Annotated in this window: 45 protein-coding genes, 1 tRNA gene and 1 pseudogene (1 of these 47 running past the window's edge); 13 read left to right on the top strand and 34 right to left on the bottom strand. The window is 65.7% G+C overall.

What is annotated here, in order from left to right; all coding sequences use genetic code 11:
* A protein-coding gene (locus E3T23_RS03555) for a RidA family protein (protein WP_134369036.1) crosses the window boundary here: on the bottom strand, positions 1–362 show its 5' portion. 109 nt of this gene lie to the left of the window's left edge; the window shows 362 of its 471 coding nt (coding positions 1–362); it begins with the start codon at positions 360–362; its stop codon lies beyond the left edge, outside the window.
* A 3-nt stretch (positions 363–365) separates the two neighbouring features.
* Entirely contained in the window at positions 366–530 is a 165-nt protein-coding gene (locus E3T23_RS03550; protein ID WP_134369035.1) for a Sp36 family protein, read from the bottom strand.
* 49 nt (positions 531–579) lie between these two features.
* Between E3T23_RS03550 and E3T23_RS03545 the strand changes: the two genes are divergently transcribed.
* The 4 genes from E3T23_RS03545 to E3T23_RS03530 all read left to right on the top strand — a co-directional run bounded on the left by E3T23_RS03545 (position 580) and on the right by E3T23_RS03530 (position 5872).
* The gene (locus tag E3T23_RS03545; protein WP_134369034.1) at positions 580–3174 is read left to right on the top strand and encodes a transglycosylase domain-containing protein; all 2595 of its coding nucleotides are present in this window, start codon (positions 580–582) and stop codon (positions 3172–3174) included.
* The gene (locus tag E3T23_RS03540; protein ID WP_134369033.1) at positions 3171–4154 is read left to right on the top strand and encodes a metallophosphoesterase; all 984 of its coding nucleotides are present in this window, start codon (positions 3171–3173) and stop codon (positions 4152–4154) included. Before E3T23_RS03545 ends, E3T23_RS03540 begins: the two co-directional genes overlap by 4 nt.
* 81 nt (positions 4155–4235) lie before the next feature.
* Positions 4236–4309: transfer RNA gene (locus tag E3T23_RS03535), tRNA-Pro, on the top strand.
* Positions 4310–4399: 90 nt separating this feature from the next.
* A complete protein-coding gene (locus E3T23_RS03530) occupies positions 4400–5872 on the top strand; it encodes a DHA2 family efflux MFS transporter permease subunit (protein WP_134369032.1) in 1473 nt (490 codons plus the stop codon).
* Positions 5873–5949: 77 nt separating this feature from the next.
* Here E3T23_RS03530 and E3T23_RS03525 read toward each other — a convergent pair whose 3' ends face one another.
* A complete protein-coding gene (locus tag E3T23_RS03525; RefSeq protein WP_134369031.1) occupies positions 5950–7047 on the bottom strand; it encodes a hypothetical protein in 1098 nt (365 codons plus the stop codon).
* 468 nt (positions 7048–7515) lie between these two features.
* On the opposite strand from E3T23_RS03525, the gene E3T23_RS03520 reads away from it, so the two are divergent.
* Together E3T23_RS03520 and galU are read left to right on the top strand one after the other, a co-directional pair.
* On the top strand, positions 7516–7902 hold the full coding sequence (locus E3T23_RS03520) for a VanZ family protein (RefSeq protein WP_166806186.1): 387 nt from the start codon (positions 7516–7518) through the stop codon (positions 7900–7902).
* A gap of 54 nt (positions 7903–7956) precedes the next feature.
* Positions 7957–8883 (top strand): UTP--glucose-1-phosphate uridylyltransferase GalU, encoded by a 927-nt coding sequence (gene galU, locus E3T23_RS03515; protein ID WP_134369029.1) that lies wholly within the window; start codon positions 7957–7959, stop codon positions 8881–8883.
* Here the strand turns inward: galU and E3T23_RS03510 are convergent.
* The 3 genes from E3T23_RS03510 to E3T23_RS03495 form a co-directional block, all read right to left on the bottom strand.
* Entirely contained in the window at positions 8880–9662 is a 783-nt protein-coding gene (locus E3T23_RS03510) for an HAD-IIB family hydrolase (protein ID WP_134369028.1), read from the bottom strand. The two genes, galU and E3T23_RS03510, sit on opposite strands and share 4 nt — an antisense overlap.
* Before the next feature lie 306 nt (positions 9663–9968).
* Entirely contained in the window at positions 9969–11621 is a 1653-nt protein-coding gene (locus E3T23_RS03505) for an HNH endonuclease signature motif containing protein (RefSeq protein ID WP_134369027.1), read from the bottom strand.
* 642 nt (positions 11622–12263) lie between these two features.
* On the bottom strand, positions 12264–14573 hold the full coding sequence (locus E3T23_RS03495; RefSeq protein WP_134369025.1) for a HelD family protein: 2310 nt from the start codon (positions 14571–14573) through the stop codon (positions 12264–12266).
* A gap of 168 nt (positions 14574–14741) precedes the next feature.
* Here E3T23_RS03495 and E3T23_RS03490 point away from each other — a divergent pair, with 168 nt between their 5' ends.
* Complete coding sequence (locus E3T23_RS03490) at positions 14742–15818, top strand: acyltransferase family protein (protein WP_134369024.1); 1077 nt, start codon at positions 14742–14744, stop codon at positions 15816–15818.
* Between the two features lie 92 nt (positions 15819–15910).
* A complete protein-coding gene (locus tag E3T23_RS15130; RefSeq protein ID WP_166806185.1) occupies positions 15911–16060 on the top strand; it encodes a hypothetical protein in 150 nt (49 codons plus the stop codon).
* 61 nt (positions 16061–16121) lie between these two features.
* Here the strand turns inward: E3T23_RS15130 and E3T23_RS03485 are convergent, their stop codons facing one another.
* The 6 genes from E3T23_RS03485 to E3T23_RS03460 form a co-directional block, all read right to left on the bottom strand.
* Entirely contained in the window at positions 16122–17435 is a 1314-nt protein-coding gene (locus tag E3T23_RS03485; RefSeq protein WP_134369023.1) for a UDP-glucose dehydrogenase family protein, read from the bottom strand.
* A 98-nt stretch (positions 17436–17533) separates the two neighbouring features.
* On the bottom strand, positions 17534–18136 hold the full coding sequence (locus tag E3T23_RS03480) for a sortase (protein WP_134369022.1): 603 nt from the start codon (positions 18134–18136) through the stop codon (positions 17534–17536).
* A 4-nt stretch (positions 18137–18140) separates the two neighbouring features.
* Positions 18141–19760 (bottom strand): DUF4012 domain-containing protein, encoded by a 1620-nt coding sequence (locus E3T23_RS03475; protein WP_166806184.1) that lies wholly within the window; start codon positions 19758–19760, stop codon positions 18141–18143.
* 310 nt (positions 19761–20070) lie between these two features.
* A complete protein-coding gene (gene gmd, locus E3T23_RS03470; RefSeq protein WP_134369020.1) occupies positions 20071–21102 on the bottom strand; it encodes a GDP-mannose 4,6-dehydratase in 1032 nt (343 codons plus the stop codon).
* Between the two features lie 157 nt (positions 21103–21259).
* A complete protein-coding gene (locus tag E3T23_RS03465) occupies positions 21260–22435 on the bottom strand; it encodes a DegT/DnrJ/EryC1/StrS family aminotransferase (RefSeq protein ID WP_134369019.1) in 1176 nt (391 codons plus the stop codon).
* On the bottom strand, positions 22432–23382 hold the full coding sequence (locus tag E3T23_RS03460) for an NAD-dependent epimerase/dehydratase family protein (RefSeq protein ID WP_255570639.1): 951 nt from the start codon (positions 23380–23382) through the stop codon (positions 22432–22434). The genes E3T23_RS03465 and E3T23_RS03460 overlap by 4 nt, the downstream gene beginning before the upstream one ends.
* Positions 23383–24332: 950 nt before the next feature.
* On the opposite strand from E3T23_RS03460, the gene E3T23_RS03455 reads away from it, so the two are divergent.
* The gene (locus E3T23_RS03455) at positions 24333–25397 is read left to right on the top strand and encodes a hypothetical protein (protein WP_134369017.1); all 1065 of its coding nucleotides are present in this window, start codon (positions 24333–24335) and stop codon (positions 25395–25397) included.
* A 100-nt stretch (positions 25398–25497) separates the two neighbouring features.
* Entirely contained in the window at positions 25498–26472 is a 975-nt protein-coding gene (locus E3T23_RS03450) for a CgeB family protein (RefSeq protein WP_134369016.1), read from the top strand.
* Between the two features lie 108 nt (positions 26473–26580).
* Here E3T23_RS03450 and E3T23_RS03445 read toward each other — a convergent pair whose 3' ends face one another.
* From E3T23_RS03445 to E3T23_RS03380, 14 genes are all read right to left on the bottom strand, one after another.
* Positions 26581–27792, bottom strand: coding sequence for an MATE family efflux transporter (locus E3T23_RS03445; RefSeq protein WP_134369015.1), 1212 nt, complete (start codon positions 27790–27792; stop codon positions 26581–26583).
* Complete coding sequence (locus tag E3T23_RS15125) at positions 27789–28388, bottom strand: glycosyltransferase (RefSeq protein ID WP_166806183.1); 600 nt, start codon at positions 28386–28388, stop codon at positions 27789–27791. The genes E3T23_RS03445 and E3T23_RS15125 overlap by 4 nt, the downstream gene beginning before the upstream one ends.
* A 767-nt stretch (positions 28389–29155) precedes the next feature.
* Positions 29156–30262 carry a glycosyltransferase family 4 protein gene (locus tag E3T23_RS03435; RefSeq protein WP_134369013.1) on the bottom strand — a complete coding sequence of 369 codons (1107 nt, stop codon included), beginning with the start codon at positions 30260–30262 and terminating at the stop codon, positions 29156–29158.
* Positions 30259–30939 carry an acyltransferase gene (locus E3T23_RS03430; RefSeq protein WP_134369012.1) on the bottom strand — a complete coding sequence of 227 codons (681 nt, stop codon included), beginning with the start codon at positions 30937–30939 and terminating at the stop codon, positions 30259–30261. The genes E3T23_RS03435 and E3T23_RS03430 overlap by 4 nt, the downstream gene beginning before the upstream one ends.
* Before the next feature lie 98 nt (positions 30940–31037).
* Entirely contained in the window at positions 31038–32195 is a 1158-nt protein-coding gene (locus E3T23_RS03425) for a glycosyltransferase (protein WP_241977572.1), read from the bottom strand.
* Positions 32192–33673 (bottom strand): sugar transferase, encoded by a 1482-nt coding sequence (locus E3T23_RS03420; RefSeq protein ID WP_134369011.1) that lies wholly within the window; start codon positions 33671–33673, stop codon positions 32192–32194. Before E3T23_RS03420 ends, E3T23_RS03425 begins: the two co-directional genes overlap by 4 nt.
* Positions 33674–33690: 17 nt before the next feature.
* Complete coding sequence (locus E3T23_RS03415) at positions 33691–34593, bottom strand: hypothetical protein (protein ID WP_134369010.1); 903 nt, start codon at positions 34591–34593, stop codon at positions 33691–33693.
* A gap of 74 nt (positions 34594–34667) precedes the next feature.
* Positions 34668–35309 (bottom strand): arsenate reductase/protein-tyrosine-phosphatase family protein, encoded by a 642-nt coding sequence (locus E3T23_RS03410; protein WP_241977570.1) that lies wholly within the window; start codon positions 35307–35309, stop codon positions 34668–34670.
* 2 nt (positions 35310–35311) lie between these two features.
* Complete coding sequence (locus tag E3T23_RS03405) at positions 35312–36736, bottom strand: tyrosine-protein kinase domain-containing protein (RefSeq protein WP_134369009.1); 1425 nt, start codon at positions 36734–36736, stop codon at positions 35312–35314.
* Positions 36737–37460: 724 nt separating this feature from the next.
* Positions 37461–39818 (bottom strand): sensor histidine kinase, encoded by a 2358-nt coding sequence (locus E3T23_RS03400; protein WP_134369008.1) that lies wholly within the window; start codon positions 39816–39818, stop codon positions 37461–37463.
* A 14-nt stretch (positions 39819–39832) separates the two neighbouring features.
* On the bottom strand, positions 39833–40486 hold the full coding sequence (locus E3T23_RS03395; protein WP_134369007.1) for a response regulator transcription factor: 654 nt from the start codon (positions 40484–40486) through the stop codon (positions 39833–39835).
* A gap of 210 nt (positions 40487–40696) precedes the next feature.
* Entirely contained in the window at positions 40697–41326 is a 630-nt protein-coding gene (locus tag E3T23_RS03390; protein ID WP_134369039.1) for a thymidine kinase, read from the bottom strand.
* 98 nt (positions 41327–41424) lie between these two features.
* The gene (locus tag E3T23_RS03385) at positions 41425–42822 is read right to left on the bottom strand and encodes a hypothetical protein (protein WP_134369006.1); all 1398 of its coding nucleotides are present in this window, start codon (positions 42820–42822) and stop codon (positions 41425–41427) included.
* Positions 42819–44267 (bottom strand): sensor histidine kinase, encoded by a 1449-nt coding sequence (locus tag E3T23_RS03380; RefSeq protein WP_134369005.1) that lies wholly within the window; start codon positions 44265–44267, stop codon positions 42819–42821. Before E3T23_RS03380 ends, E3T23_RS03385 begins: the two co-directional genes overlap by 4 nt.
* A 734-nt stretch (positions 44268–45001) precedes the next feature.
* Between E3T23_RS03380 and E3T23_RS15860 the strand changes: the two genes are divergently transcribed.
* Positions 45002–45667, top strand: coding sequence for a hypothetical protein (locus E3T23_RS15860; protein ID WP_166806182.1), 666 nt, complete (start codon positions 45002–45004; stop codon positions 45665–45667).
* Positions 45668–45815: 148 nt separating this feature from the next.
* Here the strand turns inward: E3T23_RS15860 and E3T23_RS03365 are convergent, their stop codons facing one another.
* The 6 genes from E3T23_RS03365 to E3T23_RS03340 all read right to left on the bottom strand — a co-directional run bounded on the left by E3T23_RS03365 (position 45816) and on the right by E3T23_RS03340 (position 54027).
* Entirely contained in the window at positions 45816–47285 is a 1470-nt protein-coding gene (locus E3T23_RS03365) for a malate:quinone oxidoreductase (protein ID WP_134369003.1), read from the bottom strand.
* A gap of 88 nt (positions 47286–47373) precedes the next feature.
* Positions 47374–47826, bottom strand: a complete 453-nt coding sequence (locus E3T23_RS03360; protein WP_134369002.1) for a DUF1801 domain-containing protein — start codon at positions 47824–47826, stop codon at positions 47374–47376.
* A 132-nt stretch (positions 47827–47958) separates the two neighbouring features.
* On the bottom strand, positions 47959–48756 hold the full coding sequence (locus E3T23_RS03355; RefSeq protein ID WP_134369001.1) for a carbonic anhydrase: 798 nt from the start codon (positions 48754–48756) through the stop codon (positions 47959–47961).
* A gap of 83 nt (positions 48757–48839) precedes the next feature.
* Entirely contained in the window at positions 48840–51332 is a 2493-nt protein-coding gene (locus E3T23_RS03350; RefSeq protein WP_134369000.1) for an EAL domain-containing protein, read from the bottom strand.
* Between the two features lie 40 nt (positions 51333–51372).
* A complete protein-coding gene (locus tag E3T23_RS03345) occupies positions 51373–52434 on the bottom strand; it encodes an aspartate-semialdehyde dehydrogenase (protein ID WP_134368999.1) in 1062 nt (353 codons plus the stop codon).
* A 255-nt stretch (positions 52435–52689) separates the two neighbouring features.
* A complete protein-coding gene (locus E3T23_RS03340) occupies positions 52690–54027 on the bottom strand; it encodes an aspartate kinase (protein WP_134368998.1) in 1338 nt (445 codons plus the stop codon).
* Between the two features lie 445 nt (positions 54028–54472).
* On the opposite strand from E3T23_RS03340, the gene E3T23_RS03335 reads away from it, so the two are divergent.
* Both E3T23_RS03335 and E3T23_RS03330 read left to right on the top strand, forming a co-directional pair.
* A complete protein-coding gene (locus tag E3T23_RS03335) occupies positions 54473–55114 on the top strand; it encodes a TetR/AcrR family transcriptional regulator (RefSeq protein ID WP_134368997.1) in 642 nt (213 codons plus the stop codon).
* Positions 55115–55120: 6 nt separating this feature from the next.
* Complete coding sequence (locus E3T23_RS03330) at positions 55121–56092, top strand: DUF5692 family protein (protein WP_134368996.1); 972 nt, start codon at positions 55121–55123, stop codon at positions 56090–56092.
* A 501-nt stretch (positions 56093–56593) separates the two neighbouring features.
* On the opposite strand, the gene recR is transcribed toward E3T23_RS03330, so the two are convergent.
* On the bottom strand, positions 56594–57193 hold the full coding sequence (recR, locus tag E3T23_RS03325; RefSeq protein WP_134368995.1) for a recombination mediator RecR: 600 nt from the start codon (positions 57191–57193) through the stop codon (positions 56594–56596).
* Positions 57194–57196: 3 nt separating this feature from the next.
* Positions 57197–57671: pseudogene (locus E3T23_RS03320) on the bottom strand (DNA polymerase III subunit gamma and tau); the annotation flags it as partial.

The raw sequence follows: 57671 nt of genomic DNA, 5'->3' as shown, positions 1-57671 counted from the left end.
AGCACCTGGGAGGCACCGTTGACGACACCGGGCTGGCCGGTGAACGACGGGTCGGATGCGACGAAGCCGGTGACCTTGACGACCTGCGTGATGCGGTCGAGAGATCCGATCACGGCCTGGATGGCGGCGAGCGCGTTGAGCGCACACTGCCGGGCGTAGTCCTGGGCGTCGGCGGCCGGCACGAGACCGTGGCCGTCACCGACCTTGCCGGTGGCCGGCAAGGCGCCCGAGACCATCGGCAGCTGACCGCTGGTGAAGACCAGCGAGCCGGACACGACGGCCGGAACATACGTGGCCACCGGCGGCACGACGCTCGGCAGTTCGATGCCGAGCTCGGCCAGTCGGGCGTCGATCTGCGACACCGCTCAGGCTCCTGCGGTGGCGACGGGGCGCTTCAGGTAGGCGACGAGCCCACCCTCGGGTCCGGGAACGACCTGCACGAGCTCCCATCCCTCCGAGCCCCAATTGTTCAAAATGGCAGCTGTGTTGTGAATCATCAGCGGCGTCGTGAGGTACTCCCAGGCAGGCATAAGGCTCCGATTCAGGCGGTTTTCCAGATTTGTCACTTAGTCTCAGTGTATGTCTGCCAAAAATCGTACGGTTAGTGGAGTGCTCGGCGGCCTCCTCGGTTTCGTCGGGATGAGCGCCATTGCCGGTGTGCTCGTCGCCGCTGCCGTCACCCCCGCCCTGGCGCTCTCCGGCATGACGGCCACGAACACGATCAACATGTTCGAGAGCCTGCCCGACTACCTTGCGATCGACCAGCTGGCACAGAAGAGCAACATCTATGCCACCAACTCCGACGGCAGCACGGTTCTGCTGGCCTCGTTCTACGACCAGAACCGCGTCGAGGTCGGTTGGGACGCGATCAGCCCGTTCGTGAAGGATGCCTCGATCGCCGGCGAGGACCCCCGCTTCTACGAGCACGGCGGCATCGACCTCGAGGGCACCGTCAAGGGTGTGGTGAGCACCGTGGCCACCGGCGACGCGCGCGGTGGATCCTCGATCACCCAGCAGTACGTCAAGAACGTGCAGGTGCAGAAGTGCGAGGCCCTGGCCGACGAAGAGAAGCGCATGAGCTGCTACGACCTCGCCACGGAGACCACCCCGGACCGCAAGCTCAAGGAGATGCGCCTCGCCATCGGCGTGGAGAAGCAGTACGCGAAAGACGACATCCTCCGCCAGTACCTGAACATCACCGGCTTCGGCGGCACGGTCTACGGCATCGAGTCGGCCGCGAACTACTACTACAACACGACCGCCGCCAACCTGACGCTGGCCCAGGCGGCGAGCCTGGTGGCGATCGTGAACAACCCGGTCAAATTCCAGCTCGACGACCCGGAGAGCGAAACCAACGGTGTCGCCAACGGCTACGCCGCCAACAAGGAACGCCGCGACTACATCCTGGGCGAGATGCTCAAGTACGAGAAGATCACCCAGGCGGACCACGACGCCGCCGTCGCCACGGTGATCACGCCCACCATCACGGAGCCGAGCACCGGCTGTGCCACGGCCGGCGGCAGCGCCTACTTCTGTGACCTGGTCGTCAACACCCTTCAGAACGACCCCACCTTCGGCGACACCGCCGAAGCCCGCCTGGCCAACTTCCGTCGCGGCGGCTACGAGATCTACACCACGCTCGACCTCGACCTGCAGACCGCCGCCCAGAACACGATGCAGAAGCACGTGCCCAAGCAGTACGGGGATTGGGACGTGGGCGGCGTGATCACCAGTGTCGAGGTGGGCACCGGCCGCGTGCTGGCGATGACGCAGAACAAGGACTACAGCCAGGACCCGGCGGTGACCGAGAACAACGCCGACTACACCGGCATCAACTACAACACCAACGTCGACGAGGGTGGCTCGCTGGGGTTCCAGCCCGGCTCGACCTACAAGGTCTTCACGCTGGCCGAGTGGCTGAGCCAGGGGCACACGCTGAACGAGCGCGTCGATTCCCGCCGCAAGAGCGACTGGGGCGTCTTCAAGAACAGCTGTGAGGGCAACCAGAGCTTCGTCTTCGACCCGAAGAACGACGCGAACGAGCCCGGCGCCAACTACAGCGCACTGCAGTCGACGATCAACTCCATCAACACCGGCTTCATCGGCATGGCGAAGAAGCTGGACCTCTGCGGCATCGCGAAGATGGCCGAAGCCTTCGGAGTGGGCCGCGCCGACCTCGAGCCGCTCGACCAGGGACCCTCGGCCGTGCTGGGCACGAACGAGGTCGCCCCGCTGAGCATGGCGATCGCTTTCGCCGGTATCGCCAACAACGGCCTCAGCTGCAGCCCGATCGTGATCGACCGGATCGTCGGCGGCGACGGCACCGACATGACCCCGCCGCAGACCGAATGCACTCAGGCGATCAGCCCCGAGGTCGACGCCGGTATGACCTTCGCGATGCAGAAAGTCATGACCGAGGGAACGGCGCGGGCATCGAATGCCGCCACGTCCCCGAAGGTGCCGATGATCGGCAAGACCGGAACCACCGACGGCAACAAGGACACCTGGATGAGCGGTGCGAGCAGCAAGGTCGCCACCGTCGTCGGCGTCGTCAGCGTCACCGGCGACATCAACCAGCGTCTCGTGGATGACTGGGAGGGCGGCACGGCCGCCACCGCCCGTCACCGGATGTGGCCGGAAGTGATGAGCGTCGCGAACGCGAAGTACGGCGGAGACCCCTTCCCGGAGGCATCCAACAAGGTGTTGCAGGCCGTTCAGATTCCGATCCCCGACCTGCGCGGCAAGTCGATGAGCGACGCCACCGCCACGCTGACCGCGGCCGGCTTCGAAGTGGTCGACGGCGGCGCCACCGACTCCGAGATGCCCGCCGGCACCGTGGCCCGCACCGACCCGGCCGCCGGCACCGGCGCCAGCCGCGGCGCGACCGTCACCGTCTTCTCCAGCAACGGCGCGCTCCAGCCCGTGCCCGACGTGGTAGGCAAGACCGAGGCCGACGCCCGAGCCACCCTGCAGGGTTACAGCATCGACAAGAAGGAACAGGACGTCGCCGATCCGGCGCAGGTCGGCACGGTGCTCTCGATGACGCCGACTGCCGGGACCGGCGCCGCGGCGGGCAGCGTGGTCACGATCGTGGTCGCCAAGCTCGGCGCCGCGCCCGCTCCCCCGGCCGCCCCCGCGCCGAACAATAACGGCAACGGCGGGGGCAACGGATGACCCGCGCCGGCGCCGCAGGCAACTCCCTGGCCGTCAGTGCCGGGGTGGTAGCCGCGGCCGGGGTGGCCGCGTTCGCCTGGGGCTCCCTCGTGGAGCGCCGCATGTTCACCCTGCGCGAGGTTCCCGTCCCGGTGCTTGCACCGGGATCCGCCCCGATCAAGGTGCTGCACCTCTCTGACCTGCACATGGCGCCGTGGCAGCGCGACAAGCAGGAGTGGGTGCGCGCCCTGGCCGACCTCGAGCCCGACCTGATCGTGAACACCGGCGACAACCTCGGCCATCCCGACGGGATCTCCGGGATCGAGTACGCCCTGGAACCGTTCCGCGGCATCCCGGGCATCTTCGTCAACGGGTCGAATGACTATTACGGTCCGCAGCTGAAGAACCCGTTGCGGTACTTCCGCTCCCCGTCGACGCTCAAATCGGCGCTGCATGAGAAGCTCGACATCGACCACCTGCACCGCGTGTTCGCCGACCTCGGCTGGCTCGACCTCGACAATGCCGCGGCCGCCCTCGACATCAACGGCACCCACCTGGAGCTGTTCGGGGTGGACGACCCGCACATCGGGCTCGACCGCCTCGACCTGATCACCCGGGCCATCGACGACCTGCGCGCGAGCGACCCGTTGTCGGAGGAGTACTGGCCCGACCCCGAGGAGGCGTCCCCGCCGCGGTCGACGCTCACCGTGGGTGTCGCCCACGCGCCGTATCAGCGGGTGCTGAACTCGTTCGTCAACCATGGCGCCCAGCTGATCCTGGCCGGGCACACGCACGGCGGGCAGGTGTGCGTTCCCCGGTACGGCGCCCTCGTCACCAACTGCGACATCCCGCGCAAACAGGTCAAGGGGCTCAGCCTCTGGGACTCCGGCCTGCACACGTCGTACCTGAACGTGTCCGCGGGGCTCGGCACGTCGATCTACGCGCCGGTGCGGTTCGCCTGCGCGCCGGAGGCGACCCTGCTGACGCTGACGGCGGCGTAGCCGAGGTCTCGACGGGTTGGCCCAGCGGATGGTCGTGGTGGGGCATCCGGGGGGTTATACTTGACAAGGCTTACGGGCCATCGGGGTATGGCGCAGCTTGGTAGCGCGCGTCGTTCGGGACGACGAGGTCGCAGGTTCAAATCCTGTTACCCCGACAGATATACAAGACCCCCACTCTGCGGAGTGGGGGTTTTGTGTTGGGTGCGGCCGAGCCCGCGCAGCCAGAAGCGCGAGAGGATCATCTCATGACCGATTCCAGCCCCGATCACCAGCCCGCGCCCGTCGTGATTCCGCGGCACGCCTGGCAGGCCCTGGTCGTGCTGCTGGCCGGCATGTTCATGGCGCTGCTCGACACCACGATCGTGAATGTGGCGCTTCCGACCATCCGTACCAGCCTGGATGCCTCGGAAGCCACGCTCTCCTGGATCATCTCCGGCTATGCGCTCGCCTTCGGCATCGCCCTGATCCCGGCCGGCCGGCTCGGCGACCGCATCGGCCACAAGTGGGTCTTCTTCACCGGTCTGCTGCTGTTCACCCTGGCCAGTCTCGCCTGCGGGCTCGCCCAGAACGACCTGCAGCTGATCATCGCCCGGGTGGTGCAGGGACTTGCCGGCGGCATGTTCGTGCCGGCGGTGACCGCTGTGATCCAGCTCCTGTTCCCGCCGATCGCCCGCGGCAAGGCGTTCGCGATCATGGGCTCCGTGATCGGCGTGTCCACGGCCCTCGGCCCGATCATCGGCGGCCTGATCATCGAGGCGTTCGGCAACGAGAACGGATGGCGCCTGGTCTTCTGGGTCAACCTGCCGATCGGCGTCGTCGCCCTCGTCGCGGCGGCGATCCTGCTGCCGGCCGGCTCCGAACGCGCCCCGGGCACCCCGAGCGGCGGCATCGACTGGGTGGGCCTGCTGCTGATCTCCGGCGGACTCGTGGCGCTGCTCGTTCCGCTGATCGAGGGTGAGGACCAGGGCTGGCCGCTCTGGACCTACCTGACCCTGGCAGCGGGCGCGCTGCTGATCGTGGCGTTCGGTTTCTGGGAGGTCGCGTACACCCGGTGGGGCAAGAGTCCGCTGGTGCCGCCGAAGCTGTTCCGGCACCCGGCGTTCACCGGCGGAATCGTGCTCGCCCTGGTTTATTTCGCGGCGTTCACCAGCATCTTCTTCACCATTTCGATTCTCTGGCAGGCGGGGCTCGGGCACACCGCGCTGGAGTCGGGCCTGGTGTCGATCCCGTTCGCGATCGGAACCATCATCGGCGCGTCGCAGAGCGACCGGCTGGCGCAGCGGCTCGGCCGCACCGTGCTGGTGATCGGGGTGTCCCTGGTCACCGTGGGTCTGGTCTGGATCTGGCTCGCCCTGCTCCTGATCGGACCGGAGATCACCAACTGGCAGCTGCTGCCGCCCCTTCTGATCGCGGGCCTCGGCAGCGGTTTCTTCATCGCACCGAACGCCCAGTTCATCGTGGCGACCGTGGACCGCTCCGAGGCCGGCGCGGCCAGCGGCGTGGTCGGCGTGATGCAGCGGGTCGGCAGCGCGGTGGGCATCGCTGTGATCGGCAGCGTGTTCTTCGGCACCCTGGTGGTGGCCGGCCCCGGTGCGGACGCCGTCGCCGCCGGCTTCACCGACAGCGCGACCGCGGCGATGGGCGTGAGCGCCGCGTTCAGCGTGCTGGCACTGCTGCTCGTGTTCGTGCTGCCGAAGCGGGTTGCGGCCGGGCGGTAGGCGGGGCGGCCGCTCGGACGGCGGCTGGGGCTGAGGAGCTCGGCCGGGGTCAGCCGACGCGGGTCAGCCGACGCAGGTCAGCCGACGCGGGTCAGCACCGTGAACGACATGGTCGCGTCCGACCCGTTGATACAGGTCTGGAAGAGCAGGTCGTAGCCTCCGGGGATGTCGCCCCGGCCGTCGGTGCTGGCGTTGAGCACCGCGGCGACTCCGCCGACCCGGTACGTGCCGGACCGGGTTCCCGACAGGGTGATGATCGTGCCGGCCCCCGGGAACCGGGAACCCCCGCAGGACCAGTGTTCGCCGATGACGTTCACGCCGTAGCTGCCGGTGAGGTCCACCGCGCCGTTGCAGGCGTCAAGCTCGGCCTGGAAGCCCGCGGTCCAGACGTACTTGTTGAACAGTGGGGTGCCGGCGGACGGGCCCTGGGCATCCGTGCTCGGCGAGGTGGTCGCCCGGTTCTCGGATTCGAACCCGGGCGACGCCGCGTCCGCTCCCGCGTCCGCAGCCGAAGCCGCGGCCGCTGCCGCCGCCGCCTCCGCAGCCGCAGCAGCCGCAGCAGCCGCCTCTGCCGCGCGGGCCGCTGCCTCGGCCGCCAGCCTGGCCTGCTCCGCCTCCCAGCGGGCGGTCGCGTCCCGGACGCCCTGCACCGGGTCGGCGAGTTGCTCCGGTACGGAGGCGAGCGTCTCGGGGGCGGGCACTTCCGCGGCCCGAAGCGCTCTTTCCGCCTGCCCGAAGTTCGGGCCCAGGAAGGTGTTGGGCCCGGTCGAGACGCTGGACGAACGGTCGAGGTTGCGGCGGGCGTCGTCGATGCGGGTCTGCTCCCGGAGGATGCTCGCGGCCAGCACGGCGCGCGCATTCTCGTCGAGCACCCGGAGGGCGCTGCCGTCCAGGGCGAGCTGCGCCGAGGCGACGACCGAGTCGGCCACGGCGATCGCACCGGTCAGACGCAGCCGCTTCTCCCGGAATTCGTCGACCGCGGCGAGGTACCGGATTTCCGGCAGGCTCGTCATCGAGGTCGCAGGCGATATCGTCCGCGCGGGAGTGGTGTCGCTCGCGATCGCGGACACCGTCACGGGTGCGACCGGGCTCGTGGGTTGGGCCTCGGTCGGCGAACCGCCGACCAGAGTGCCGATCAGGGACGCGGCGACCACCAGCGCCGTGAGGCCGACCATATCAAGGAGGCGACGGCGTGACGGACGGTGGTGTGACGATCGCATGACAGCCCGCCTGACCGCCCCGATTCGGGTTGAGGGCGAACGACGTCAGTAAACTCCCGCTCCGCTAACCTGACTAGTCCTCATTTTTACCACCTGCTGCACCCTTCCGCGCCGAAGTCGGGGTCGGGTCGGAGGCGGGCCGGCGTTGAGTCGGCGTCGGGTCGGAGGCGGGCCGGCGTTGATTCGGGGCCGGCCGACTGGCCTGCAAGCACCGACGCGTCTACGGTGGTGAATCCGACAGTGTTGCGGTCCTCCACCCGGTTCTGTCGGTCGGAGCAGACCGCCCAGACTCCGAGAAGTGGAGACGTGACCGGCATGGACCCCGACTCCCCCGCAGCACCGTGCCCCGAATCCCCCGCATCGGGCACGCCCGCCGCGGGTTCTCGGGGGCGCGCTCGGCTTCGCCGGTGGGCGCCGTGGCTGATGCTGGTCTATCTGGTCGTGCTGGCCCTCATTGCGTTCTGGCCCGTCCCGGTCGACCGGAACGCCTACGAGTCGTTGCTGGCTCTGATCGACTGGCTGCAGGTGCACGGCGCGCCGGAATGGGTGCGCTATAGCCTGGTCGAGTTCATCGCCAACATTGTGTTGTTCGTGCCGGTCGGCCTGTTCGTCGTGATCATGGCCGGCCGGCGCGGGTGGTGGTTGGCCGTGCTGGCTGGTTTCGCGGCGAGCTGCACCATCGAGCTGGGGCAGCTGATCTTTCTGCCGGACCGGTTCGCCACGCTGGCCGATGTGCTCGCGAACACGCTCGGGGCCGCGGTCGGCGCGGTGCTCGGACTGGTTCCGCTGCGCAGCGACCGCCCGCGCTGACCGAAGAGACTGCGGCGCTATGCGCCGGCAACACATCGCCCTAGTCTGTGGCCCATGATCACAGCCATCACGAAAGTCGTCATCCCCGCGGCCGGTCTGGGAACCCGGTTCCTTCCGGCGACGAAGGCCATGCCGAAGGAAATGCTGCCTGTCGTCGACAAACCGGCCATCCAGTACGTGGTGGAGGAGGCCGTGTTGGCGGGCCTGACCGATGTGCTCATGGTCACCGGGCGCAACAAGAACGCTCTGCAGAACCACTTCGATCGCATGACCGAGCTCGAGGCTCTGCTCGAGATCAAGGGCGACTATGACCGGCTGGCGAAGGTGCGGCACGCCAACCGGCTGGCGGACATCCACTACGTGCGCCAGGGAGATCCGCTGGGACTCGGCCACGCTGTGCTGAGGGCCAGGATGCACGTCGGTAAGGAACCCTTCGCGGTGCTGCTCGGCGACGACATCATCGACGACCGCGACCCGCTGCTGGCGAAGATGCTCGCGGAGCAGGGCAAGCGCAACACCAGCATCATCGCGCTGATGGAGGTCGAGCCCTCACAGATCCACCTCTACGGCGCCGCCGCGGTCGAGGCCACCGACGACCCCGACGTGGTGCGGGTGACCGGGCTGGTCGAGAAGCCGGCGACCGAGGATGCCCCGTCGAACCTGGCCATCATCGGCCGCTACGTGCTGCGCCCCGAGGTCTTCGACGTGCTCGAGCACACCCAGCCGGGCAAGGGCAACGAGATCCAGCTCACCGACGCCCTGCAGGAGATGGCGCTGAACCCGGAGGCCACCGGCGGCGTCTACGGGGTCATCTTCCGCGGCCGCCGCTATGACACCGGCGACCGCCTCGACTACATCAAGGCCATCGTGCAGCTCGCCGTCGACCGCGAGGACCTCGGACCGGACCTGCGGCACTGGCTGCACGCGTTCGTGGCCACGCTCGTCGAGCCGGTTGGGGCGCGCGGCCTGGCCGCGAGTTAGCTCGCGTCCGCCGCCCCGGCCTCCAGCTGCGGGATCAGGATCTCGAGGAACGCGGCGGTGTCTTCCCAGCCCTCCACGGCGACGCACTCGACGCCGAGGACCTTGACCGGGTAGTCGTTGCCGTTCTCGTCGAGGCGATCGCCGACGAACAGCATGTCCGCGAGGGGCACGCCGATGAGGGTGGCGAGCTTCTTCATGCCGTAGGCCTTGTCGATGCCGCGCCGGGTGATGTCCACCGAGGTGGACCCGCCGGACCGCACCTCGAGGTCGGGGAGCAGCACCTGCACGGCTTCGCGCAGGGCGTTCTTCTTCTCACCGGTGGGATCCCACACGGTCTTCACGGCGACCGGGGCCGCCTGGCCGAGGGCGGAGAAGGTGATCTGCGAACCGCGGTCCTCGAGGATCGGGCCCCAGGTTTCGCTCTCCCAGTACCCCAGCGAACGCGCGGAGATCTCGACGGCGTTGAGGGCATCCGTCTTCTCGGCGTCGGTCAGGTATTCGGCGTAGATCTGGGTCCAGGCGCCGTCGACGTGGCGGAAGTACTGGGTGCCGCAGGTGGGCATCAGGTGCAGCCGGGCGAGGGCCTCGTCGCTGACGTTTTCGAGGTTGTCGATCAGCTGCATGTGGAACTGAGCGATCTGGCCACCGGAGATGACGCAGACCTCGACGGCGCCGAGCAGGCGAACCAGGAGGGCGGCCATGCGCGAGTCGAGCGGGGACTTGGACGCGGCGAGGGTGTCATCGAGGTCGAAGGCCACCAGGCGGGGAAGTGTCGTCATGTGAATTGTGGTTCCTTTGTGAAGACTCGCAGCCGCAATCATGGCCCGGAGCTTGACGTCACCCATGCGCGACGTCCCCAAAAAGTGTACAGCCGGGGGTGACGGATGCCCGTGGGCCGCCTTGAGCCCCCGCGGTCAAGCCGGTGAGGACCCCCGGTGACGCGATGCCAGTGGCCTCACATTAAGGCCGGTCGGCCCCGTCGAGACCCGAGACCCGAGACCCGAGACCCGAGGTGACGCGATTCCACGAACTCACGTTGACGTCTGTCGAGCCGGTCAAGACCCAGGTGACGCGATCCCGGTAATTCACGTTAACGCCGGTCGATTCTGTCGAGACCCCGAGCGGGTCCCGGCCCGATGGCCCCCCGCTGGCCGCCAGGTTCTGGTCGGGTCGTAGCAGAAGGGTGCCCGGACTTCGGGTTTGCCGCGGATCATGCGGATTTCCCAGCCGGAGGTGTCGATGCTGTGGTGGTGGTACCAGCAGAGCAGGACCCCGTTGTCGATTTTGGTTTTGCCGCCGCGGTGCCAGGGGATGACGTGATGCACCTCGCACCAGGCTGCGGGCACGTCGCACCCCGGGATGGTGCAGCCGCCGTCGCGGGCGGCGATCGCTCTGCGCTGGGCCCGGTTGAAGAACCGCTTCTCGGTGCTGAGGCTGAGGACTTCGTTGTTCTCGCCGAAGAAGATCTCTTGGAATCCGCCGGAGCAGAGGGCCTGCACCACGGATTTCATGGAGATGGGGGCGTCGACCCCGTCGATCCAGCCCACCCCACGGTCGGCGAGAAGGTCGGCCTTGTTCACGTGGATCATGACCGTGGGGGCTGCGCCGCCCATGCTGGGGGTGCCCGGGTCGCGGGTGGCGGCTTCGAGGATTCCGCGGAGGATGTCGGCGCGCTTCTCGCCGCCGTTGCGGTCGTCGCTGAGGGCGGCGGCTTCGGCGCCGGGGATGAGCTCTCCGGCATTCATGCGCGCCTGTTCCTCTTCGGTGGGGAATGCGGGCGCGGCGTGGGCGGAGAGGTAGGTGTCGAAGAGGCCGTTCAGGATTCCCCGGAATTCGGGGGTGACGCCGCCGCGTAAGGGGTAGAGGCCGTCGCGGAGGAGCCCGAAGCCCACGGTGCTGCGGGACTCGGCGACGGGCTCGTTCGGGGCGGTGCCGTCGGGGTCGAGGTGGGCCTGCCACTGGGTCGCGAGTCCGCGTACGAGGTCGGCGGGAAACGCGAACCCTTCGCCGGGCAGCCCGGCCGTTTCCTCGGTGACGGCCCCGGTCGCATTGGCGACCAGGGTGCGCTCGGCGACGCCGAGGTCATCGGGCGCGACCCGGGCCGCGACCGTGTCGAGGGCCGTGACGATGTTCTCGGCCGCGTCGACGCCGAGATCACCGGCGGTGAGAGCATCCGCCACGGCCGGGTAGTAGGGCGGCAGCATGCTGGTGCCGGCCAGCCGCGGCGTCACATTGTCGCCGAGCCGCACCCGCCGATTCGCCTCCCGGGCCGAGATACGGGTCAGCCGGGTGATCAGGTCGGTACCACTGCTGGCACCGTTCTTGAAGGCGAGGGACTCATGGCCGAGGATCCGGCGGGACCGCCCCGCAATGTCGGCGGCGGATGCGACTCTGGCGGCATCGACCCGGCGGCCGAGGTCTTCGACCGTGCGAAGCACCGCCATCGCGTCGGCCTCGTCCAGGAGGGAGAAAGCCACCGAATCGAGCACGGTCGCCGCCAGGTCACGGGCCTGCTGCAGCTGCTGCACCAGAGTAGGCGGGGCCTCGGTAGGCGGGGGCTCGGTAGGCGGGGCCTCGGAAGGCGGGGCCTCGGCAGGCGCGGCCCCGGCAGGCGCGGCCCCGGCAGACGCGGCCCCGGCAGACGCGGCCCCGGCAGGCGGGGCCTCAGCAGTCGGGGCCTCGGAAGGAACCGCCTGGGTGGAGGCGGTGGGGCGGTGCGGAGTGGGGGCTCCTGCCATGCCTCAATTGTAAATGACTTCGAATCTAGAGTCAAGAGTTTTGCTTAACTCTAGTAATCAATTACCCACCGATAGGCGCTGTGACGGTAGGCGTCGTGACGTTAAACCGGAGATTTTCGAGACACGCCGGGTGGGCCGGCGCCGGGAACGGCGTGTCGCGAAAAAGTCCGGAGTTAGCGTGGGCACGGATGCCGGTGGCCGGGTTCAGAGGACGGCTCGCCGGGTTTCGACAAGCTCAACCACCGGGGCGAGGTGCTAAAGCGCTGGGGGTGGACGGGAACCTCCGGAGGATGGCTCGCCGGGTTACGGCAGGCTCAACCACCGGGGCGACAGGCTCAACCACCGGGGCGGCAGGCTCAAGCACCGCCGAGGGCGGACGGGAGGGACTCAACCATCGGGGCAAGGGGCTAAAGCGCCGGGGGTGGACGGGAACCTCCGGAGGACGGCTCGCCGGGTTACGGCAGGCTCAACCACCGGGGCGACAGGCTCAACCACCGGGGCGGGAGGCTCAACCACCGCCGAGGGCGGACGGGAGGGACTCCACCACCGGGCCGCGGCAGACTCAACCGCCGCCGCCGCCGGAGCCGCCGCCGCCGCCACCGCCGCCGCCGCCACCCCCGCCCCCGCCGCGAAGCGGGCGGACTACAGCCCGGCGGGCAACTCCCCCGTCGACACGAGATACAGCCGCTGCGTAGGCCGCGTCATCGCCACATACAGCGCACCCGCACCCCGCGACGACGCCGCCACGATCCCCGCCGGGTCCACCACAACCACGGCGTCGAACTCCAGCCCCTTCGCGTCGTGCGGGGTGAGCACCGCCACCTCCTTGAGCAATCCTGCAGCCCCGACGCCGACAACAGAAGAACCGAACGCAGCAGAACCGAACTCAGCAGACAACGAAGCAACAACCCCGGCCAGCGCAGGCTCCAGCACGATCACTGCGACGGTGCCACCCAGCCCAAGCGAGCGTTCCCGCCGAACAGCCGAAACAACATCCGGAAGCGTCTCAATCGGCCACTCGCTCGCCCGCACCGACTTGGCCGGCGTGATCGGCAGGTTGTGCGCGAGCGCCATCGACTCGGCGGCCGAAGCGATCTGGCTGGGCGTGCGGTAGTTCACGGTGAGCTCCTCGAGCCGCCAGCGCGACTCCTCCTGCGACGAGTCGAGCAGGGGTGCGAGGGCGTCGCGCCAGTTCGACGCGGCCGCGGCCGACGCCGCCTGCGCGATGTCGCCCACGATCGTGAACGAGCGCAGCGGACCGCGCCGCAGCACCAGCCGCCACTGCATCGGGGAGAGTTCCTGCGCCTCGTCGACGACCACATGCCCGTAGGTCCAGGTGCGGTCGAGGGCGGCGCGCTCGGCCGTGGTGGCCCGGTCGCCGAGCTCGGCGAAGCTGTCGGCGAGCGCCTTCGCGTTCACGAGGCCCTTCACCTCCATGTTGGAGATCGCCAGTTCCGCGTTCTCCACGTCGCGCTTGCGCTGCTCTTTCTGCTCGCGCTTCTGGGCCGCGTCGACCACGTTGTACTCGCCGAGGTGGTCGGCCGCCTCGTCGAGTAGCGGCACGTCGGAGATGGTGAACTCGGCGTCCCGCGGGCGGTGCAGCAGGGCGCGCTGCGCGGGCGTCCAGGTGGGGGTGAGCTGCGCCAGCCACTGCGGGCGGGCGTAGAGGTCTTGCACGAGCTTCTCGGGCGTGAGCGGCAGCCAGGCGGTGTTCAGCGCCACCCGCACGTCGTCGGCCAGGCGCAGGTCTTCGCGCAGCATGGGCAGGTCGCTGTCGTCCATCGACCGGCCCTGACTCTTCAACTGCGCGAGCCACTCCCGGCTGAGCGCGGCGAGCGCGTTCTTCACAAACGTGACCCGGGCCTCGTTGTGCGGTTTGCCGCCGGCCCGCGCCCGGTGAATCGCGGTCTCGATCAGCTGCGGTTTGAGGGTGATCCGGTCACCGTTCACGACGAGCACCTGCGCCGCAGCCGGCACCCGTTGCCGCGACCGCACGGCGCGGGCGATCAGCCGGGCCATGGAGGCCTGGCCCTTGATCGCGGCGACGGCCGGGGCATCCTCTCTGGTCGCCTCGATGCCCGGGTAGAGCTGGCCCACGGATGCGAGCACCACCCCGGTCTCCCCCAGCGACGGCAGCACCGCCTCGATGTAGTTCAGGAACGACTCCGACGGCCCCACGATGAGCACGCCCGAATTCTTCAGCCGATCGCGATGCGTATATAGGAGGTACGCCGCACGGTGTAGGGCCACGGCTGTCTTGCCGGTGCCCGGCCCGCCCTGCACGACGAGCACGCCCTTCAACTCTGAACGGATGATGCGGTCCTGCTCCGCCTGGATCGTCGACACGATATCGCTCATGTGACCGGTGCGTTGGGCGGTAAGCGCGGCCAGCAGCGCGCCCTCCCCCTGGTGCGCGGCTGCCGCATCGCCCTCGAGCAGCGCCGCGTCGAGGATCTCGTCCTCGATGCGGATGATGTCCCGCCCCTTCGAGAGCAGGTGCCGGCGGGCGCGGGCCCCGAGCGGCGTGGCCGCGGTGGCCTGGTAGAACGCGCTGGCCTGCGGCACCCGCCAGTCGAGCAGGATGGGCTGCAGGTCTTCGTCGCGCAGCCCCAGCCGGCCGATGTAACGGTAGACGGAGGCATCCGTCGCACCAGAGCCGGAGCCAGAAGAAGACCCAGTGCCAGAAGCCGAGTCAGCGTCAGATGGGTCCGCCGCCACCTCGAGCCGGCCGAACGCCAGCCGGTCGTCAACCTCGCGCAGCTGCACGATGCGGTCTTCGTAGAGCCGCGCGAACGTGTCCCGCTCGGAGCGCGACTGGTGGTTGCCGCCCACGTCGAGCCGCCGCACGGCCACGAGCTGCTGCTCGGCCTCCCGCTGCAGCGCGTCGAGGCGCGCATACAGGTTCGCGACATAGTTCTGTTCCCGCTGAAGCTCCTGGTCGACCACGCGCACACCCCTTGAAATCCGAGCTTCAAGTTTACTCGGGTCAAATCACCGACCTGACCGAGAAAGAAAACAGAATCGCGTTCCGAAGCGGCCCGGTCCGCGTGGTCAGGTTCGCACTGAGCCTCAGCCCACTCGGTAGTCTGGTGACACTGCAGACTTAGCGAAGGACCATTGGTGCCCGAAACTCTTAGACCCGGGCGCATCGTGGGCCTCGACCTCATTCGCGGCCTTGCCATCGCTCTGGTGCTTGTTCGCCACGCGTGGCCGTCGACGATCGGCGGCGGCGGCATCGTGGGTGTCGTCATGTTCTTCGCCCTCAGCGGCTACCTGATCACCGGGCTGCTCGTCTCCGACCTTCACCGCTTCGGTCGGGTGCGGTACGGCCGTTTCTACCGCAACCGCGCGATCCGGCTGGTTCCGGCGATGGTGCTCTTCCTGGCCGTGTTGGCCGTGGTCACGCTGGCTCTTGACCCCTGGGGCGACAAGGCCGGCCTCGGCCGGGGCCTGCTGATCGGGATCACCTACACCGGCAACCTGCCGATCCCGCTGGGCAGCTCCGGCATCAGCCACCTGTGGACGCTGGCGACCGAGGAACAGTTCTACCTGGTCTGGCCGATCCTGCTGGCCATCGGGGTGCGGTTCCGCCGCATGCGCTGGGTGCTGGTCGGTTCGGTGCTCGCCATCATGACCGTGATGATCGCGTCGATGCTGATGACGGCCCCGGACATCACCCGCATATACACGCTGCCCAGCTCCTGGGCGATCGCGATGGTCATCGGCGCCGCCGCCTGCCTCGGTCAGGATGCCCTGGCCCGCCTGCTGCCCAAATCCCGCGTTCCGAGGGCGGCGCTCTCACTATTCAGCCTGGGCATTCTCATGGTGATCACGTTCTCCCCGCTCGCCAAGAGCTGGCACCTCACCTACCTGGCCATCGGCCCGCTGGTAGCCCTGCTGACGGTGGTGCTGATCTTCCACCTGCGGGAGTGGAAGGCCCTCCCGGCGCGGTGGCTGAAGCCGGCGCTGGCCCTCGGCACCGTTTCGTATGCGGCCTACCTGTGGAACTACCCGGTGGTGCTGTGGCTCAGTGCCACGCCGTCCATCCCGAACGGTCCCCTGCTCTCCCTGCCGATCACCATTTTTGCGGCAACAATCAGCTGGTGGCTGGTGGAGCGCCCGTTCCTCGCCTGGAAGGCCAAGCTCGACGCCCCGCGTTCAGTGCCCGTGGAACGTGTGCCGGCCCTGCTGAAGTAACTCGTTTTTCTGGGGGCACCAGCTCTGGGGGCACCACCTCTGGGGGCGCTGTGGATGCCTTCTCCACGTTCGGCGCAGCGTAGCGTCGGAAGGTGAGCATCAGATACCGCACCCGTAAGATTCGTCGCTGGTCCCGGCGCCGAGAACACACCAAGATGTTTCAGGTGACCCGAATCGCCGTCATCGTGATCGTGGCCGTGCCGACTCTCGTGCTCGTAGCAAGGGCCCTTCAGAAGGCCTGACGGCGGACGCCCGCCAGCGAAGTCGGCCTGCGGCGAGCTCATCGCACTTTGCTCGGGACGGTTACGGCCGCCCGATCCCCTGGTAGGTCCACCCGGCGGCACGCCATACGGCCGCGTCGAGGGTGTTGCGGCCGTCGATGATGATCGGCGTGCGCACAAGCGTGGCCGCCCAGACCGGGTCGATCTCCTTGAACTCGGCCCACTCCGTGACGAGCACGACGGCGTCGGCATCGCGTAGCGTCTCCTCGATGCTGCTCGAGTAATTGAGCTGCGGATGCCGCGCCCGCGAGTTCTCGATGCCCTGCGGGTCAGTCGCCACCACGTCGGCGCCTAGGCCGCGGAGTTGCACGGCCACGTCGAGGGCCGGCGAGTCGCGCACGTCGTCGGAGTGCGGCTTGAAGCTCAGACCGAGCACGGCCACCTTGCACTTGTACACGGGCTTGCCCAGCGCCTGTAGGGTCATGGCCACGACGCGCTGACGCTGCCGCAGGTTGATCGCGTCGACCTCCTTGAGGAACGCGACCGAGTCGCCGCGACCGAGTTCTTCGGCACGGGCCGTGAACGCGCGGATGTCCTTGGGCAGGCAGCCGCCACCAAAACCGACCCCGGCATTGAGGAACTTGCGGCCAATGCGCACGTCGAAGCCGATGGCGTCTGCCAGCTCGGTGACGTTGGCCCCGGAGACATCGGCGATTTCGCTCATGGCGTTGATGAAGCTGATCTTCGTGGCCAGGAAGGCATTCGCGGCGACCTTCACGAGTTCCGCGGTGGCGTAGTCGGTGACGATCAGGGGCGTCTCGGCTGCCATGGCCGAGGCGTAGACCTCGTTAAGCAGCGCAGTAGCGTGCTCGCCGGCTGCACCGGCCGGCACCCCGTAGACAAGGCGGTCGGGGCTGATGGTGTCTTTCACCGCGAAGCCCTCGCGCAGAAATTCGGGGTTCCAGGCCAGCGATGCACCGCTACCGGATGCCTCAATCACTCCGGCGAGGCGGGCGGCGGTGCCGACTGGCACGGTGCTCTTGCCCACGACGAGGTCGCCCGCGGCAAGATGCGGCAACAGCGACTGCACGGCCGTGTCCACGTAGGTGAGGTCGGCGGCATGACTGCCGGGCTTCTGCGGGGTGCCCACGCCGATGAAATGCACCCGAGCGCCGGCGGCATCGGCGATGTCGGTGCTGAAACGCAATCTGCCGGAGGCACGCGCCGACGTGAGGATCTCAGGTAGTCCCGGCTCGTAGAACGGCGGCTTGCCCGCGGCCAGCTGCTCGATCTTGTGCGCGTCGATGTCAATACCCACCACGTCGTGGCCGAGTTCGGCCATCGCCGAGGCGTGCACAGCCCCGAGGTAGCCACAGCCGATAACTGAAATCTTCATGCATTCACTCCCATAGCTTCAAGCCTATTTGCACCTGTCGGCCCCCGCACACGCAGAAGGCCCCGAACTCGCGTTCGGGGCCTTCTGCAAACTGAGTGTTACGCGGTCGCCTTCTGGCGACGAACGACGTTCAGCACGAGCACGAGTGCCACGCCGAGGAGAAGCGCGCCAGCGGCACCCCAGATGAGAAGAACCGGAGCTTCGTAACCGGTGTTTGCGAGGCCGCCATCAACGTCCTCAGCGGTGTCGGTGCCAGTGGTTCCAGCGTCAGCGGTAACAACCGTGATGGTGGCGGTGCCGACGTTGCCCGAGGTGGTGCCCGTTGCGGTGACAGAGTAGGAACCACTCGCGTCGGCCGGAAGGGTGAACTTGAACGTGACGGCACCCTGGGCGTCGGCGGTGCCGGTCATGGTGATCGTGGAGGTCGCGAAGCCCTCGCCGGTCACGGCGAAGGTTACGGTCTCGCCGGGGGTGAAGGAGCCGTCGTCAAACGTGACGGTCTGTTCACTGCCGGCAGTCGCCGAACCGCTGACGGAGATGTTGTCTGCCGCAATGTATCCAGCAGCGTTGGCTGCGGCCGGCACTGCGAAGATCGCGAGGAATGCCAGCGCGATAACTGCGAAAGTCTTTTTTGCCATGGTTGAGGGTCCCCCCGTAGAAATGAAAGTTGTGCCGACGCACAGGTGCGTCACCGACGACACGTCTCTACCATAGGGCAGATTCACAGCCCAATTCCAGTTCACGTGTTTCGTTTAGGTGAATTACGGGCGTCGATTGCGCAACGATCGGCGCGGAGGAGGGCTCCAGTCCCAACCAACCGAAGTGCAGGACTGTGGATTCTCCTGGCGCCAGCTCGACCTCAATGGCGCTGACCGGGTGCGAAGAGTCCGTGGCGGGATGATACGCAACGACCGAGTCATCCCGAGTCATACCCAGATTCTGCATGCCCGGCGCCCCGTAGGCAGACACGACGGTTTTTACGTTCCCGGGTGCAACCCCGTAGACACCGCCACCAGTTACGTAATCCGACAGGGTGATTGCCGCATCAGCAGGCGCGGTGTTACTCAACGTGACGGAAACACCATAGTTGGGGCGCTTGTCCTTTCGGCAGGTTACCTGGCCCACGGCGACCTGCATATCGAGGTACATACCCATCTTCGCGCCCGTCGCGTCGTTCAGGTACACACCAAATCGGGTGGCACTAGCGTTGCTCAGCGGCAGGCCGCCGGCGAGAGTCGTGTTTGTGAGCACTGCTTGGTCTTCGTCATTGGCGTTCCACACCAGAACGCGGTGCTCGCTGCCTGCCTGAGCCAGGGCCGTCACCAGTGCGACAGGGTCGGCGTCTCCCCGCGACACCGTCGAGAAAACGGATGCCGCCGCAGCAGCGAAGAACGCGTCTTGGTCGGCTGGATCCTCATACCGCGAATAAACATCGCTGAGTAACAGCTGCACCGCATTTTCGGCCGTCAGCACCTCGCCGGTAGCCAGAGTTATCGGACCTGTTGCCCTCAGGAGGTAGCTTAGGGACACCGGGTCGATTGAGATCACACCATCGGTCTCAAGGCCAAACTGCGTGCGCCACATTTCACGCGCGAGCAGCGCCGACTGCGGAAAGTCGGGCGTGAGGTTCACGTCTTGAATGTACTGGCCAGTGATATCGCCGTAGAGGCCGCGTGTTTCATCTGCCAGCGGTAGCACGGGTGTGTCATACCGAGGGAAGTCACCACTCGACGCCTGCTGCGCCAGCGTGATTCTTCCGTTCTCGGCATGAAGGAGTGCCACCGCACCGGCGATTCCCCCAGTGGCCCGCAGCTCCGCCGGGTTCTGGAACATCAGCACGTAGTTGCGCGGCCCGGCTGCACCCAACATGTTCGGCGCCAGACGTACGGCCCGATCGACGACGTCAACGCTCCCCGCAGCACGGGTAACGGCAGCCTCGAGCTGATCAGCGGCCCTTCGAACGACATCGAGCGTGTTGCCCGTCTGGATTGCCCGCACGGATTTCTCGGACACGGCCAAAGCCGTACTCGCGGCGGCGACCTGCGACCGGGCCTGAATAAGCGGCTGGAGGTCGATTGAACCGTCTACAGGCTTGAAGTCGCCCAGCTCGACAGAACGTGCGACGCCGACCAGCGGAGTAATGGCGCTCTGCGAAACGCCGTCAACAATAGCGGCAAGCTCGCGCACTGCGGTGAAGTTGGAGCCCAGAACAGGGACCAGTTCGAAGGAACGCCACACAGGGTCGTTCGTCAAACTTGCCGCACTCGATGCGTGAGCGGAGAGCTTCTCCGCGGTTTCCCCGGCCGCCTCGGCGTCTCCAGCCACAACTTGAGCCTGAATCATCGAGGCAAGAGGGACAGCGCTTTCGATCTCTCGCTTCGCTAGCATCCCCCGTGTACCGACCCAAGTCACGGCAACAACGACGAGCAGGACCAGTAATAGCCCTGACAATGTGACGATTCGGGATCGTCTGCAATGCAGGGAGCGGTGGACCGCCGATCTGGTGATCACTGTGAGCGACGTATCCTTCATGTATTGGCTGAATCCATGATGACAGATTCCGGTGGGGCAACGGCCCGCGCCTGCCCGGTTTGAACTTTGCAGGGCACACCCCGCGCTAGAGTCTGGGCTCGGACTACTTCGTCCCCCAGCTCTCGAGCTTCACTTCGTCTATATAGGGGTGCCCGGCGCGCTCCAGCGCAGCAATGTCCGCGTCAACCATGATTCGGGCAAGTTCCGCCGTGTCGACCTTTGCCTCCCAGCCGAGTTTTTCCCTGGCCTTCGATGCATCACCAACAAGTGCATCAACCTCCGTCGGGCGCAGGTATCGCTCATCGAATCTGACGTGGTTTTCCCAATCGAGGCCTGCGTGACTGAACGAGGTTTCCACGAAATCGCGCACCGTGAAGTTCCCGCCCGTGGCAAGCACGAAATCGTCGGGTTCGTCCACCTGTAGCATGCGCCACATGCCTTCGACGTACTCAGCCGCATAGCCCCAGTCTCGAACTGAATCGAGGTTGCCCAGGTAGAGAAATTCCTGTTTACCGGCTTTAACTGCAGCGACGGCGCGAGTGATCTTGCGGGTAACGAATGTCTCACCGCGACGAGGAGACTCATGGTTGAACAAGATCCCGTTCACAGCGAACATGCCGTAGGCCTCGCGGTAGTTCTTCGTCACCCAGTAGCTGTATACCTTTGCCGCACCGTAGGGCGATCGGGGGTAAAAGGGGGTTTCCTCGTTTTGGGGTGGAGGAGTAGCGCCAAACATCTCTGAGCTAGACGCTTGGTAGAAGCGAGTACTGATGCCGGACATTCGCACTGCTTCAAGAAGACGGATTGTTCCCATGCCCGTTGTGTCGCCAGTGTGTTCAGGTTCGTCAAAGGATACTCGGACATGAGACTGGGCTGCGAGGTTGTAGACCTCGTCCGGCTTGATTTCCGCCAACAAAGTAACCATGCGGGCCCCGTCGCCAAGATCGCCATAGTGAAGGAACAGCCTCGCCCCCGGCTCGTGTGGATCAACAAAGAGATGGTCGATTCGCACGGTGTTAAAGGTCGACGCGCGCCGGATCATTCCGTGCACTTCGTACCCCTTTGACAGGAGCAACTCCGCGAGATACGACCCGTCCTGCCCCGTGATGCCTGTAATGAAAGCGCGCTTCGTCAACTATTTCCCCATACTTTTCGGCGTGGTGGCCTGCGACCGCCACCGTTGTTCACAATAAGAATTGTTGTCCCCCGGAAGACTAATGATGCGTGTGTCCTTGAGGACTTGAATCAAGAAGGGGCGCTGGCATGCTTCTCTACTGCGCCCAACTCGGGAGTTAAACCACGCACTCGATCACCTCAAGTAGGAGATCCAATTCTGCTGGAATCGGATAGTGGTGATTTCCCACAAAGAGACCGTCAGCGTGAATCTTGTCAGCAGCCGGCAGATCAGTTGGAACCACCGTGCGGAGCTTCGACATCACGGGGTTTTTGGTGAAATTCCCTGCAACGATCGGCCTTGATTCGATGCCAGCTTCTGCTAACGCGGAGACAACCTGCGCTCGTCGTCCCTCGAGTCTTCCTTCCAGGACAAGGGAGAACCCAAACCAGCTGCTCGAGGCAGCCACTGACTGAATCCGAACATCCTCCACTGGCGCGAATCGTTCTGCGAACAGAATGGCATTCGCCTGCCGCCCAGCGACAAGCGATGGAACCTTCTTTAGCTGCTCTCGACCGAGGGCGCCCGACATTTCGAGTGGGCGCACGTTGTATCCAGGGAGCGCGAATCTGAACTGGTCATCAAAGTCCACACCGGTTTTGGGACAGATGAGGTTGTCTTGGGGGAGATCCCGTGTCCACCCGTGGGCGCGCAGGGAGACCATTGCCTGATACATGTAGTCATCATCGGTCAAGATCAGTCCGCCCTCCATCGTTGAGATGTGATGCGAGAAGAAGGAACTGAATGTACCTGCAAGCCCGAAGGTGCCTGTGAACTTTGAGTCAATCGATGATCCCAGCGATTCGCAGTTGTCTTCTATAAGCGTCAGGCCGTGTTCAGCACAAATGCCAGCCAATGTCATCAGGTCCGCCGGGTTCCCGAGGAGGCTGACGGCGAATATGGCTTTCGTTCTTGGACCGATCGCATCCACAACCAATTTGGGATTCATGTTGAGGGTATCGACGTCAATATCAACGAAACGAAGAACAAGCCCAAGTTGATGAATAGGGTAATACGTCGTGGCCCATGACACTGCCGGGACAATTACTTCGTCCCCAGGGTTCAGGTCAACGTCTGGATTCGCCACCGCCGCGGCGATCGCGATGAGGTTTGCACTACTGCCCGAATTCACCATTACCGCGTGCCGTGAGCCGAAGAATGCAGCGAACTCTTCCTCAAATTTCCGCACTTCGGGCCCCATCGTGAAGCGGCCAGTATCGATGACACGCTGCAGTGCGGCGTATTCGGCATCGTCCCAGGTAGACGTGGCTAGGGGGTACCGCGCAGTAGTCATTGTGTGGGAGTTTCTCTCGTTGAGTGGGAATTATTGGTTGGGGAGACATCAAGGAACCGACGGTACGCAATCCGCATCCCGTCAAGCAGTTCTGTCTGAGGGGCCCAGCCATGCTGCTTAGCTACGTCGGAACTCATCAGTTTTTGATGCATTCCTGCTGGCTTACTTGTGTCGAGAACCAGTTCGCATTTCCAGCCGACTACTTCCATGGCCGCCTGGTAATAGTCGAGCACCGAATGGTCTCTTCCGAAACCAAGGTTCATCATCGTCGGCCATGAATCGATACGATCCAAGTTCGCAACCACCCAGGATGCCAGGTCGCCCACGTAAGTGAATTCCCGCAGGGCCGTCCCATCTCCCCAAACACCAATTTGAGTTGAACCCGCAAGCTTTGCAGCATGCGCTTTGGCAATCGCGGCGGCGACCAGGTGTCCGTGGCCGAGAGAATAATCATCATCCGGCCCATAGAGGTTGGAGGGGATAACGACACGGAAGCTGCGCCCAAACTGATCTGCCACGTACTCGCAATATTTGGCCGCGACTATCTTAGAGAGCGCATAGCCTTCATTCGTGGGCTCGAGGGGCGCGGCCAGTAGGTCGGCTTCCATCAGAGGCTGCCGATAGTCACGCGGGTACATGCATGAGCTGCCGAAGTAGACAACCTTCTCCACCCCTAAGTCAAATGCAGCCTTGAGTACGCTGGAATCGATAAGAAGATTGTCCATCAAAAAACCTGCCGGATCCGCGATGTTCGCGGCAATCCCACCGACTCGGGCGGCCGCATGCAGGACGATTTCGGGCCTTGCGCCCCTAATCATTGCTTTCGTGGCCACGGCATCCGTCAGGTCGGCGTCCTCGCGCCTGACGACGATGAGCTCATCGTCGGGTCGCAGCCGGTCCCAAGAATCTTTGATGCTTCGCGCCAGCATCCCGTTTCCACCCGTCAATAATGCCCGCAAGTGACTCCCCCGCTTCGGTCTTGACGCTCATTGACGGCGCCAAACAATGATTCGAGCCTAGCCTGTCGCATTGTCCGGGCCCTCGTTGAGACCTAGTCAGCGTTCGGATTGCCTGACGAAATGGGTAAACGGTTCTTGACGCTAGGCCTCCGTCAAGTCGACTTGACTGTCAGCCTTGAGGGCTGCTGGTTGCGTGATCGATAGTGGGGCGAGAGATGTCGTTTCGGTGGCGATCAGCTTTGGCTCGTCTTGCCTGCTATTCGCCCTCAAGCTGGAGGACCCAGATAAGGGGCCAGGCTGACAGACCTTTGGTGACAGCACGGTTCGCACGCCTCGCGAAGCGAACACGAAGCCAGGCACGCAGAGTCGCCTTGTTTGGGCCGCGCGGCTATTCCAGACCAAGCTCTCAGACCGGACCGGCCCTGGTTCGGTGAGGCAACCCCATGGGCGCGTGGCTCCTCGTCCTGGCCTGCACTAGTGGGCTGGACTCACAACGATTTGCCTCGACATAAGCTCACTGCGTGACAGATTCGTCGGGCCGGAAGGCCCAATTTTTTCAGGGCCTTCTAAATGTCAGAAGCTCGGGTGCCGACGCACAGGTTTGCGGTCCATCGCACTGCAGATAGCGACAGGAATGATTGACTGGAATTCCCGGCTGGACTGTGCCGATCCAGTTTGAAGTAGTCTAAAAGCCCGGCATGAACGCTTCCAGAGGGTCCAAGATGTCAAGTACTCGCATTGGGAGGCTCTACTCGAACCCTTCAATCCGCACAGCGCCTTTTGTTGCGTTGACCCGATTCATGGCGGGGTTGGTTTTGGCGACTGCTCTACTTCGCGTACCGGGTATTTCTTCTCTCCCGATAGCTGCGATCCTCGGGTTCGCGCTCTTACCCGTCACGTTGAGGGGCCGATTCGGTTGGACCGCTGCTATTACGGTAATGACCGTCATATTAGGTGGCATCCTGCTGGCAGTCACGGTACCCGCTCGATTCGGTACGACAGGCAGTTTCTTCGTGGTGTCGGAAATGGTCGTTTGGCTGCTGGGACTTACGGTAGCTGCTCTCGCTTGTCGCTGGGCGTTTGGGCAGCTGCACTTGTCCGTCGCCCTGTTTCTCGTCGGTCTCGGGGCTGTCTTCTCGTCTCTGTTCCAGCTCGGCCAAACAGACAATTGGTGGAAGTTCGCGGGGAGCACCGGCGTCACCGTGATTGCCCTGCTATTGGTGGACCGCTTGCGGCCGTTTATTCGCCGGGGCACGTTGTTCGTCCTGATCTTCGCTAACCTCACGATGGACTTCCGGAGCATGGCGGTCCTGTGCATCGTCGTGCTACTGGTCGACGTACTGTCCAAGCCAGTTGGAAGATTGGGAGCACGGCGTCCAGCGAGTGTCCTGCTGTACCTTTCTGGGATCGTCGGGATAACTGCAATCACAATCAATCAGGTCATTGTCAGCGGACTTGCCGGTGCCGGCCTACAAGAGAGAGCCGTTCGACAGACAGCACTCGGGCAAAACCCAATCCTTGGAGGCCGAACAGAGTGGGGCGCCACCATGGAGCTCATGCGAATCTACCCTCCCGGATTCGGGGTGGGGAGCACGCCATCAACATTCGCCATGTCCGAAGCTATGACCGGCGTCAGGGGCGTGGGTGGAGACACAGCCGGTCCATATTTTTACAGCCAGGTTTTTGGCGATCGAGTGGACCTGCACTCTTCCTTAGCTAACGTTTGGTTCCACTTCGGAGTCCTGGGTTTTGTAGCCGCCGCCATCGTCGGGCTGTACTTATTACTGGGTGTGACCCGAATCTTCCAAAACGTTCGGCCCTTTGAGATGGCAGTTGCGTTCCTTGGGCTCCTGGCATGTTGGGACCTTCTATTCAGCCCTATGGCTTCCGCTGCCTCCATCGCAGTCGCCGCAGGCGCGATTGGCGGCAGTCGACCTTCGGCCAAGGTCATTGTGGCGCCTACTCCGTCGAACTCCGAGTACAAGAGTGCCATGCTCATTTGATTCATGGACTGAAGACGGAATGGCCACTCGATGACTAGGCGGAACGAACCTTGCAAGATCTCAAATATCAGGACACGCGCAGGAGAGGGAGGATGCACGAGTGACTACGCCCGAAACACCTAGTGTCACCTATATCGAGACCCGCAAGGGAGAAGAATTTTCCGAACTCATCCTGCAGGATCTTGAGATCGCCCTGAACTTGGCCGGGGCCCGCCCGCTGAAGGGACACGCCTGGCCGAGTTTTTGGGACGTATTTGGGCGGTCCTTCGCAAAGTTACGGCTGACACCCCCGCGCCTCTCGGGAGCCAAGACCACGTCGATAATTGGGCTTATGGGCTTGGCGGAGAGGCAGTTACATCCGTACGGCGCACTACACGAGATTGTCCCGTTCGTCTGGGATTGTTGGCCGTCGCGCGAGGCCGAGTGGCGTGATTTCATTCGGCGCTATGCTCTGAAGCGAATTGCGTTTACGTCCAGTCAAGCTGCAGAGTTCTGGTCGGCGGAGTTTCCCGATATCGAAATCCTGTGGCTTCCGGAAGCTATTGATGAAGCGCTCTACCTACCTGGTCCCAGCCTTTCATCGCGATCCACCTGCGTATTGGAAATCGGTCGACGCTACGCGGCAGGTCATGACATGGTTCGCGAAACGCTCGAGCGCCTCGGGCGCCAGCACCGCTTTAAGGATCCGCTGTCCCCCATGGTCTTTCTTCCGACGCGTGCAGATTTAATTTCAGCTCTCCAGGCGTCACAGGCGCTTCTGTGCTATCCAGGCGCCGTATCGCACCCAGATGGGCGCACCGGCCACTGGGAGTCCATGACACACAGGTATCTCGAAGCGGTCGCAACTAAGACGCTCATTGTCGGACACGTGCCTCAAGAAATGACGACTTTGTTCGGCTTCTGCCCGGGTGTGAACGTATCCCTGAGCGAGCTGCCCGATCTCTTGAAGACCTTGACCGACTCGCCTCACCTATTCCAAGACCGAGTAGATAGGGCACACTCGCGCCTTTTGGAGGTTGGGACCTGGGAAGTGAGAGTACAACAACTAATGCGCTTCGCTCGAGCATCCGACTAAGTTCTATTCCCTCAGGGAGAGGATAGACCAGAACGGCCGTTCATAGTGCCAGTTAAAACAGGGCCGCTCAAACTCGCTTGGCAGAAGTTGCCCTGTTTTCGCTGTGTGTCAACGCGGATCTACATCGCGGGGCCGCGAAGGATGAATTCGCACCAGTACGTAGGCACATACACCTGCAATCAGGCCGTATTGGGCAGCAGTAGCCCAAGCAGCGCACTCAATCCCAACTGCGTATGCAGAAAAGACCACAACCAACGATGCAGGCACTGTCACGGCTACCGAAGTGACGAAGAAGACTCGCCCCTTGCCGAGGGACGTGAAAGTCGAGGCGATGGGCACGTTGGCGGCGACGAAAACCAGCGCTACCAACCCAGGCAGCAGCAGCGGAGAATACTGAATGTACTCGCGCCCTGAGACCAAAAGAATCAGAGAGTGCGAAGCTGCAAGCACGACAAGACCAGCTGCGCCCATCAGGACGGCGAGGACGCCGCCTCCGATGACTGCATGCTTTGCGGTCCAATCGTCAGTTCCTTGCTTGGAGATCCAAAGAAGCAGAGGGGACGCGAAGGCAAGAACAGCTGTCAGTAAAGGACCCAAGAGTATTTGCATCGCACGATACCCCGCGAAGTCCTGCGACCCCACGGCGATAGCCGTTGCGGTAAGCGCTGCCTGAATGGTCCCGTTGCTTACAAGGAATTGCCCACTGTTCCAGAGACCGAGACTGCCAGTGAATCGGAAGAATCCGACCCGGCGATCCACCCCGTTAGATGCCCGACGGACTTGGACCAGCAAGAGCAGGGCAGTAACTGAAGCGCCGACTGACCAAACAAGGATCGTCGTTCCAGTGTCCTGTACGCCGGTGACTGCGAGCCAGGCGGCAGCCAGACTACTCGCAATCCAGACGGCGTCCCCGCGTAGGAGGTCAGCTGCGGTCCCGCTCGACGCCACCGCATAACGAAGACCATCTTGGAGAACAATCAGCCCAGCCATAAGCGGCAAATAGATCGGGATACTGGCGGGCATTAGTGCCCAGGCAACCGTCATTCCCACCGACGCGAACGCAGCAACACCTGCAACGACCATCACCCCGGACACAGCAACACTCACTGATCGCGATGCGAAGACAATCATCATGTCCCCAACGAGGCTGCGTTGAAACGCAACAACAAAGTAGACGAATGTCAGCGCCAAAGATGCTGAGCCAAACTCCGCCGGGCTCAGCCCGCGCAGCAGGACCAGATTAAGTAGAAAATTGGAAAGCGAAAAGACAGCTTGAGAGAAGGAAAAGGAAAAGCTACGACTCTTGAAGAGCCTTCTCACGTCGATTCCGCTTTAAGAATCGACTCAACTATCGGCCTAGGAAAGACTGCAGAATTATTTGGATCCAGCTGAAGAGGGGGAACTCGAGTTCCCAACGCAATGCGAATGGCCCGCGATAGCTCCGCCGCAGAGGTGTCCTCAGCAACAACGACCCCCGGAGTTCCTCTCAATTGTGTTGTCAGAACCTTGGACCCTCCGACAACTAACGCCGTGCCCAAGGCGAGTGCTCTCAGCGCTACTCCGCTGGAAGCGGAGTAGCGGTAAACGGCTGCGACCACGTCGGCGCTCTCCAGAAGATGGTCAAACACAACATCCGTGAGCCGACCTGAGATGTACACAATTCCAACGTTGGTCTCTGCTGCCGACCGCAGCGCCTCGTGGGTGGGTGGCTCCGCCACGCCCGCAAACACTAGCGACGCGCCTTCAATTGGAGCCTCATTCCACATGTGCAAAAAGGAGTCCACATGTTTTCCTGGCCCAAGCATGCCGATCACCAAAATGATCTGATTCTCAGCCGGAAGGCTTCCGCCGTATGCTGATCGGGCCTCAGCGACCCCAACAGGTTGACCGACTTCAAATGCTGAGGAATCAACCACCGGAATAAGTTGCACCCATCTGTGCCATTTGGGGGGCGCTCCAATCGGGAGCTCAAGCACGTACGCACGAAACCCCGGGATCAACATTCGCAGTGCGAAAAGCAAGACAATCTTCACTGCAAACGCCGCCCGCCCGCCCGCCCGGGGCTGTCTGCTCAACCTGAAGAATAAGGCATGAACATTTAGGTGGTTCCTACGAAGTCTCAGGGACTTGCGCAGCATCGAAGTTAAAGCGTCGTCCGCGGATGAGAAGACGAGGTGACTTGGCCCCGCATCGATGCTGTTGTCGATTGCACGGCAGTACCACCTCGACCACCCCTCCTTCTCGCCGTCAACGTCTGGCGCCTCGGCTGTGGCAGGCAAGTCATGCGCATTCAATGAATCGTCAAGGAGCCGAAACCAGTGCGCATGGTGACCGACGCCGATGCCCGCACTCGGATCGATAATCCTGACCCTTTGGCCTCCATTATTCGATCGAGATTCTGGCTTCAACTCACCGCGTAGTGCGCCTGATTTCATTTCCGAGCCCTTTCATATGATGTCTGCTGCGCTTGGGAACGCCGCTCAGCCCAGCAGCAGTGCGGTGAGGGGAGGTGAGCGAATCCCCTCCCAGCCCGTGCGTTGATCCTCTCGATGTTGTGACGACTCCTGCACTTCGTCCGGGAGAAGACGGCCCGTTGCCCTTCAAAGGCAACACGAGCAGCGCGACGATCGTGGGAACCCATTTGTGCCCGATGCTCTGCGCGTCCGTGGAACACAGTGATATGTCAAAACAGGGTCGACCAAAATTCGACGAAACGAACTCGAAACTTTTCCGACGAATAGCTCTCTTCATAATCAGCACGCGCCTCTCGTCCCATGCGAATTGCCCTTTCCCGCGTCGCTTCAGTTTGAAGCAGGAGGCGCAACTCGGAGGCATTCCGCGACGGGAACTTCAGACCGGTGTGTCCATGCTGGACGATTCGAGCGAGGCCGCCGGCGTCGCTCGCTATAACTGGACGTGCACGTGCAAAGGCTTCAATCGCGAGTAGGCCAAACGGCTCTGGAGCATCCGATGGAATGATCACGAAGTCGGCATAGTCAATGTGCTTTGTGACATCGTCAGTCTCGCCGACGACAGACACGGAGCCGGGGTGTTTCAGCGCTTCCACGAGACCCTCCACATCCACTCCTTGACCAAGGGGTGGAGCGGACCCTGCGATCACCAAGAGACCCGGCGCGACGTTTGAGTCCCATGCCTCGAGAAGTGTCTCGTGTCCTTTCCAGGAATTCCAGCGACTCCCTATGAAGAAACGCACCGGCCCCGAGCGATCAACAATCGGCCCGTAAGCGGGATCGCGATCGGGCACACCATTTGCGATGGTAACAGCTCTATTCGCGATTGGTCCCCTCAAGGACTTAAGAGAGGCATCCGAAATGGCGACAGCGTTGGTACATGCTCGCGCCAGGATCCCGAGAATCCAGCTTTCCCGGTCAGTCCATATTTCCTGGTTGTAGAGCACAACACTCTTCACGCCAGCTAGGCGGGAAATAGGCGCGAATGTGAGCACGGCACTGGTCATACAAAAAACGGCATCAGGGGCCATCTTCCGCAGAGCAAAGGTCCCGGCAATCATCCCCTTGAACAATCGAGCAAGGCCTGGCGCATTCAGGTACTTTCGGCGCAGTACCGGCATGGCACGAACCTCGTAGCCAATTCCGGCTTTCGTCAGGTGAGTGCTCAGTGAGTTGGCAGCAGATGAAGTGTCGTCCGGAAGCCACACAGTCGGCTTTACGCCCTCGGGAAGCGCAGCCAAAACGCGAAGAAGCATCCTGTCGGCCCCATACATTTCGTTTGAGGAATGAACGAAAAGCACGTTTCGCGAATTTGTCATTTTTCGGCCCCCGCAACGCGATACTTCATGACTTTCGCTGGGACGCCAGCGACGACTGCGTAATCAGGAACATCCGTCGTGACGACACTGCCCGCCGCGACGACAGCACCTCGACCGACCGTGATGCCGGCTGTCAAAGTAACTCCAGAGGCTATCCAACAGTCATCACCGATTTTCAGGTAACTGCGTGTGACGCCCTGTGACTTGATTGTTTGATCCGTATGTTCGAAATTGTGGTTTTCAGAGAAGAGCCGAACCCCTGGGCCAATCATGACATCAGACCCGATGACTATTCGCCCTGAGCATCCTATAAAGCAATCTGCGCCGAAACTGGATCGATCTCCTACTTGCAGGCCGATTCCTATTTCGCCCCCGTAGTAGCTCGAGGGGCGAATCAAGGTTCCACTTCCAACAGATACATCGCGCCCGAACACTATCCCTTCCCTGGATAGCCCCTGAATCTCAGCAGAATCTTCGACAACGAGCCGCCCGGCATGTGAAACGAATTGAGCGTTCCTTATCCTCGATCCGCGGCCGAGCAAGAGAAGCCCCTTTGAACTCCCCAAGAACGGCTTCTTCAGCAGTCCCCTAGCAAACATCATCAATACCTTTACAGCCCACTGCGAATGGACCAGATGCATATCTGCCGACGGCAGACCTGTGAAGCGGGTCTTCATGTGTTCCGATTCTCCTCAAACCATTTTTGGCACGGACACGAACTGTGTCAAAGAACCGGCTCCCCTACCTAACCGAGGCAAGTCTGTCCCTCTCAGAATTATTTGTGCAGCAGGCGAATAAGCGACTCTTCATAATCTCGAGAAATCGCATCCCAGGAGTAGAACGCCTCCGCGCGAAGCCTGGCAGCCTCGCTGAACTCAGTTTGAAGTGAGGAGTCGCTCATGAGCTTCCGGGTCATCTCCACAATGGAGGCGACGTTGGGCACCACGAACGCACCAGCGGTCCCCAGCACCTCGCGGTTGTAAACAGTGTCGCGTGCAACGGTTGGTGCACCGCAGGCCATAGCTTGAACAAGCGCCGGATTCGTTCCCCCCACGCTGTGGCCGTGGAAGTAGACGCCCGCGTGCTGCCAGAGTGAAAGCAGACGCCGATCGTCGCTGATATGCCCGAGCCAACGGATATTTTCGGAGTGAAGCGCCAACGCACGAATCTTGTCCTCCAGCACCCCGCCATAACCTGAGGATCCCACGATGACGACCGGCCATGAACGGCAGAGTACTTCAGCCGCTTCGAGAAACTCGGGGATCGTGTTCTCGGGTACAAAGCGCGCGACGACAAGCACGTAACCGCGGTGGGTCAGCCCATCCTCCGCTGGCAATTCCTCTGCTATCTCCCCCCCATACGGAATGAAGATACCTTCGCGGCCGAAGTCCGTCTGCCACCGCGCTGCAATGGCACGAGCATCGAAAACCAAGCGAGTGCCGAATCGAGCGGTGAGCTTGGCACCGGTGCGAAAGACTAACTTCGCGAATCGTCCCCACTTGGCTCGGTCCCATTCAATGCCGTCGACATTCACCAGCGTGGGGATTCCACGAAGGCGCAGGATTGGAAGCCAGAAGCCGTTTGCCACGTTCATGACGAGAGCAACGTCGGGTTTTGTCCTTGAAGCATGGAGGCACGCTGTCAATCCGTAGGACAGCGTACTCAAAGACTTCGTCTCCAGCCCGCTCGTTTCCTTGCGGATAATTCTCGGATCGAGCGACGGATCGCTGTCGCGAGTTGCACCCGGGCGCCCGTAGACAATTACATCCCAGCCCCGATCGGCAAGATATGGAGCGAGCCGACGGACCGCCGTCTCAAAGCCCCCGTAGTAGCTCGGGTAGCCGCGCGTACCAATAATGGCGACTCGCGGTTTGGCTGAACGCTGGTTTGACAACTCAGAGGAAGCGTCAGCCCCTCTGAACGGCAAACTCAAAATGCACCTTCCTTTGCTAAAACGGCCTTGAGAGTGCGCCAAAGAATGACAAGGTCGCCTGCCAGAGACCAATTCTCGACATAATAAAGATCAAGACGCACGCTCTCCTCCCAGGATAGGGACGATCGCCCGTTCGTCTGCCAGAGCCCTGTGATGCCGGGTTTCACAAGGAATCGCCTGTGAACGTGCTGCTCATACTTCTCAACCTCGGATTCCAACGGCGGACGGGGGCCAACGAGCGACATACTCCCAGAAAAGACGTTGAAGAGCTGAGGCAATTCGTCAAGACTTAAGCGGCGAAGGCGTGACCCGAGGGGCGTAATCCGAGGGTCATCCTTCATCTTGAACAGGACCGAATTTCCCTCTGCACGCTCATCCTCCTGAAGGTCGGCAAGCAGATCTTCCGCATCCGGGACCATCGAGCGAAACTTTAACATTCTGAAGGCCACGCCATTGATGCCAACTCGGGTCTGGTGGAAGAGCACAGGGCCTGGCATCCCGATGCGGACCGCAAGTGCAATGAGCCCCATAAGCGGTGAGAGGAGTAGGAGGAGGAGCCCAGACCCCACCACGTCGACCGCGCGCTTGGTGAAGAGTTTCTTCCCATCAAAACGGGGAGTCTCAACGTGGATGAGTGGCAATCCTGAAACAGGTCGAGTGTGAATTCGAGGACCACCGATATCTGTCAGTCTGGGGACCAACACCAAGTGGTGTTGACCGGGTTCCAGGCCCCAGCTGAGTTCGCGCATTCGATCGGGAGTCATTTCATCGCTACCAGTGACTATGACTGTGTCCGCATTGGCCAAGTCGAGAGCGAGATGCAGATCGTCGAGACCTCCGAAAACGGGGATCTTTGTGTCCCCCAAGTAGTCCCCGCTTCGCCCTCCCTCGACGCAGGCACCGACGACAAGATATCCGGCACCAGGTTGTCGACTCAGTTCGCGGTGAATGCGAAACGCCGACGATTGGGAACCAACCAGCACTACGCGAGCAGAGAATCTTCCACGAAGCCGCTGCACGACCAGCCACTGCCTCCACATCCACCGGGAACAGGTAAGCACAATTATGCCCAGAGGAAACGCGATGAGGATATAGCCGCGAGCCACATCAATATGAAAAAGATAGGCGATGATCGCCACCAGCCCGAAAAGCCGGATCGACGCATTCGCAATGAGCTTGTACTCGTCGGGCCCCGTGCCCAACACTCGATACCCCCGAGAACCATACACTCCAAGCAGAGTCATCCAGCTCACGATGATGACCAGGGAAACCAAGGTGTAGCTGATGCTCAGGTCGCTGGCGTTCCCGCGAAAATCGAGATCTGCCGTATCAAGTCCAAACCAGAGAATCTGGACCCCGAAGACCACCCAGATGAGAACGAGTAAGTCTGTGATGGCCAAGCGTGCGGCATAAATGATACGCCAGTCACGAGATGAATTCTGGACCGCAGGTGCGACCGTTACTGTTTCTTCGTTCATTCCTCCGGCTCGGCAGATTACTGCCAGGCCATTCCCCCGTCTGATGATCGTTTCAGTTCGTTACCCGCCCAGAGCCAAAGGGTACCAGAGGCCTCAGACACGGCAACATTGCCCGGCATGATCTCCATCGGCGTATCGACCAGGAGACAGCCTGCCGACGTGACCGTGGGGGATTCGGCCGGCAGAGCGACAAGCTGCACTCCCGCACATTCCGGAAGACCGACCGCAACAATAATGTAACCTGCTTGAGTCATATTCAGGTTAACGGCGCCGGGAACTGTGACGGCCGATGACCAAGTTGCGGCGGCATTCGTGGTAGTAAAAATAGTCTGTTCATCGCACAGCACGGCGGCCGAATTGGCGTCGCGGGGCGCGAGGGCAATAACGGCCGGGCAGGGCGCAGCGGCGTCGCCGGCAGGGCTGTGCACCACGGCTCGGTCGGCCGGATTGACGAACCAGGCCCCGCCGAGCTTCTCGGGATAGGACTTAAAAGTGTCGCCACCCACGAAAGTCTGGACAAACTCGGGGGCGCAGTCGGTCGCGGACAGGCCCACGAACTCTATAATGCTCTCGCTCGTGGCCTTAAGGGCCTGCGGTGCGGTGACCTCGGTGGGGCCGGTGGCGCTCTTTGATTCCCAGGTGGCTCCGGAGTCGGTCGTGAGTTCGGGAGTCGCCGGGGTGGCGGGGCACTCGCCAGTAACCACCCGCCAGGCCGTGGTGTCGTCGACGGCAGAGAGGAAGCGGGCGGGCGGCACTGCCACGCCAGTTGGTGCTGCCGGCTTGGCGGCAGGATCCGGCGTGGTGGCGGGGTCGCTCGTGGCAGCGAGTCTGGGAGCGGACCGAGGTGCCTCGGCTGTGACGCCGGGGCGGGTGGAGTTGAGCGCGAAGGCGATCAGGGCGATGTCGGCGAGGAGAAACATTGCGACGGCGAGGTAGACCCAGACGCGTCGAGTGGAGGAGTCGCGTGGAATATGGCGAAGTGGGCGGGCCATGGTTACGGGCGCCCGGTCGCCGCGGAGAGGGCGGCGGTGATGGTGGTTACGGCCTTGTCGATTTCGACACCTACGCGGTCGTATACCTCCGCGGAGCGGCGGTAGGGGTCGTCGATGTCGTCGTCGTTGGGGTCTAGCGGGGGAAGAGCTAGGCCCTTCGTGGTGGAGATTTCGGCGAGGAAATTGTTGATGGTGGGGGTTTCGGCAGGCTCAACCACCGGGAGCTCGACATCCGAAAGCTTTGCGGTGACCAGTCTCGCAAACTGGTTGAGGGTATAGGCGTAGCGGTTGGCACGGGGGTGGAGGGAGACTACCTCGCCTCGGTGCTCCCGGGTGGCGGTGAGGACGATGTCGGCGGCCGCGATGCGGTCCGCCGTGAGCTGCTGCGCGGCGTGGAGTGTGGGCTCCGCGCCGTATCGGGTGGCCAGGAAAGCTGCCTCGTCTGTCATCGGGTGGTTGACCATGGCGCGGGTTCCGGCGCTTGTGACGATGGCGGGGATGCCAGCCGCGGTCAGGCGGGATTGGAGGAGTTTTTCGGCGAGGGGGGACCGGCAGATGTTGCCGGTGCAGACGACCAGGATGTTCAAGGTGTCCGTGGGGGTGGTCTCGACAACCGGGAGGTCGACCGACGAGTGGTCGGCCACGGTCAGCGCCCTGCCTTGGCTAGGGCGCGTGCCTTGCGGGAGTTGGGCTCGGGGGTCTCTTCGGCGCCGTAGCCGTAGCCGTAGCCGTAGCGGCCGTAGCCGTAGGAGTCGGGGCCCTTGGTCGGCAGCATGGTGAGCACCATGCCGGAGATTGGGGCACCGACGTTGTCGAGGGCGGCAATTGCGCCCTTGAGCTGGTTCTTGTGCGTGCGGCCGGCAGCCACCACGATGATCGCGCCGCCCACGTTCTTGGCGAGAATGGCGGCATCTGTCACCGGCAGTAGCGGCGGCGCGTCGAAGATGACCACGTCAAAGGTCTTGTTGAACTCGCCGATGAAGTGACTCATGCGTGCCGAGCCGAGCAACTCGCTCGGGTTCGGCGGCACGTGCCCGGCGGGCAGCACGAAGAGCTTGCCCTTGCCCCAAGGCTGGATGATATCTTTCAGCTCGGCGCGGCCGACGAGCAGGTCGGTGAGACCCACGGTGCCGTCGATGCCCATGTAGTCGTGGATCTTGGGACGGCGCAGGTCAGCATCGATGAGCAGCACGCGGGCGCCCGAGTCGGCGAGCGCGATGGCCAGGTTCGCGCCCGTGGTGCTCTTCCCCTCGCTCTCGATGGAGGACGTGATCACGAAGCTGCGATCCGTGCGGCCCACGTCGAGGAACTGCAGGTTGGTGCGCAGGGTGCGGAACGACTCGGCACGCGGGCTGCGCGGGTCGACGTGCACGATCAGCGGGCGTTCCTGTGCCTTGGGGTCGAAGACGATGCCGCCAAGGATCGCGACGTCCGTCACCGATTCCACGTCGCGCTCGGTGCGAATGCGCGTGTCGAGCGTCTCGCGTAATACGGCCAGGCCCACGCCCAAGGCCAGACCCACGAGGAAGCCGAGCACGATGTTGAGGGGCACGTTCGGGCTGACCGGCACGGACGGCACTGTGGCCTCCTGCGCGCGGGTGAGCTTGACCGGGGAGATGGCGTCGGCGGCCTCGGGGGTCTCAATGTCTTCAACGACCGCGGTAAGGCTCTGCGAGGCGGCATTGGCGATGTCCGCAGCGCGCACTGGGTCGGTGTCGATGACGGTGATTTCGATGATCGAGGTGTCGATAGGGGCTGAGGCAGTGATCTTGCCCGCAAGCTGGTCGGCAGTGGTGCCAAGGTCGAGGGTTGCGATGACCGGGAGCAGCACGATGGGGGTGGCCACGAGGTCGGAGTAGGTCTTGACCCGCTGCACAGTGAAGCTGCTGCCCTGGGCGAGGTCACTCGTCGTTCCGCTGGCCTGGGTGGAGACGAAGACCTTTGAGGTGGCGCTGAACTCGGGCGTCTGCAGAATGGAGTAGGTAGAGGCTGCACCGACGGCGACGAGGGTGAGTAGGACGATCAGTACCCAGCTCTTTCGCAGGATTCGAATGTAGTCGCGAAGCTCCACGCGGCGGCCTTTCCTCAACGAACGGATCAAGGCCCGAACTTTGAACCCCTTTCTAGTTTTGCATAGTTCCCGAGCGCTCAGGTTCCGTTGCTCCGCGCCTAGGGTGTCGGCTGAAGAACGGGCCACTGAGGGAAGCTCGGGGGTCTCGACAGGCTCGACCACCGGCCGTTCGCACCCGCGTTTCACGCGGGCGGTTGCGCTGCCGGTGGTGGCCCCGGTTACGGCGGGCGCGGTTGCGGTGAGTGCGTAGGTTCCGATCTTTCCAATTCCGCAGCTGGAGAAGGTGGCCAGGCCGGAAACGGGCGGCCCTGGGTTGGTGGTATAGGCCAGCGCAACGCCGGCCGGACTGCCGGTGATGCTCAGTGCCACCGGCGTGGTGTTCGCGGTGGCGGTCTGCCCCGCGGCACCCTGAAGCGCGACGATCGATTGGCCGGTGAAAGCGAGCCGCCGGTGGCCCCGGCCTGCTGGGAGATGAACGCCATCTTCGCGCGGGGATGGGTGACGGTGAAATACATCAGTGGGCGGGCTTTGGGGGTAAACCCCGCCCACTGACGGTCTGGGTTGGTTGGAGGTCAGGGCCCTTCACAGCGCCTGAAAAAGTCCCCCAATGAGGACCGGGTGTGTCCTCATTTATGGGGACCTGTGTCCTCATAAACGAGGACACTACGGGATGCGCCGGGGCTGGTGCTAGCGGGAGCGATACCCCAGTTCGGGGCGACTTTGGCTAGGTGGGCTGGAGGAGGCCGTCGGGGGTGACCGTGAGCATCCGTGACTCGCCGGCCTCGACCACGATCGAGGCGATGGTGGGCCGGTCGGCGGGCAGCACCCGGGCGGTCAGGCGGCCGTAGGTGAGGGTGTCGAGCTGGGCGGCCACGATCGCGGCCGCGGCGGCCAGTTGCAGGGGCGGACGGTCGGCGCTGTCGTCGAGCAGGGTCACGTCGACGCCTCGGCTGCGGGCGGCGCGGGCCGCGCTGATCACCGGCTCCACGAAGAGCGAGCGCCCCCGGATGGCATCGCGGAGGGTGGCCTCCACGAGCAGGCAGTCCGCGCGCAGGGTCGCATCGATCTGCTTCGGGTCGGGCTGCAGGGCGTCGGGCTGCAGGGCGTCGGCGAGGCGCTGCAGGGTGGGCCGGGCCAGAGTGTTCAACCGGGTGAGCTGGGTTTCGCGCTCCTCAAGGGCCGCGGCCGCCGTGGCCGCGGCCGCTCCGTTCAGGGCCCGTTCCCGGTTCAGCCGGGCGAGGGCCAGGGTGGAGCGCTTCAGGCCCACGGCGAACAGGGTTCCGGCGAGCAGCGTGCCGGCGTGACGGATGGCCAGGTTGACCCCGTCGAGCAGCGTCTGCCCGTTGAGCAGCGCCCAGACGATCGAGATGACCATGATCATGGCGTAGCCGTACCAGGCGAATCCGGGCCGGCCGCGCACCGCCAGCACGACCAGCATCATGGTGATCGCCCCGAGGTGCCAGTGGGCGAACGGGGTCGACCCGACCGGCGGAACCGGGAACGCCGTGGCCGCCGCTGCCAGCCCGCACAGCGCGAGCACCACGATCGCATGCCGATTCGACACCGGGTCGGGCACGACGAGGGTGAGCCAGGCGGCCGCCGCGCTCACTGCGAGGAATCCGAGGATCTCGTAGGGCAGGGTCCAGAGGGGTTCATCGTCGGCGAAGGCGAGAACGGCGTGCACGGCGATGAATCCCACCAGGATCGCCGTGGACATGGACTTCGGCAGGCGGGTGATGCCCTGCTGTTGCAGGGAGGGGGCTGGTGCCGGGGCTGGGGTTGCCGGTGCTTGTGCTGGCGCTGGTTCTGGATCTGGTCCTGCAGTCCGTGCTGCGGGTGGGCCTGCGGGCGCGGGGGTCCAGGAGACCACCACCTCGGTGCCGGCGCCGGGGCGGGAGCGCACGGCGGCGGCACCGCCGGAGAGGCGCTCCATGCGGCCGATGATGCTCTGCGCGATGCCCAGGCGCTCGGCGGGCACCCGGGCGGGGTCGAAGCCGACACCGTCGTCGTGCACGGCCACCCGGATGCCGCCCTGGTAGCTGCGCACGGTGAGGATGCGGGCCACCGGGCGGTGTGGCGGCGTGCCGGGACGCTGCTCGGGATCCGGCACACCGGCCGCGGCGACCGAGTTGCGGAGGGCCTCGCCGACGGCACCGAGCAGGGCGGTCACGGCTTGCGCGGGCACCGTGAGGGTGCCATGCAGATGGGAGGTGATCTCGGCATCCGGTGCCAGCTCGCCGACCAGCTGCTCGAGGCGCCGGGTCACCTCGGCGCCGGGCACGCTCGGGTCGGGCTGTGGGGCGCGCAGGGCGTCGAGCCGCACCAGGGTGTCGGCCGCGTGCCGGCTCAGCACCGGCACCGGGGTGCCTCCGCGGCCGGCCATCAGCAGGGTCGAGATGACGCTGTCGTGCACCAGGGCGTCGATGGTGAGGCGTTCGCGTTTGCGGGCCAGGCGGTCGGCCCGGCCGACGAGCTGCGCGCGAGCGAGCGTGGCGGCCTGGTCGACCTTGATGGCGCTGCGGCGGGCCATGGTGGTCAGCCCCACCAGCATGCTGAGCAGCAGGGCCGAGTAGAGGGCGTCTTCGACGCCGACCAGCACCGGGTGGGGATCGGACGAGGTGGCCGCCCGCACCAGCCCGCTCATCGTGCAGACCAGCACCAGGTAGGCCCACGCCGTGCGGTCGCGGGTGGTGGCCACCGCCACGGCCATCACGGGCACGCCGGTGAGGGTGATCGCCCAGGGGATGTCCGCGCCCGCCGGCAGCGGCTCCGCCCGCATGGTGAGCCAGAAGAGGAGCAGCAGCACGAAGAGCGCGCCCTCGGCGAGCGCGATCACCCGCAGCACCCGCAGCGGCACCCGCACCGAGAGCAGGGCGAGCAGCACCGGCAGCCCGAAGATCAGCAGCCACGCCGCCATCGATCCGGGGCCCTCCTCCTGCCAGGCCTGCCCGAGGACGGTGCCCAGGGAGAGCAGCCCGAAGACGAGGGCGGTGGGTCCGAGGGAGGCGTAGATCAGGCGGGCCAGGCGCTCGGTCGCGGACTGCGTTCTGGCCTGCCGGGGGGTGTGCGACTTGGTCTGCATTGTGCTCGGCCGGGTCACGGCTGGCCGGGGATGGGCAGGAGGCCGTCTTCCAGCGCACGCTTGTAGAGGTCGATCTTGGTGTTCGCCGGGCGGCCGACGCGCTCGTATTTCGAGCGCACGCGACGGATGTAGTCGATCACCGTGGCCTCGGAGAGCCCCATCCGGGAGGCCACCAGCGGTGCCTTCGCGCCCGCCGCGTAGAGGGAGAGCGCCTCGCACTCCCGCACGCTCAGGCCGGCGTCGGAGAGGTCCGGGTCGCCGTCGAGGGCCGCGGCCCACTCGGTGGAGACGATGGTCTCCCCCGCCGCCGCGCGGGTGACGGTGTCGAGCAGCACCGCGGTGGGCTCGGACTTGCGCACCACCCCCAGCACGCCGCTGCGCGCGGCGGCCCGCATCAGGGCGGCGTCGTCGCCGCCGGTGAACGCGAGCACAGCCGCTCCCGCGCCGCGCAGCCGGTCGACGTTGGCTGTGACGGTGGACCCGTCGGAGAGCCGCAGGTCCAGGATGACGAGGTCGACGGGCGTCTGCTGCTCCGCGGACTCGAGCAGTTCGGTCACGGTCGCGACCGTGGCCACCACCTCGATCTCGGGGATCGTCGCGAAGAGGCCGGCGAATCCGCGGGCAACGATCTCGTGGTCATCGATCAGGGCTACTCGAAAGCGGGTCATCGGTGATCCTTGGATTCGGGGTTCGGGTGCCTGCCGGGGTCTCGGGCAGGGTTCAACGACTTCGGAAAACTGGCCCCTGTTCTGGTGCCACAAGAAGTAACGGCTGGTCAGAACGGGAAGCGGTCAATACGTTGGGCAGTGGGGAAAACCGACCGGGGGGTTGGTGGGGCGCTCACGATCCCGAAGTCGTTGAGCGCCCCTTCTCACCGGTCATGCGGGTGCGGGCCGGCTGCGGTTGTTCAGAACGCCGCCGCTCTCCTCGAGGTAGCACGATCCGCAGAGCGACTCGTAGGTCACCTCGGCGCCGTCGATGGCCACCTGGTCGCCGTTGAAGACGAAGACCCCGTCGACCTGGCGCCCGTTGAACACGGCCTTGCGCCCGCAGCGGCAGATGGTCTTGAGCTCCTCGAGGCTGTGCGCCACCTCGAGCAGGCGCCGGCTGCCCGGGAAGGCCACCGTCTGAAAATCGGTGCGGATGCCGTAGGCCAGCACCGGGATGTTCTTCAGGATCGCGATGCGCAGCAGGTCGTCCACCTGCTGCTCGGTGAGGAACTGCGCCTCGTCCACCAGCAGGGAGCTCACGTCGAGGCCGGTCTCGGCGAGCACCCGGGCGCGGTGCTGCTGGAAGAGGGCGTAGGCATCCGTCTCGGGGGTGAGCAGGTAGTCGACCGCCCGGGTGACGCCGAGCCTGGAGAGGATGCCGCGGTCGCCCTTGGTGTCGACCGACGGCTTGGCCAGCAGCACCTGGTGGCCGCGCTCCTCGTAGTTGTAGGCGGCCTGGAGCATCGAGGTGCTCTTGCCGCTGTTCATGGCTCCGTAGCGGAAATACAGTTTGGCCATGCGGTGGGTGCCCCCTCGGCTGGTCGCGCTCGTCATGCTGCGCTGCTCTGTTGCTGCGCTGCGCGTCGTGGCGCCGCGCTGCGTGGCGCCGGGTGCGCCTAGCCCAGCGTACTGGGGGGATCCGGGCGCTTGTCGCCGAACTCCAGCGTGAGGCTCGGGCGACGGATGCTCACCCGCACCCACGGGAACACCATCCGCAGCACCGCGATGTAGGAGCGCAGCAGGGCGCGCACCCGGCGCGGCGGGAGGTCGAGCGCCAGCCGGATCGAGAAGGTGTCGGTGCCGGAATGCCGCTGCTGGCGGTCGCTCGGCGGGTCGATCTGGGTGTCCGGGTCGGACTCGGGCTCGGTGTCGGCCTGCACGACGAGGCTGCGCGGGTCGAAGCCGGGAGCCAGGCAGAGCAGGGTGATCAGGGCGGCGGTGGCCGCGCGCTGCTGCGTGCCGAAGTGGGCCGCCCGGTGCTCCGGGTCGGCCACGACCAGCAGCGGATCCTTGCCGCGCTCGAGGAGCCCGGCCCGCTCCCGGGCGATCACGGCGTCGAGCCAGGTCTCGTCGATGTGCGCCACGATGCCGCGGCGCACCCCGGCGGCGAGTTCGTTCGCCCGGACGATGTCGGCCTTGGTCACCTCGCCGCGGGCGAGCACGTCCTCGAAGAGGGGGAAGACGCCGGGCTGCAGGGCGGCGCGCTGCTGCTCGAGCACCTCGCGCACCACGCGCCCGCGGGATTCTTCGGTGCGGCGGGCGATGGCGCGGCGAGCATCCGTCTGCCAGGCCAGCAGCAGGCGCACCATGCGGCGGGAATACGCGGCGGCGGCGAGCCCGAGGGCGAGCACCGGGGTGACCGCGACGACCAGGTAGATGCCCGGGGGCACCGTCAGGCTGCGGAACGGCACCTGCGGCAGCGCGACCAGGGCGATGACGAAGGCGGCGATGATCGCGGCCACCGCGAGCTCGCGCCAGGGACGGAACGGGGCGAGGGCCACGAGCAGGAGACCGAGCATGATCGGGCCGAAGTCGTCTTGCACCAGGGCGTTGCTCCCCCAGCGGGAGGCCTGGTCGAGCAGGTGGGCGGCCAGGCCGAGGCCCATGATCAGCAGCAGGGACGTCTGCCGCACCGGCGACTGCGACCGCCCGCCGGCGAGCACGAGCACGGCGGACGCGCCCGCCGCGGCGAGGAGCGTGAGCACGGCCAGGTACGGCTGCCAGATCTCGTCGGCCTGCAGCACCGTGGTCAGCACCGCGTAGCCGAACCCGAGCGCGGCGACGCCGGGAACGATCGGCCAGACGGCGAGGGCGCCCAGCGGGTCGAGGCGCTGCTGGGTGAAGGCGTGCGGCTTGGTGTGCGGGGTGGGGACGGGGGTGTGGTTCGGGGTGGGGTTTGGGGTGTGGTTGGGGGTGGTCGTGCTGCTGGGGGTGGTGATTGGGGCGGTCGTGTTGCTTGGGGTGTTGGTCGGGATTGCGTCGTCTGCGGACGGGGTCGGGTGTGCGGCGGTCACTGGGCCACCCGCTCGGGGTCGGGGGTATCCGTTGGTGCGGTATCCGTTGGTGCGGAATCTGTGGGCGCGGTAGCTGTCTGCCCGGTATCTGTGGGCCCGGAATTTGTGGGCCCGGTAGCTGTGGGCCTGGTAGCTGTGGGCGCGGCGTGCTCGCCGGGTTCTACGGGTTCGTCCGCTTCTTCCGGTGCCACGGGAACGCTGAGCAGCACCGAGGTGCCGGCGCCCGGCCGGGTGAGCACGCTCACCGAGCCACCCAGGCGTTCGATCCGGCGGTGCACGGCCTGGCGCAGGCCGAGGCGGTCGGCGCCGGTTTCCGATTCCGTGAAGCCGCGGCCGGCATCCATCACCATCAGGGAAATGCTGTTCGGCTCGGACTCGATCACGACCTCGGCGGCGACGATGCCGGAGTGCAGGATCACGTTCACGAGGCACTGCTGCACGGCCAGGCCCAGCTCGCGGTCGATGGCCGGGCCCAGGCGGCCGAGGGCGGCGCGATCTCCCGTGACTTCGACCACGAGGCCACGATCGCGGCTGCGCTCGATGGCGGCGTAGACCTCGCTGGTGAGCCAGGCATCCGTGCCCCGCGACGGCTCGACGCTCAGCGCGTCGGCGTCGGTGAGCCAGTCGGTGCCGCGCAGGGTCTGCAGGGCGTCGCGGATGCTGCCGGCCAGGTTGGCGCTGAGCGGCCCGGGGTGCGCGCGGGCGAGGGCGACGAGCTGCTGGAGGGTGGTGTCCTGGCCCAGGGCGAGGGTGCGCTGGTCGAGTTCGTGGCGCAGCAGGCGGGTCTGGTCGGTCTGCATGGCCCGGTGCAGGGCGACCTGCACGGTGCGGTCGCGGCGCACGAAGGCGGTGAGCAGCAGCACGCTGACCAGGAAGAGGTAGGTGGAGACGGTGAAGACGTCCGCGCCGTAGGGCACGTCGGCCCGGGCGGCCGCGGACACCGTGACGATTTCGGCCAGGACGAAACCGGTGGTGCTCCAGAGCACGCCGGCCCGGGCGGATGCCCCGGCGCCGCCAACCATCACCAGGGCCAGCTTCGGCAGCGTGACGAGGAAGACGTTCGAACTCGGGAAGACGCCCGGCAGGCCGAGCACGGTGATCGTGTAGAGGTAGGTGGCGACGGCGCCGACGGCCAGGTAGGTGAGGGTCAGGGTGACGGTGCGGCGCAGCGAGAGGGCGATCAGGGCCGTCGCCATCAGGAGGAGGGCGGCGATGGTGGCCGCGGTTTGGGTGGGGGTGGGGGTTGTGGCTGCTGCTGTGGTTGCGGCTTGGGCGGCTTCGGTGGCTGCTTGGGCGGCTTCGGTGGCTGCGGTTGTGGACAAGCTCAGGAGGATCACGGCGACGAGGGAGGCGGCCAGGCAGGTCAGCGCGAACCAGTGCGCGGCCCGGGCGAGGGCGTAGCTGAGCGTCCTCTTCACCAGGTGGTCTGGAAGTCCAAGCGTCATAGCCACCCTCTCTCTTCGGATGATTCTCTCATTCCGCGAGGGCGCTCCCGCGCCTCCCCGGGGAATCCGCTTCACCTCGAACGAATTCGACGGAGATTGTGCACAATAACGCGACTCCGGGGCCCTGTGCGCAATCTTTGTGCACGTTCTCCGTCGAATTCGTTCGGCCGCTGAGGCCTCGACTCGGCCCAATCTCCTGAGTTCGCCATATTCCAGGCTCTTCCCACCTATTCCCGACTCGTCCCGGCGCCGGACGTGCATAACTCCTGCAATTTGGCCAAAACAGGCCGAATTCAGCCTGTTTCGACCCCTTTTCGCAGAATTTGCAGGAGTTATGCATCAGCACGGGTCGGGACTGGCTCCGGCGGGCCTCCCGGCAGGGTGAGCGGCCCCGCGGCGGCAGGAAGATGGAACTCCTGGCGCGTATGCAGTGCCCCGCAGCCGAGGTGTCCGGCACCGGATGTGGCCAACTCAGGAGACCCTGTCGCCGCGCGCGGCGCCGGCCCGGACCAGGGCGGCAGTCTCCCCGCTGCGGCCTCGACTCGGCCCAATCTCCTGAATTAGCCACCACTGCGCACCTCTTTCCGACTCGTCTCGGCGCGGGACGTGCATAACCTGCAGTTTGGCGCGAAGCGGTGAGCATAATGGGGCACGGGGCACGGGGCACGGGGCACGGGGCACGGGGCACGGGGCACTGGCGCCCGCCGCTGTCGGACACTTTTCTGGGGGAAAAAATGCAACGAGCCTTTCGGGCCACGATCGTGACCACGGCGCTGGCCGCTTCACTTCTCATGTTGGCCGGATGCGCCCAGGCGGCCCCGGCGGAGTCGGCCCCGGCTTCAGCGCAGGCGAGCGAAACGCCCTCGGCCACGCCCAGTCCGACCCCGACGCCGACGCCGACGGCCGCGCCCACCCCCACGGTTGATCCCGCGAACCCGAGCTCCTGGCTGATCACGTTCGACGGGGTCGGCCCCCTCACCTTCGGCGGCCAGATCGCCGAGGAGACTGCGGACATGACCGCGTTCGCCGACACGTCCAACGACGTCTGCCCGGTCAAGATGTTCGCGATGGACGGCGTGCCCGGCATCTGGGTCAGGCCGGCTGCAGACGGCGCCATCGAGCTGATCACCCTCGGCGCGGAGACGTTCGGCACGCCGGTCGCCGACGTCGAAGCAGGCTCGCCGAAGACGGAAGCCGGCATCGGAATCGGCGCGACGCTGCAGCAGCTGGAGGCGGCGTATCCGGAGGTATCCGAGACGGGCACCTACGGCGATCTGCAAACGTATTACGGCATCTCGAGCGACACCGGCCGCTGGATCGTCTTCACGATCCGCGACGGAGTGGTGGACGCCATCGGCGTCAGCAGCGAACCCATTCTCCCGTCGGAGTACTGCGGATAGCCCGACCGGCAGAGCGGGCATCCGCTGCACGCACGGGTGAAGCGAACGGATGCCGCCACGCGGCATCCGTTCGGCGCAGCAGTGCACGCTTACTCCGAAGGGCGGGCAGCCGGGCGCGAACCCCGGGCGGCCCCGCCCCGGCCGCGCCCTACGCGGTGAGGTTCAGGACGGCGGCGGTGGCGGCCAACGACGCGGCGGCGGCGGCCGGGTCGTCGGAGAGCTTCGTGCCGAGGCTCGGGATCATCTCGCGCAGCTTGGGCTCCCAGGCCGGGTACTGCTCGGGGAAGCAGCGCTGGATCAGGTCGACCATGATCGGGGCCGCGGTCGAGGCTCCGGGGGAGGCGCCGAGCAGTCCGGCGATGGTGCCGTCGGCCGAGGTGATGACCTCGGTGCCGAACTGCAGCACGCCGCCCTGCTCCGGATCCTTCTTCATGACCTGCACGCGCTGCCCGGCGGTGATGAGTTCCCAGTCCTCGATCTTCGCGGTCGGAATGAACTCCTGCAGCGCCTTCAGCTTCGTCTTCTTGGAGGCGAACACCTCTCCGATCAGGTATTTCATCAGGCCGAAGTTGTGCGCCGCGACGGAGAGCATCGGTCCGATGTTGTGTGCCCGGATCGAGAACGGCAGGTCGAGCCAGCTGCTCGACTTGAGGAACTTGGGGGTGAAGCCGGCGTACGGGCCGAACAGCAGGGAGGTCTCGCCCTCGACCACGCGGGTGTCGAGGTGCGGCACCGACATGGGCGGCGCGCCCGTGGCGGCCTTGCCGTAGACCTTGGCATGGTGCTGCGCGACGAGCTTCGGGTTCGTGGTGCGCAGGAACTGCCCGCTGATCGGGAACCCGCCGAAACCCTCGATCTCGGGGATGCCGCTCTGCTGCAGCAGCGCCAGGGCGCCGCCGCCCGCGCCGACGAAGACGAATCGGGCCTTGACGATGCTGGGGTGGTTGCCGACCAGGCGGCGCAGATTGAGCTTCCACATGCCATCCGTGAGCTGTTTCAACCCGGTGACCTGCTGGTTCATGTGCACGCCCACGCCCTCGGCCTTGAGGTTGTCGAGGAGGTAGCGGGTGAGGGCGCCGAAGTCCACGTCGGTTCCCGACACGATGCGGGTCGCCGCGATCTTCTGGTTCTTCGGGCGCTTCTGGGTGAGCAGCGGGGTCCAGGTGCCGATCACGGCCGGGTCCTCGCTGTACTCCATGCCCTGGAAGAGGGGCTCGCCCTTGAGTACCGCGAACCGCTTGCGCAGGTACTCGACGCTGCTCTGGCCGTGCACGAAGGTCATGTGCGGGGTGGAGTTGATGAATTTCGTCGGCGCCGGCAGCACGCCCGTCTCGACCAGGTGCGCCCACAGCTGGCGGCTGATCTGGAACTGCTCGTTGATGGCCACGGCCTTGGCCGCGGTGACGGTGCCGTCCTTCGCCTCGGGCATGTAGTTCAGCTCGCACAGGGCCGCATGGCCGGTTCCCGCGTTGTTCCACGGGTTGGAGCTCTCCTGTGCGACCTCCCCCAGCCGCTCGTAAACCTCGATGGTCCAGTCGGGCTGCAACTGCTTGATCAAGGTACCGAGGGTGGCGCTCATAATGCCGCCACCAATAAGAACGACATCGACATTCGCCATTGGATTCACCCTTCCACTGTATCGGTGGTAACGGATGCCTCCCGCCGGAACGCCGCCGCGGCAGGTCACGGTTGACCCCGCACCGGCCTCAGGCGCGGTTCTTCAGCCGCTCGTAGGTGGCGATGTACTCGTCCATCGGCACGCTCGCGACCTCGCGGATCACCAGGTCCAGGTCGAGATCGGCCAGCGTCTTGAACCGCACGCAGCTCTTGCCCATGTTCAACGCGCGCCCGGTGGCCTCCCACTGGGAGCGGAACGCGGCATCCTTCTCGGGAGAGCTGTAGAGGCCCATCAGATACAGGGAGTTGTAGTTCTTCTGCGCGGCCAGGCTGACGTAGACGAGCGGCTGCTGGTTATAGGTGTTCGGGAACCGCTCCAGCGGAACCGCCCAGCCGAGCATGCCGCCGTAGACGCCGAGCCGATACCCCGCGGGCATGGCGTCGCGCACGGCGTCGAGAACCGGGTAGAGCACCGCCCGGCGCTCGGGTTCGAGGTCGAGAACGAGGGACTCCACCTCGAACGGGACCGGCTCTGTGCTCATGGATTCAAGGGTACCGGTTCGGGTCCCCGGCACCGGGCCGGGGCCCGCCAGCACCGGCCCGCACCGGGGCCCGCCAGCCCCGGCCCGGCCCCGGCACCGTGCCTGCGTGGCAGCTCCGGTGCGACCCGGCTGCTAGCCCTCGACCCCGAGCTCCGCGGATCCGCCGACCACGACCCGGCCCCCCAGCGGCTGCGTCGGCCGCGCGTTGTGGCTGTGTGCGTCTTCGAGCGTGCCGATCTGCTCCACCGACATCGAGATCGGCGTGCTCATCACGACCCAATGCACATCTTCGGTGCACGGCGGCGTGGTCAGGCTGCCCGAGTACTCGTAGTGCTCCAGCGACGGCGGCAACACCGCCGAGACATCCATCGTCACGTCCTCTTCGTCGGCCGCATGCGTGGCCTCGTCGATGAACGGCGCCAGGGCGTCGGATGCCGGCCCCTCGGTCACGAGGATGCCCAGCACCAGCAGCTTGCCGGCCGCGTCCGCGTGCACCAGGTGCAGCTCGCCCGCCGCCGGCCGGCCGTTCACGGTGTGCTCCGACGGCACGTGGGCGTGAATCTGTTGCAGGCTGTACGCATCATCGGCGAAGGTCAGGGTCTCGCCCTCGCCGTCGGCCTCGAACTCGACCGCGTGCCCGGTGTCGAACACATCGCCGTCCGCGTCCCCGGCGCTCAGCTGGATGCCGGTGCTCGGTGCGGGCACGGTCGCGGGCAGGTCGATCGGGGACTGGGCGGTGCCCACGCCGCAGGCCGCGAAGCCGGGGTCCAGCTCCGCCCACGACGCCGGTCCGCTCGCGCCGTCGTAGGACCAGTGCGCGGGTTCCGCCACCGGGGTCACGCTTGGCTCCGGGGTGGGCGGGGCGCAGCCGACAAGGGTGACGGCGGCCACCGTGAGAGCTGAGGTGATGAGCCAGGGTCGTGCGGACATGGGTACTCCTAGAAAACGGCAGAGAAAAACGCCACACCGAACATGTGGCGTGACCGCCCTCGTGGGAGGGCCGCCTTGCCGAATTATCCTCTCGCCGCGGCCGGCTCACTGCGAGGGACGACCGCGCGGGCGCCGTGCAGCTCCAGCCGCGACAGGGTGCGCTCGAAACTCTCCGGCACGCCGTAGTGGAACCCCTGCGCGCTGCGGATGCCCAGCGCGCTCAGGTGGTCCGCCATCGCGTCGTTCTCCACCCCCTCGACGATCATCGAGTACTCGAGGTTGTCGCCGAAACCCTGCAGGGCGGTGAGCACCTCGCGCTGGCGGATGTCGTCGAGGTCGTCGACCAGGCTGCGGTCGATTTTGAGGATGTCCATGGGCATCCGCACCAGGGCGTCGACCGAGGAATCCTGGGAGCCGTAGTCGTCGAGGGCGATCATCAGGCCGAGGTCGCGCAGGCGGTCGGCCTGGCGACGGATGGCGGGGGTGACCTTGGTCATCGACCGCTCGTTGAGCTCGAGGCAGAGCGAGATGCCGGGGTAGCGTTCGGCGAGGTCCTCGATGTAGGTGCCCATGCGCTCGGGCAGGATCTGCCCGGCCTCGACGTTGATGGTCATGCAGACCACGCTCGGCTCGACCAGCCGGAAATCGGCGGCCGCGGCCATGGCCTTCACGGCCACCTGGCGGGTCATCGCGTCGAGCCGGCCGAGGCCCTTCGCCTTCTCCACGATCGACGGCGGCGACAGCGGGCCGAGGTCCGGGTGGGTGTACCGCACGAGGGCTTCGAACGCCCAGATCTGCCCGGTGACGAGGCTGACGATGGGCTGGAAGGCGAGTTCGAGCAGGTCCTCGTCGATGGCGTGGGCGATGATGTCGTTCATCTGGGAGGAGCGGTGGCTCGAGATGTTGAGGCTGCTCTCCTTGGACGGGCCGCCGCGCCGCCGGGACTTCTTGATCGCGAGCATCGACCGGTCGGCATCCTGGACCAGCTGGTTGACGTCGGTTTCCCGGTGCGCGGAGTAGGCCAGTCCCACGCTGATGATCGGGCTGTGCGTCGCCTGGCCGATGACCATCGGCTCCCCCGCGACCACCAGGATGCGCTCGGCGATGGACTTCGCCTCGGCCAGCGACGCCAGATGGGTGAGGATGACCACGAATTCGTCGCCGCCGACCCGGGCGACCACGTCGTGCGGACGCACCACGGCGCTGAGCCGCCGCCCGAGCTCGCGCAGCACGTCGTCGCCGGTCTGGTGGCCGAAGCGGTCGTTCAGGCGCTTGAACTCGTCGAGGTCGATGAACAGCACGGCCAGGGCCTCGGAGTAGTCCCGGTGGTCGTTGATGTTGGCCAGGGCCTCCTGGAACGCGCCGTAATTGGGCAGGCTCGTCAGCGGGTCGGTGTTGGCGCGCAGGGTGAGGCCGGCGATGTTGCGGCGGGCCCGAACGACCATCTCGGCGGTCGTGGCGAGGGCCTGGAGGGCGCGCCGGTCGTTGCCGGTGAAGGCGCCGTCCATGGCGTCGCGCCGGGCCACGATGTACTGGGCCGGCCCGGTGACGCCGGCCAGGGGCAACAGCATGCTGATCTCGCCGGGCCGGGCGGGCTCGCCGCGCACGACGACGGACTCGACGCCGATCGCATCCGCCACCACGCGGCGCAGCAGGTCGGTGACGGCGGCCGGGGAGCCGGGCTCGGGGGCCGGGGCGTCGGCGGCGGTGCTGGTGGCCGGGCAGGTGTTGTCGCGGGCGCTCGTGGCGGCGGCACCCTTGACGATGGCCGGGTCGATCGGCTCGGCGGCGGGGTCGGCGGCCAGGGCGCTTGCGGCGGCGACCATGCCGGCCAACCGGCTGCGCATCACCGTCATCATCGTGGAGACCTTGACCAGGGCCGCGACGATCATCAGCGCGAACAGCACGATGACGGCGTCGAGGGTGGCGTCGACCTCGACCAGGAACGGCAGTCCCACGTAGTTCCAGTAGGCGGCCGTCACCGTGACCACGACGGTGCCGACCAGAACCAGGAGCACCCGCAGCGGCGACAGCGGCCGCCCGCCGCCGTACCCGAGGGGCGCGGCGAGGAAGCGCTGGCGCAGCACCTCGATCGCGATGATGAAGACGACGTAGCCCACGGATGCCGCGGCCACCGCGGCCAGGATCGGCAGCCCGCCCCCGCCGGCCCAGGTGAACAGGCCCATGGCGACGAGGGCGCCGGCACCCTGGAGGCCGGCGCTGTAGAGGGCGACGGCGGTGCGCCCGGACTCGATCAGGATGGCCAGCAGAACGCCGAGCACGATCAGGCCGGCCGAGGCCTGCAGTGTGAGGCTCGGTGCCAGCGCCGGCAGCGCCAGCACCGGGAGACTGATCATCGGGCTGCGGTGCGCCACGGATCCCACCCGCACCCAGGTGAGTTCCAGCACGGCCGCGCAGACCACACCGACCGCGGCAATCAGCCAGCTATTCGAGGGGTCGTTCAGGAGGAGCACGATCGAGGCGAGAATCAGCGCGAAGGCGATTCCGGCAAACGTCAGGAACGCCAGCCGTTTGACGCCCCTTGAGTTCCGAATCCCGCCCACGAAGTCTGACACTAGCGGAGTGAGCGGCCCGTCGGTCACCACCGCGCGCAGGTCAGCGAACGAGCAGGTCCGCCGCGACGAGCTCCGCGATCTGTACGGCGTTGAGGGCCGCACCCTTGCGCAGGTTGTCGCCGGTGATGAACAGGGCCAGTCCGCGCCCGTTCGGCACACCGCTGTCCTGGCGCACGCGGCCCACGAAGCTCGGGTCCTGGCCGGCCGCCTCGAGGGGTGTGGGGACATCCGTCACGACCACGCCGGGCGCGGTGGCGAGCAGTTCGAGCGCGCGGGCGACCGTCAACGGGTTGGCGAACTCGGCGTTGATCGAGAGGGCGTGGCCGGTGAAGACGGGCACGCGCACGCAGGTGCCGGAGACGAGCAGGTCGGGCAGCTCGAGGATCTTGCGGCTCTCGTTGCGGAGCTTCTTCTCCTCGTCGGTCTCGAATTCGCCGTCATCGACGATGGAGCCGGCCAGCGGGATCACGTCGAACGCGATTGGGCGGGCGTAGACGATGGGCTCCGGCATCGGCACGGCGGACCCGTCGTGCACCAACTGCAGCAGGTTGTCGCTCAGGGCGGCGGCGCGCACCTGGCTGGCGAGCTCGCGGGCGCCGGCGAGGCCGCTGCCGGAGACGGCCTGGTAGGTGCTCACGATCAGGCGCTCGAGGCCGGCCTCGTCGTGCAGCACCTTGAGCACGGGCATGGCCGCCATGGTGGTGCAGTTCGGGTTGGCGATGATGCCCTTGACGGCGAGCTTGATGGCTTCGGGGTTGACCTCGCTGACGACCAGGGGCACGTCGGGGTCCATCCGCCAGCCGGAGGAGTTGTCGATCACGGTGACGCCGGCCGCGGCGAACCGGGGAGCCTGAGTCTTGGAGAGTGTGGCGCCGGCGGAGAAGATGGCCACGTCGAGCCCGGCGGGGTCGGCGGTGGATGCGTCTTCGACGACGATCTTCTCGCCCTTGAAGATCAGGACGGAGCCGGCGGACCGGGCTGACGCGAAGAAACGGATGCCGTCGACCGGGAAGTCCCGCTCCTCGAGCAGGCGGCGCACGACGGCTCCGACCTGGCCGGTGGCTCCGACGACGCCGATCTGGATTCCTGTGCTGCTGGTCACTGTGTGTTCCTCAATCGGTTGGTGGTCGGTCTCAGTCGGTCGTCGGTAGCCGGTCGTCGGTCGTTCTTTTGCATAACTCCTGCAAATTCGTCTGATTGTGGCTGAAATGGGCCGAAACAGGGGGTTTCCGAGCAAATTGCAGGAGTTATGCACACGACGATGCTCGCACTGGGCCCGGGTGGGGTGGGGTGGGGTGGGGTGGGGTGGGGTGGGGTGGGGTGGGGTGGGGTGGGGTGGGGTGGGGACGGATGCCGGTTAGCGGCCGGTGCCGCCGTGCACGATGGCGTCGTCGGCGGAGTCCAGGCCGAAGGCGGTGTGCACGACCCGCAGCGCCTGGTTGATGGTGTCGGCGCGGGTGACCACCGAGATGCGGATCTCGCTGGTGGAGATCATTTCAATGTTGATCCCGGCCTCGTAGAGCGCCTCGAACAGTTTGGCGGAGACGCCCGTGTTGGTGCGCATGCCGGCCCCGACGAGCGCGAGCTTGCCGATCTGGTCGTCGTACTGCAGCCCGGCGAATCCGACGGTGGCCTGCTCATTGGTCAGCGCGGTCAACACCTGCTGCCCCTCGGATTTGGGCAGGGTGAAGGAGATATCGGTCAGCCCGGTGGATGCGGCCGAGACGTTCTGCACGATCATGTCGACGTTCGCGTTGGTCTTCGCGACGATCTTGAAGATCTGCGCGGCCTTGCCCGGGATGTCGGGAACGCCGACGACCGTGACCTTGGCTTCGCTCAGGTCGGCGGCGACCCCGGCGATGATTGGCTCTTCCACTGTCTCTCCATTCGCGGATGCGTTATTGGGATGCGTGCGCTCGGTGGCCGACGAATTCGGGATCGCGACGTGCGGGCTCGTGGTGTCGGGGTTGTAGACGATCGTTCCCACGTTGTTGTTGAACGAGGACCGCACATGCAGCGTCACACCGTGCCGTCGCGCATATTCCACCGCACGAATGTAGAGGACCTTGGCACCCGCGGCGGCGAGCTCGAGCATCTCCTCGCTGGAGATCCGGTCGAGCTTGCGGGCGCGGGGAACGACGCGCGGGTCGGCGGTGAAGACGCCGTCGACATCCGTGTAGATCTCGCAGATGTCGGCGTTGAGGGCGGCGGCCAGTGCGACGGCGGTTGTGTCGGAGCCGCCGCGGCCGAGCGTGGTGATGTCTTTGGTGTCCCGGTTGAAGCCCTGGAAGCCGGCGACGATGGCCACGGCACCCTCGTCGAGGGCACCGCGGATGCGCCCGGGAGTCACGTCGACGATGCGGGCGGCGCCGTGTTGGGCATCCGTGATCATGCCGGCCTGGCTGCCGGTGAAGGAGCGGGCGTCGTAGCCCATGCTCTTGATGGCCATGGCGAGCAGCGCCATCGAGATGCGCTCGCCCGCGGTGAGGAGCATGTCGAGCTCGCGGGGCGCGGGGATCGGGGTGACCTGGTGCGCGAGGTCGAGGAGTTCGTCGGTGGAATCGCCCATCGCGGAGACGGCGACGACGACCTCGTTGCCCGCTTTTCGGGTGTCGACGATTCGTTTGGCGACACGTTTGATGCTTTCGGCATCGGCGACGGATGATCCGCCGAACTTCTGCACGATCAAGCTCACGTGGCACTCCAAGGGTTCGGGTACGCAGGCACAGTCAAGCTTCCATCATAAATGCTCTTGCATTCGCGACGGTTCATGTGACGTTCCGCGGCCGGAGTTGACACTCGACCGCAACTGTTGCCCGGGCGGACAACTGTTGCCGGCACACCGGGCACAGTTGTCCGCGCCGGCAACAGTTGAGGCAGCGGGGCGGAGCGCGCAGGGCAGGCGGGGCGGGGCGGGCCGGGCGCGCAGGCCGGGCGGACAGGCCGGGCAGGCAGGGCAGGGCGGCGCGAACGGTCGAAAGGAGGGAGCGAGGTGCAGAGGCGACGGATGCCGCGAGACGTCCGGGACATCCGTTGACGCGTTGTCATTGACACAGTGTCAATCGCGGTCATATGATCTGGAACAGAGGGCGGCTCTCGCCCCGCCAGAGGTTTTCGACACAGCCGTTGAGGAGGCTCCGATGCCCGAGGAGTTCACATCGAAGATGCCCGTGCGCCAGAGCAAGCAGCCGGACGAGCGCCGGGACGACATTCTCCGGGCCGCCCGGGAGCTCGTTGCCGAGAGCGGCGTCGCCCGCGTGTCGATCACGGACATCGCGGCCCGGGTCGGGGTCACCCGCGGCTTGATCTATCACTACTTCCCGGACAAAGAGGCGATCATCGACCTCATCTGCGAGGACCACATCGCGGAGTTCGTGGCCGACCTCGATCGCTGGGATGCCGCACGGATCCCCGGCGACATCGACCGCGCCCTGGTGGACTGCGTCGCGCTGTTCCGCCATCACCTGCACCGCACCGACCTGTTCCGGGAGGAGCTCGGCCGCACCGAGTACGCGGGCCTCTACAACGAGTTCGTCGACCGGGCGGTCATGGCCGTCGTCGACCGCCTGCAGGTCACCACCGTGGAGGCCTACGCGCGGCGGCACCAGATCCGGATCGACAACGTCGCCGAGGTGTTCTACGTGCTGGTGTTCGGTCTGATCGGCCTCGTTCGATCGAAGCCCGCCGTCACGGACGAGGTGCTCGTGGCGATTGTGCGCCAGACGCTCCACCTCGAGCGCACCGCGCCGGCCTCACCGTCTCCATCCAATCCAAAGGAGTAGTCGCACATGTTCCTATTCGAAACCATCCCCTGGTCGTCCACCCTGATGTGGTTCGCGGTCGTCGCGGGGCTGATGATCGCCAACGAGGTCGCCCGGTCCAACAAATGGGCGGCGCTGGTGCTGTTCATCGCGCTGCCGGTCGCGCTCACGCTCTTCGTCTGGCCGACCACCGCCGGCGCCGGTTCCAGCACGGGAACCTGGTTCCACTGGGTCAAGGTCTACTCGGCTCTCGCCGGATGCCTGGGCTTCATGGCCATCCGTTTCATCCCGCGTCTGTCCAAGAACCGGTACGCGCTGATGTTTCCCGCATTCATTCTGGCTCTCAACATCTTCGAGGCCGTGATTCGCGACTTCGAGGTGTACGGACTGAACGGGATGGTCGACGGGGTCTTCATGGTGGGCGGGCCGTGGAACATCATGAATGGTGTCGCCGGGCTGCTGAACCTGGTCACGATCTGCGGCTGGGCCGGCATCATCATCAGCCGCGGTCCGAAGAAGGACATGATCTGGCCGGACATGCTGTGGTTCTGGATCATCGCCTACGACCTCTGGAACTTCGCCTACGTCTACAACGCGGTCGGCGACCACTCGTTCTACGCCGGCGCCGCCCTGCTCGTCTCGTGCACGATCCCGGCCTTCTTCATCAAGCGCGGCGCCTGGCTGCAACATCGCGCGCAAACCCTGGCGTTCTGGATGATGTTCACCATGGCCTTCCCGACCTTCGTGTCCAGCTCGTCCTTCTCGGTGCAGTCGTCGCACGATCCGGTCGCCCTGTTCGCGGTCAGCGCCCTGGCTCTCGCCGCCAACATCGCCGTTGTCGTCTACCAGATCTACACAATCGTGAAGAGACGGCGCAACCCGCTCACCGATGAACTGTTCACCCACCTGCCTGCCTATCGCGCGGTGCTCGACGCGAACAAGCCGCTGGAGCCAGAGGTGGCCGGCGGGCAACCGCGGGCGACTGCCAGCGCGAAATAGAACACCGTAACTGCGGAGAATTTCGCGACACGCGGCATCCGTCGCCCCGCCACACGGCGAGTCTCGAAATTCTCCGCAGCTGGCGTTGCCCGCGAATCAACGGTGCAACGGATGCCACGGGCCGGGTCTCCCCCGGCCCGTCTGTCGTCGCTGCGGGCGGCGGCCGCCCCTGGCCGCAACTGTTGCCCGCACGGACAAGTGTTGCCCACACACCGGGCACAGTTGTCCGCTTCGGCAACACTTGCGGCAGTGCGCGCGTAGGGCAGCGGGTAGGCCTCACTCGTGGATGCAGCCCTAAGCCGGCTCCTGGCTGCAACTGTTGCCCGCACGGACAAGTGTTGCCCACACACCGGGCACAGTTGTCCGCTTCGGCAACACTTGCGGCAGTGCGCGCGCAGGGGAGCGGGCAGGCGCCGTGGGGGCAACACTTGGGGCGGCGGGCAGGCGCCGGGGGGCAACAGTTGCGGCAGCGGGTGCGAGGGCCGGGGGCGGCGAGAAGCCCTAGTTGCGGACAATGCGGCGGCCCTCGAAGGCGCGCCCCAGGGTGACCTCGTCGGCGTACTCAAGGTCGCCGCCGACCGGCAGCCCCGAGGCGAGCCGGGTGACCTTGATCTCGAGGGTGGTCAGCAGGCGCGACAGGTAGGTCGCCGTCGCCTCCCCCTCGAGGTTCGGGTCGGTGGCGATGATGACTTCCTGCACCGTGTTGTCGGCGAGGCGTTGCATCAGCTGGCGGATGCGCAGGTCGTCCGGCCCGACGCCGTCGATGGGGCTGATCGCCCCGCCGAGCACGTGGTAGAGGCCCTTGAATTCGCGGGTGCGCTCGATCGCGACGACGTCCTTGGCCTCTTCGACCACGCAGATCATCGCGGGATTGCGGCGCGGATCGCGGCAGATCAGGCAGGTTTTCTGCTCGGACACGTTGCCGCAGATGTCGCAGAACTTCACCTTGTCGCGCACCTCGAGCAGCACGTTCGCGAGCCGGGTGACGTCGAACTGCTCCGTCTGCAGGATGTGGAACGCGATCCGCTGCGCGGACTTGGGCCCGATGCCGGGCAGCGTGCCGAGCTCGTCGATCAGTTCCTGAACGATGCCTTCGTACATGGGTTAGTCGCCTCTGGTTCGGGGGGCCGGGTCGTGCGGCTGTTCTTCGATGAAGGTGGCGCCGAGAATCTCGCGCACCACCGATTCGCCGTAGCGCTGCTTCTCTCCGAACGCGGGTCCGCGCCGGGCGACGGATGCTGCGCCGACCGCCTGGTTCGGCGCCGGCGCCTGGGCGCGTGGCGGGGTTCCGGGCCCGGTTCCGGGCCGGTTCGGGGTTCCGGGACCTGCGGACGGCGCCGCCCGAGCGGCGGACGGCTGGACTCGGCCGGACGGGCCGCTGTTCGCGTGCAGGTCCGGCGGAAACTCCTCGTCGTAGGGCGGGGGCTCGTCGTCGTAGGGTGGCTCCGGCTCGACGGCGCGCGTGGATCCGTCCGGGGAGGCGGGCGGTGCCGACGCGGTGGACGGCGAGACGTGCTGCGCGGACGTGGTCGAGGCCGGCGCGGTCGACGCCGGCGCGGTCGACGCCGGCGCGGTCGAC

This window comes from Cryobacterium cheniae (assembly GCF_004403395.1).
Classification (GTDB): Bacteria; Actinomycetota; Actinomycetes; order Actinomycetales; family Microbacteriaceae; genus Cryobacterium; species Cryobacterium cheniae.
Note: the sequence above shows the minus strand (reverse complement) of the source record. Positions and strands in the feature narration are given on the sequence as shown.

Bases quoted from the DNA above. Each gene is read 5' to 3' on its own strand.
- E3T23_RS03550 (WP_134369035.1), bottom strand. From the start codon at position 530: ATGCCTGCCTGGGAGTACCTCACGACGCCGCTGATGATTCACAACACA.
- E3T23_RS03545 (WP_134369034.1), top strand. From the start codon at position 580: ATGTCTGCCAAAAATCGTACGGTTAGTGGAGTGCTCGGCGGCCTCCTC.
- E3T23_RS03540 (WP_134369033.1), top strand. From the start codon at position 3,171: ATGACCCGCGCCGGCGCCGCAGGCAACTCCCTGGCCGTCAGTGCCGGG.
- E3T23_RS03530 (WP_134369032.1), top strand. From the start codon at position 4,400: ATGACCGATTCCAGCCCCGATCACCAGCCCGCGCCCGTCGTGATTCCG.
- E3T23_RS03525 (WP_134369031.1), bottom strand. From the start codon at position 7,047: ATGGTCGGCCTCACGGCGCTGGTGGTCGCCGCGTCCCTGATCGGCACT.
- E3T23_RS03520 (WP_166806186.1), top strand. From the start codon at position 7,516: ATGCTGGTCTATCTGGTCGTGCTGGCCCTCATTGCGTTCTGGCCCGTC.
- galU (WP_134369029.1), top strand. From the start codon at position 7,957: ATGATCACAGCCATCACGAAAGTCGTCATCCCCGCGGCCGGTCTGGGA.
- E3T23_RS03510 (WP_134369028.1), bottom strand. From the start codon at position 9,662: ATGACGACACTTCCCCGCCTGGTGGCCTTCGACCTCGATGACACCCTC.
- E3T23_RS03505 (WP_134369027.1), bottom strand. From the start codon at position 11,621: ATGGCAGGAGCCCCCACTCCGCACCGCCCCACCGCCTCCACCCAGGCG.
- E3T23_RS03485 (WP_134369023.1), bottom strand. From the start codon at position 17,435: ATGAAGATTTCAGTTATCGGCTGTGGCTACCTCGGGGCTGTGCACGCC.
- E3T23_RS03465 (WP_134369019.1), bottom strand. From the start codon at position 22,435: ATGACTACTGCGCGGTACCCCCTAGCCACGTCTACCTGGGACGATGCC.
- E3T23_RS03455 (WP_134369017.1), top strand. From the start codon at position 24,333: ATGACCGTCATATTAGGTGGCATCCTGCTGGCAGTCACGGTACCCGCT.
- E3T23_RS03435 (WP_134369013.1), bottom strand. From the start codon at position 30,262: ATGACAAATTCGCGAAACGTGCTTTTCGTTCATTCCTCAAACGAAATG.
- E3T23_RS03430 (WP_134369012.1), bottom strand. From the start codon at position 30,939: ATGAAGACCCGCTTCACAGGTCTGCCGTCGGCAGATATGCATCTGGTC.
- E3T23_RS03420 (WP_134369011.1), bottom strand. From the start codon at position 33,673: ATGAACGAAGAAACAGTAACGGTCGCACCTGCGGTCCAGAATTCATCT.
- E3T23_RS03415 (WP_134369010.1), bottom strand. From the start codon at position 34,593: ATGTTTCTCCTCGCCGACATCGCCCTGATCGCCTTCGCGCTCAACTCC.
- E3T23_RS03400 (WP_134369008.1), bottom strand. From the start codon at position 39,818: ATGCAGACCAAGTCGCACACCCCCCGGCAGGCCAGAACGCAGTCCGCG.
- E3T23_RS03395 (WP_134369007.1), bottom strand. From the start codon at position 40,486: ATGACCCGCTTTCGAGTAGCCCTGATCGATGACCACGAGATCGTTGCC.
- E3T23_RS03390 (WP_134369039.1), bottom strand. From the start codon at position 41,326: ATGGCCAAACTGTATTTCCGCTACGGAGCCATGAACAGCGGCAAGAGC.
- E3T23_RS03380 (WP_134369005.1), bottom strand. From the start codon at position 44,267: ATGACGCTTGGACTTCCAGACCACCTGGTGAAGAGGACGCTCAGCTAC.
- E3T23_RS15860 (WP_166806182.1), top strand. From the start codon at position 45,002: ATGCAACGAGCCTTTCGGGCCACGATCGTGACCACGGCGCTGGCCGCT.
- E3T23_RS03365 (WP_134369003.1), bottom strand. From the start codon at position 47,285: ATGGCGAATGTCGATGTCGTTCTTATTGGTGGCGGCATTATGAGCGCC.
- E3T23_RS03360 (WP_134369002.1), bottom strand. From the start codon at position 47,826: ATGAGCACAGAGCCGGTCCCGTTCGAGGTGGAGTCCCTCGTTCTCGAC.
- E3T23_RS03355 (WP_134369001.1), bottom strand. From the start codon at position 48,756: ATGTCCGCACGACCCTGGCTCATCACCTCAGCTCTCACGGTGGCCGCC.
- E3T23_RS03335 (WP_134368997.1), top strand. From the start codon at position 54,473: ATGCCCGAGGAGTTCACATCGAAGATGCCCGTGCGCCAGAGCAAGCAG.
- E3T23_RS03330 (WP_134368996.1), top strand. From the start codon at position 55,121: ATGTTCCTATTCGAAACCATCCCCTGGTCGTCCACCCTGATGTGGTTC.
- recR (WP_134368995.1), bottom strand. From the start codon at position 57,193: ATGTACGAAGGCATCGTTCAGGAACTGATCGACGAGCTCGGCACGCTG.